We start from the raw sequence: 54,477 nt of genomic DNA, 5'->3' as shown, positions 1-54,477 counted from the left end.
AGTGGCCGCTCCAGCGCTCATGGTGCTTGTCGAACCACTCGAGCGCCGTCTCTCGAAAGGTATCGCCGGTGTTCACGGCCGCCTTGAGCTTGACGACCTGGCGCGCCTGTATGGGATTGATTCCTGAAGCCTTCTGGGCCTTGGCCGCGTCACGCGCCTTTCGCGCCGCCGCAAGGCTCACATCGGGATAGGAGCCCAGAGCGAATTTCTTCTCGACCCCCTCGATCCTGAACTTCCAAAACCATCGGCGAGAACCCGAAGTCGAGACTTCCAGATAGAGGCCACCTGCGTCGGCGTAGCGTGCCTGCTTGCGATCAGGCGGACAGGAGGCGTTGCGGCATGCGGCATCGGTCAACGGCATGGGGTACATCCAAGGGTTGGGGGTACAAAACCGCCATCCCGGGGGTTCAGGAGGTTTGTACCCCCATCTGTACCCCCGCCTGGGGCTGGCAGTCACCGGATTTCAGTGTATGCCTCCGGACAAGATTTGCCCAGTTCCCCAATGAAAAAGGGCGTCCGGTGGATGAAACCGGACGCCCTTGGACGTTATGTTGGTCGGTGTGAAAGGATTCGAACCTTTGACCCCTTGCACCCAATTTATGGGTCTATTGAGTGCTGATCATTTTTCTCTGCACCCAGGACCATTTCGGTCTCGAGCATCAACTCTCCTGCGCTGCGGCCGAGTGCATGAGCGATGCGAAATATCAAGACGAGCGTCGGCATGTGCTCGCCGCGTTCTATTTTCCCCATATGAGAACGTTCGATTCCGGCGCGATATGCGAGAGCCTCCTGTGAAACCCCTTCCGCTGTTCGCAGCGTCCGCACCACTCCACCGAACGCGAGGGCCGGAGCAGTTTCGAATGTAGTTGTACCGCGGGGCCGTCCCCTTCGTGTCGCACGCTTTTGCATGGACAGAAGGTTGAATCTTGGAGACAATGATAACCACGTTATCTTTAACCCAACGATAGTCGAATCGCGAGATCTCAAGTGAACCGCGCGTCGCCGCTTCCTACGCTACGGCAGCTGAAGCTCCCCGCCTCCGTCCTACGACATCACTCGCGTTCGGTCGTGCGCGAAGTGCGCAGCGCCTCCGCATCACGCATCGGCGCACAGGTGCGCACCCTTCGCCTCACCGCAGGCACCTCCGCCGGCAAACTCGCCGAAAGCGCCGGGGTCTCCCGATCCATGCTCTCGCGGATCGAACATGGCCTGGCCTCTCCATCAGTCGAAACGCTCGATCGCATCGCGTCAGGACTCGGGGTACCCGTCTCGCGCTTCTTCGCAGATCAACCCGGCCGCACAGACTTCTCGTATGTGCCCGCTGGCCGCGGCATACAGGTGCAGCGCCTTGGCGGCGTCACCGACCACGCCTACGAGTTGCTCGGGCACCTGCTCTCGGGCAACCTGTTCGTGGAGCCATACCTGGTCACGCTGTTGCCGGGCGCAAAACCCTGTGCCGCGTTCCAGCACCCGGGTCTCAAGTTCGTTTACCTGCTCTCGGGCCATGTGACCTACCGCTATGGAGAAAAGAACCTCTCCCTGGGTCCAGGGGACTCACTGCTTTTCCAGGCTGCCGCACTCCATGGCATCGAGGCTATCGAAGCCGAACCCGTCAGCTACCTGTCCGTCGTATTCACATTGCGCAATTGATGACTCGATCGCGGACGACCGTGCCACCAAGATCCGTTGCCGCGCTGCCATCGGCGAGCACTTTCCCTGCTCACCCGGGAAGGAAAGTTGCTGCGTGTCGCACGTGGACCTATGTCGCACCGGGCGAGCCGCTTGGGGATCCGCACTCCGTCCCGTGCCCCTACATCGCCTCCACTTCGCACCGCGTTCCAGCGGGGCTCCGCACGCTGGCGAGTTGCAGGACCGCCAGCGTCATTTTGATTGAAATATGCATCACTTGATCATAAGTAATGCGTATATTAAACTTAGTCCGCGTGAACCAGTCAGACCACATCCTCGAACTGGCCCGACACCGGCGCGTGCTGCGGGCTGCGGATGTGCGCGAGCGCGGCTGGTCGCCACAGCTTCTGATCCGGCTGCACCAGACTGGCAAACTGCAACGGTTCGCCCGCGGCATGTACGGGCTGCCCGATGCCGAAGTCACAGAGCACCAGACCCTCATCGAGATATGCCAGCGCGTGCCAAAGGCCGTGCTGTGCCTGCTGAGCGCACTCCGATTCCACGATATCGGCACCCAACTCCCTCACGAAGTCTGGGTTGCACTGCCCGAGGCGACGCAGACCCCAAGGCTGGCTTACCCGCGGCTGCGGGTCACTCGCCTGCGAGGTGCCGCTTACAGCGACGGTGTCCAGACGGTGACCGAACACGGCGCGCCCATCCGGGTGTACAGCCCTGCAAAGACGGTGACCGACTGCTTCAAGTTCCGCAACAAGATCGGCCTAGACGTGGCGCTCGAAGCACTGAAGGATGCCTGGCACAGCCGCAAGGTCACGATGGCTGAACTGAGTCACTTCGCCAAGGTCAATCGCGTCGAACGCGTCATGCAACCCTACCTCGAGGCGGTGACGCAATGACCGGCAACCTCTCCGCATCGATCCTGGCCCGGCTGCTGACCCTGGCCAAGCAAAGGGGCGACGACTACAGCCTGCTGCTGAACCGATTCGCGATGGAGCGCCTTCTGGCGCGTCTCGGCACCTCGCCGCATGCCGACCGCTTCGTGCTCAAGGGTGCGCTACTGTTCGCGCTGTGGTACGACACCCCGCATCGGCCGACGCGCGACGTCGACCTGATGGGCTTCGGCGCCGACGATCTGGCAGACCTGATCGCCACCTTTCGCGACGTCGCCGTCGTGGACCTGGGGGACGGCATTGTGTTCGACCCCGCATCGGTGAAGGCCGAAGCCATCCGCGAAGATAACACCTATGGCGGCTCCCGCATCACGCTGGTCGCACGCATCGGCTCCGCACGGTGCGCCCTGCAGGTCGACGTGGGGTTTGGTGATGCCGTGACGCCCGGTCCGCAGACCGTGACATATCCGACCTTGCTCAAGGACTTTCAGGCCCCCACGCTGCGGTCGTACCCGGTCTACACCGTGATCGCCGAGAAATACCACGCAATGGTGATGCTGGGCCAGGCGAACAGCCGCATGAAGGACTTCTACGACCTCGCGGTGATTGCACGGCGCACGGAACTGGATTGCGCCACGCTCGCCACAGCCATCGCCGCCACCTTTGCGCGGCGTCAGACCGCGCTGCCCACGGAGCGCCCGTTGGCCCTGACCAGACAGTTCAGCGACGATGCAGCCAAGCGGCGCCAGTGGCAGGCCTTCCTCGACAAGAACCGCATCGAAGCTGCCAGCCTGGGTGACACCGTGGCGCTGCTGGACGACCTGCTGTGGCCTTCCACCGAGGCTGCAGCGACCAACAGGCAGGTGACGGCCACTTGGCATCCTGATGCGTTGCGTTGGGTCCGGTCCCCCTGATCAAGCCAAGTGCTCATTGAGGCCCCCGGCAATGAGATCGTGTAGCTTGGCGTGCGGAGCGCCTGCCGGACACCAGCGCTTGCAGCACCCGCGCAACCCGGCCTGAGAAGTTCAAGATTGGTCGGTCGGCCGCCCTTCACCGGCCAGCGCCCGCCCAGTTCTCCACTTCAAGCGCGGGCACGCGCGCCGCCGTCGACAAGAAGCTGCAACACAAGGTCGCGCGTGTCGCGCTGTGCCGAATCGACCTGGCTTGTACAACCGCCCGGCCCTCAACAGTCTTACCAAGCTCCCAGCCTCACCGGACTACCGTGCGGCCGTCGATGCATTCGTTCGGCGCTACCGAGCCCGCATCCTGGTCGATAGATGACGGAGGCCAGCGACTCGTAGGGACCGCTGCGCGCCTCGGCACGGCCCTGCAGAACGTCGAAAGGACTTCTCGGTGTGTTGGACACTCGTGCTTGGTTTCGACGGCCTTGAGGCCGGAAGCCCCCACTCGCTCTTCAAGGGGTGGGACATCTCTCTCGAAAGCCTTCGACCTCATCCCCGCTGCGGGGATCACCCGACAGGGCGCGCCGCGAGACATTCAACCAGCAGTTCGCCGGTGGCGCAGATGTGCTGTCGCAGGAGCTTGCATGCATTCACGACATCGCCCTGCTTGCACATTGCCAAAAGCTCCCAGTGCTCCTGTTGCGAGCGATTCCGGTGTGATGTGAACTCCCACGTGTAGCGCAGATAGCGCTCGAAACCCAGGCGCAGCGTTTCGACCATCGTCAGCGTCCGGGGGCGATTGGCCGCTGCATACAGCCCCCGATGAAAGCGGGCGTTCAGCAGGATGATGCGGTCCACGCTTTTCTCCTGGTCCAGTTCTTCCAGCACGCGTTCGGCGGCGGCGCACTCCGCAGCGCTCAGCCGCGGGATCGCCCATGCCAGGGCTTGCGGCTCCACCAGGCTCCTCAACTGCGTCATCTCTTCCGCCTCGGCGGCGGACATGGTGGCCACGCTGACACCGCGCCGGGGCTCCGAAGCCAGAAAGCACTCGCGCACGAGGTCCTTGAACGCTTCCCTCACGACCGTCTGGCTGACACCGAAGCGAGAGGCCACCGCGTCCTGCCGCAAGCGTTCACCGGGCCTCAGGCGGCCTTGAATGATCTCGATGCGCAAGGCGTCCACCACGGCGCCGGCCGTGGATCGATCTCCGAGGACTTGGCCGGCGAGCGAGGTCTCCATGTGGTCCATAGCTTTTCTCCTGTCAGGGATTGTACGGACCTACCACCATCTTGACGATTATCGATAATCGATTAAAGTGAACCAACTTCCACTTTCTTCAAGGTTGCACATGACGCTCCGCCTCTCCGACTTCGACGCAGTGACCTTCGACGTCTACGGCACGTTGATCGACTGGGAACCCTCGATCGCCAGGTTCCTGACCCGCTGGGCACGGGACAACAGGATCGAGGCCGACGCAGAGGCGCTCGTCATGGCCTTCGATGGCGCACGCGCTTCGATCCAGAAGGAACGCCCTGCCCACCTCTATCCCGACGTGCTGAGCAAGTGCTTCGAGCGCATCTGCGCCCAGTTCGACGTGGCCGTGGACCCTGACCTTCGCCGCCAGTTCGCGGCGGCGCCACACACCTGGCCGGCCTTCGCCGACAGCCATGCCGGCCTCAAGCGCTTGCAGCAGTCGACCAAGGTCGGCGCCTTCAGCAACATCGACCAGGCATCGCTCAACACCTCGTGCGACAACCTCGATTTCCGCTTCGACCTCATCGTCACGGCGCAGCGCGTGGGTGCCTACAAGCCGGACTGGCCGCATTTCGACACGGGCATCGGCGACCTCATGCGCATGGGCATCCCGCGCGAGCGGATCCTGCATGTGGGCCAAAGCCTGCGGGCGGACATCACGCCGGCCAATCGGCTGGGCGTGCGCTGTGCCTGGGTCAACCGCCCGGGCCGCCTGCTGGGCCTGTCGGGCGAAGGCGCGGCCGAAGCCAGACCGGACCTCACGGTCTCCAGCCTCGCCGAACTCGTCGCCGCCCTGACCGGCACCGATCAACCCGCGGCCGCGCTGGCCTCCTGAGGAGTGTCCGAATGAACACCGCCATCCATTCCATGTCCCGCCTGCTGTTGCGCGTCGTCGGCGTCGCGCTGCTCGCGAGCAGCGGTGCGGCGCTCGCGCAGAGCACCGACCCGGTGCTCGAACGCATCAAGGCCAAGGGCACGATCACGCTGGGCTACCGGGAATCCTCGATCCCGTTCTCCTACCTGAACGCCGACCGCAAGCCCGTCGGCTATGCGATGGACCTCTGTCTGAAGGTGGTCGACGCGGTCAAGCAGAAGCTCCAGATGCCGGCATTGAAGGTCGACCACATCGCCGTGAACCCGCAGAACCGCATCGCACTGGTGGCCAATGGCACCGTCGATCTCGAATGCGGCTCGACGGTCAACACGCTGGGACGCCAGGCACAGGTGGACTTCAGCGCGCCGCACTTCATCTCGACCACCCGACTGCTGGTGCGAAAGGGCGCGGACATCAGGGAGGTAGAGGATCTCGATGGAAAGGCCGTGGCGTTGCCGATCAACACGACGCCGGAGCGGCTGATCAAGGCCCTGATCGAAGCGAAGAAGCTGAAGGTCCGCATCGTTGCCGTCAAGGACAACTCGGAAGGCTTCCTCGCGCTCTCGACGAACCGGGTCGACGCCTTCTCGACCGACGACATCCTGCTGTCCGGGCTGCGCAAGACCGCGCCGGCACCGCTCGACTACGAGGTGGTCGGGCGGCCCTTGTCCTTCGACCCGTACGGCCTGATGCTGCAGAAGAACAGCACCGTGTTCCTCAGCCTTGTGAACGCCACCATCGCGCGCACCGTGCGCTCCGGCGAGCTTGCTGCTTCGTACGACAAGTGGTTCGCGCCGCTGGACGTGCCGCTTTCGAAGGATCTCGCCGCAGCGCTGAAATTGGCCGCGCTCCCGGAATGAAGCAGCCCGCTCGGGACGCCTGATGAACTACGCATGGAACTGGAAGGTCCTTTTCGAGGACCCCTACGCGGGATGGCTGCTGTCCGGCCTGCAAGCGACGGTGCTGATCTCGCTCGCAGCGTGGACCATCGCCGTCACGATCGGTCTCGGGCTCGGCGTGCTCGGCTCATTGCCCGGCCGGGTGCGATGGCTGTTGACAGGGTACGTCTCGGTGTTCAGGAACGTCCCCCTGCTGGTGCAGCTGTTCATCTGGTTCTTCGTGGTGCCGGAACTGTTGCCGAGCGAGGCCGGCAGATGGCTCAAGCGGGATCTGCCCATGCCCGAGATCTGGACGGCCATCGCCGCGCTGGGGTTGTTCACTGCGTCGCGCGTCGCGGTCCAGGTCCGCTCCGGCATCGGCGCACTGCCGCGCGGCCAATGGCTCGCGGCCTCTGCGAGCGGCATGAGCCTGGCGCAGGCCTACCGATTCATTCTGCTGCCGCAGGCATTGCGGCTCGTGCTGCCACCGCTGACCTCCGAGTTCCTCACCGTGTTCAAGAATTCCGCACTGGCACTGACCATCGGCGTGTTCGAGATGACGGCGCAGAGCCGCCAGATCGAAAGCTACACCTTCAACGGCTTCGAGGCGTTCACGGCAGCCACCGTGGTGTACCTGTCGATCGCGCTTTGCGTGACCGCGGGCATGCGCCGCCTGGAGAAGAAGCTGATGATCCCCGGGACGCAGGGAGAACGGGCATGAGCGGGACATTCGATGCCTCCGTCATCGTGAACGCGTGGCCGTTCCTCCTGGAAGGCCTCGGGCTCAGCCTGATGCTCACCCTGGTGGCGATGGCGGGCGGCCTTGTGCTCGGCCTGTTCCTGGCGCTCGCGCGCCTCTCCCGGCATCGCCTGCTCGCCGGGGCCGCAGCGGTCTATGTCAACGGATTCCGCGCCGTGCCGCTGATCCTCGTGATCTTCTGGTTCTACTTCCTGGTGCCGCTGATCGTGGGCAGGCCCGTGGGGGCACTCCCCTCTGCACTGATCGCCTTCACGCTCTTCGAAGCTGCGTACTACTCGGAGATCATCCGTGCAGGCCTGCAGAGCGTGCGCGCGGGCCAGTGGCAGGCGGCCGCGGCATCGGGGCTGCGGCCGGCGCAGGCACTGCGCTTCGTCGTGCTGCCGCAGGCGGTGCGCAACATGATGCCGGTGCTCATCACCCAGGCGATCGTCCTGTTCCAGGACACCTCGCTCGTCTACGTCATTTCGCTGAGGGACTTCATGACGTCCACAAGCATCGTCGCCAACCGGGACAACCGGCTGGTCGAGATGTACCTGTTCGCAGCGCTCGTCTACTTCGTGCTCTGCGCATCCCTTTCCCTGGCGGCCCACCTCGCCGCCAACCGCAGGAGCGCCCCATGACGACCAGTACGAACACCGACGCGCCCATGATCGAGGTGCGCGGATTGCACAAGTCCTATGGATCGGCGCCCGTGCTCAACGGTTGCGACCTCGCGATCCAGCGCGGCGAGGTGGCCGTGATCTGCGGGCCCTCGGGCTCCGGGAAGAGCACGCTGATCAAGTGCTTCAATGGCCTCGAGTCCTTTCAGCGGGGCAGCGTGCGCGTCGACGGCGTCGAGCTAGGGGAAGCGAAGGCCGACCTGAGCCGCCTGCGCAGCCGCGTGGGCATGGTGTTCCAGCACTTCGAGCTCTATCCGCACCTGACTGTGCTGGAGAACCTCTGTCTTGCACCGATGAAGGTGCTCGGCCGCACGCGCGAAGCGGCACATCAGAAGGCCAGCGAACTGTTGGGCCGTGTCGGACTGCCGGGGAAGATCGACGCGTATCCGGCCCAGCTCTCCGGCGGTCAGCAGCAGCGCATCGCGATCGCCAGGGCGCTGGCGATGGAGCCGATCGTCATGCTCTTCGACGAACCGACCTCGGCACTGGATCCGGAAATGATCGGCGAAGTGCTCGCGGTGATGCTGGAACTCGCCCGGGACGGCATGACGATGGCCGTCGTCACGCACGAGATGGGGTTCGCCCGGCGCGCCGCGGACCACGTCATCTTCATGGATGCCGGGAAGGTCGTGGAGAACACGCCGACGGACGCCTTTTTCGCATCCCCGGCCTCCGCGCGAGCGCGCGAATTCCTCTCGCGGCTCGTCTCCCACTGAGGGTATCACCCACGAACGCACACCATGACACGACACCTCTCGAAACCCCGCGCGGTCATCACGCACGAATCGCTGGGCCGCATGCACGTGCCGACCTTCGCCGATGTCAAGGCGGCGCTCGACCGCATCAGCGCGCACGTGGTGCGCACGCCCCTCCTTCGCTCGACAGCCCTCGATCGCATCGCCGGCGCGCCGGTCTGGCTGAAGGCGGAGAACCTGCAGGTGACGGGATCGTTCAAGGCGCGCGGCGCCTTCAACGCCATGCTGCGCCTGGACGATGCCGAGCGGCAAAGTGGCGTCGTGGCCTATTCCACGGGCAACCATGGCCAGGCCATCGCCTGGGCCGCCCGGTGCCTCGGCATTCCAGCCACGATCGTCATGCCCGCGGATGCGCCGCGCAACAAGGTCGCTCGCGCGCTGGCCCATGGCGCCCGCGTGGTCCACTACGACCGGCGACGCGAAAGCCGCGAGGCGATCGGAATGCGCTTGCTGCACGATTCCGGCGGCACGCTCATACCGCCGGGCGATCACCCCGACGTGCTGGCTGCGCAGGGCACCGTGGCACTGGAAGCGCTCGATGCATTGCCGCCCGCGGCCAAGGCCAACCTGGGTACCTTTGCCGCACCGTGCGGCGGTGGCGGCCTGCTGGCGGGATGCGGCCTGGTGCTGGAGGCCCTCGTTCCGGCTGCACGGATCGCCGCGGTCGAGCCCTTCGGTTTTGACGATACGGCGCGCTCGCTCGCCAGCGGAACGCGGGAGGTCAACAGCCCTGCCGCGAGCACGCTCGCCGACGCCCTGCAGGCAACCACGCCCGCCGAATTGCCATTCGAAATCAACCGGCACTGTCTGAGCGAAGCATTGACCGTGACGGACGCGGAAATCGCGGCAGCCGTGCGCTTCGCGCTCGCCGAACTGCGCATGGTCGTCGAACCAGGCGGCGCCGTGGCACTGGCCGCCGTTCTGGCCGGCCGCCTCCAGCTTGCCAACAGGGATGCCGTCGTGGTGCTTTCCGGCGGCAACGTCGACATGCCGCTGCTCGCCGCGCTGATCCAGGGCGACGACGGGGCAACCTACACCGAGCGCGACACGACATCGGGCCTACGCACCGCCTGACACCCTGCGCGAACGCGCACGTGTACGCGCTTTTTCTACAACACAGCGAGAACGCCATGAAGACGATTGAAGAGAAATTCCTGAAGCTGGGTATTGACAACGCGCCAGGTCAAGAAGTGCGCGAAAGCCCGAGCGACGACCGTCCGACGAGACACGGTGAAAGCCTCCCGGGCGCCGCGGTCGATTTCTCGCACGGCGACGTGAACGCTACCGGATTCGAGCCGACGCCCGGAGCACTCGATGCCTTCGTCCAGGGGGTGCATCGCGGCGGTTCCCAAGCCTACACGGAGTACCGCGGCGATGCAGCCATTCGGGAGAAGCTCGCGATCGCTCTGAGTGCGTTTTCCGGGCACCCCGTTTCGGGCGCCGAAGAAGTCATCATCACGCCCGGCACGCAAAGTGCCCTTTTCCTGGCCGTCGCGAGCACCGTCACCACAGGCGACAAGGTAGCGATCGTCCAGCCGGACTACTTCGCCAACCGAAAGCTGGTCGAATTCATGGGTGCGCAGATGATCCCCGTGCGGCTCGACTACTTGAACGGCACCGTGCACGCCGGCCTGGATTTGCAGCAACTCGAGTCCGCTTTCAAGGCAGGCGCGAAGGTCTTCCTGTTCTCGAACCCGAACAACCCGACCGGAGCGGTGTACTCGCGAAGCGAGATCGCGCAGATCGCGGGCCTCGCCGAGCGCTTCGGTGCAACAGTGATCGTCGATCAGCTCTATTCGCGGCTGCTCTACGAGGGACAGCCGTACGTCCATCTTCGCCGCCTTGCGACCGGAGCCGACAACGTGATCACCATCATGGGACCGTCCAAGACGGAATCGTTGAGTGGCTACCGGCTGGGAGTGGCCTTCGGCAGTGCACGCCTCGTGCAGCGCATGGAGAAGCTCCAGGCCATCGTTTCCCTGCGCGCTCCCGGTTACTGCCAGGCCGTGCTGCAGACCTGGTTCTCCGAGCCCGCCGGATGGCTGGGGGAACGCATTGCCAAGCACCAGCAGATTCGCGACTCATTGCTGGCGGTCTTCCGAGACACGGACGGCGTGGTGGTCCGCACACCGCAGGCGGGCAGCTATCTCTTTCCGCGCCTTCCGAAGCTGCACCCGCCCCTGCCGGTCTTCGTCAGAGCACTGCGGCTGCAGGCGAACGTCACCGTCACGCCCGGAACCGAATTCAGTTCGGACGCACATGACAGCATCCGCTTGAACTTCTCGCAGAATCACGATGCAGCAGTGGCTGCGGTCCAGCGCATCGCTGCCATGGTCGAGCGGCACCGGGTTTCCTGAGCATGAATCAGCACATGATCAGAAAAGCCTTCAGCAGCGAATCCTCGCCGCCGCCAGCCGGCACTTACAGCGTCGCGGTGCAATCGGGCCACCTCGTGTTCCTATCGGGCCAAACCCCACGTGATCGCGACAACGTCAGGCATGGTGACAAACCCTTTGCCGTACAGGCAAGGATGGCGCTCGACAATCTCGAGGCAGCCGCTAACGCAGCAGGATCGAGTCTCCGCGACGCAGTCAAGGTGGGTGTATTTCTCAGGGATATGGCGAACGCCGCTGAGTTCGATGCAATCTACGCGACTTACGTCGGGCTGCCCCCGCCCGCGAGAACGCTGACCCATTCCGGCTTTACGGCGTTTGACATCGAGGTCGACGCAATACTCGACCGAGGCTCTGCGAGCCAAACCTCGAGCTAGAGCAGCGGCAACCACCGATTTTCGTCAAGGCTGCGATCACGAGGAGAGCGAGGAGGTTGAGCGACGCGCCTTCGATCTCGGCTAGAAGAGCCCGTGTTGCGACGTCGTCAAGGCCACGAAGCTTTCTCCCATGGGCTGAAGAATGGCGTCGGCAATCGGCTGGAGCTGCCTGGTGAGGTAGTGTTCGTAGTCGATGCGCGAGTGGCGGGTTTCCAGCGGCTCCGGCCCGTTCTGCGTCATCACGTACTGGATCCAGCCGCCTTTCTGGTACTGCCTGGGCCGACCGACGCGGCCATTGTGTTCGTCGGCGGTGCGCGCGGCCCGGACCTGCGGCGGCACGTTGACCAAGTAGGCGTCGAGCCGATGGCGCAGGCGCTTGCGGTAGATGAGCAGGTCGTCCTTGGCGCCAGCCAGCGTCGACTTCGCATAGTCGGCCACGAACTCCTTGTATGGCGCGCCCTGGAAGATGCGTGAAAGCAGGCCCTCCTGGAACTGCCGCGCCAATGGGGTCCAGTCGCTGCGCGCCATCTCCAGGCCTCGGTACACCATCTCCTCCTTGCCCGCAGCGTCGACACCGAGACCCGCGTAGCGCTTCTTGCTGCCAACCTCCGAGCCGCGAATGGTGGGCATGAAGAACTTCTTGTAGTGGGTGTCCACCTCGATCTCCAGAAAGCTCTCCAGCCCCTGCTCTTCGCGGAGTGTGCGGGTCCACCAGTCGTTGATGTCCTCCGCCAGGCTTGCCGCGACGGCGTGCGCCTCCTCGTTGGCATGGGTGCGCTTGAGCCAGATGAAGATGGAGTCGGTATCGCCGTAGATGGCCTCATACCCCCGCTTCTCCACGAACTCGCGCGTGAGCTTCATCATCTCGTGGCCGCGAAGCGTGACGGCGGACACCAGCTCGGGGTTGAAGAACCGGCACTCGCTCGCCCCCAGCACGCCGGCGAAGGAGTTCATGAGCAGCTTCAGCGCCTGCGACAGCGGCTCGTTCTTCGCGCGCTTGGCCTCGTCCCGGGCGCGCCAGAGCGTGGTCACGATCTCGGGCAGGCAGTGCCTGTCGCGCGAAAAGACAGTTCCCTTCGGTCCCCTGACACACCCGGCCGGGTCGCTGGCGTTCGAGCCTTCGACGAGGCCCACCGGATCGACCAGGAAGGTCCGGATGATCGACGGGTAGAGGCTCTTGTAGTCCAGCACCACGACCGAGTCGTAGAAACCGGGTTTCGAGTCCATCACGTACCCGCCGGGATAGGCCTTGCTCGGGATCTCGCCCACGTTCGGCGCCACGTAGCCCAGGCGATGCATCCGCGGCATGTAGTGGTGGCTGAACGCGGCAATGGAGCCGCCGAAATGGTCGGCCTGCAGTCCGGTGGTCTGGGCTCGCTCCATCACGAACTGCAGCAGCTTGGCCTTGTCGAAGATTCGCAGGACCAGCTCGCAGTCGCGGATGTTGTAGAGCGCGAGCGCGGGCTTGTCTTCCTGGTAGCGCCGCTCGATCTCCGCCATCTTGTCGTACTCGTCGCCGATGGCCTTGCCCTCGCCGAGCAGCGCCTGCGAGACGGTCTCGAGACTGAAGGACGGGAAGCTCCACACCGCGGCCTTCAGCGCGTCGATGCCGTCGATGACGACCCGGCCCGGCATCGGCGCGAACAGGTAGCCCTGCTTGCCCGGATGGGTGCGCCATTCGATGGGGCGGCGCTCCCGCCCGAGCAGGAGCTGCACGCCACAGTCGTTGGCTGTCTTTTGAAGCACCCGCAGGTCGAACTGGATGACGTTCCAGCCGATGATGACGTCGGGGTCGTTCCGCTCGAACCAGTCATTGAGCTTCTCGAGCATGGCCCGGCGCGACGGGCAATAGACGAGCGAGAAGGGCATGGGCTCGTGCGATCCGGCTGACGTCCGCTGTGGCGGCTCGCCCAGCATGAAGACGACACGCTGCGGCGTGCCATCCAGCGCAATGGAATAGAGCGCTTGGTCCTGGCTCGTCTCGATGTCCAGCGACACGACCTTGAGCACCGGCCGGAATTCGGGCGCGGGCTTGAGTCTGCAGTCGGCGATGGTGGCGCCCTCTGTCCGCCCTCCTTCCACCCGCACGCCGGCGGTGATGAAGCGTTCCATCAGGTAGCGGTCGTGCGGGCGCACGTCGGCTTCGAGCAGAGGAATGCTTTGTGCCTGGAGGTCGCGTGCCAACCGGCCGAGCTGGCGGAAGTGCTTCGCATAGACACCGAGGACAGCTTCCTGATGGAAGGTCCTGAGCTCGAGCTCGCGCAGCTGCACGCCTTGCATGGCCGCAAGGTGGGCTTCGACCGCCGCCCTGTGCCGGGTGGCGATGAATGCAACGCTGCTGCGGGAGGTCAGGACCACCTTCCTCGGCCCCGCATCGGTTGCCAGCCAGTACTCGATCTCCGTGCCGGCGGGCGCATCACGCCAGTGGCGCGTGAGGATGAAGCCCTTGAGTTCGGCGGATGTCACGGAATTCTGGAGAGAGTCGGGCAAGGAGGGAAGACGGACTTGGGCACAGACGATTCTCGCCGCGCAACGTGCGTTGATCGATCGAAGGCGCGGGACCTGCGAAGGTTCATGGAGCTCGCCACTACGCAGGGCCCGCGTCTGTGCCGTTTGGCACGCAGGGCCTATGTGCTCGGCGCGCGCTCCCAACCCGAAGCCCTGCATCTGCTGGGCCGGTATGCCGTCAGCAACTGCTGGCGAGACGCATTCGCCGCTGTGGGCCTGTCGAGACAGGCCCCGCATACATGCGCGAGATTGCCCGCCAGCCGTGCCGCCTGGCGCCGCCTCCGGTCTGTTGCTCCCTTGCCCGCCGCGGCAGGCTCGCGCTCGCAACGAAGAACGCTTTCACTGCGCCGGGACGATTCTCCGCGCCTTGACAACCTCACCCCACATCTTCGTCTCAGTGCGGATCAGGTCATTCAGTTCCTCCGCCGTGCTTCCCACCGCGACGGCCGACACCGCGGCGAGGCGCTCCTTGACCTCGGGCATCGATGCCACCGATCGCCAGGCATCCGTCAATGCCGCGACGACCTCCTTCGGCGTTCCCGCGGGCGCCCAGACGGCATACCACCCATCGATCACGAACCCCGGCACTGTCTCCTTGACGGTAGGAATTCCGGACATTCCCTCGGCCCGGCGCGAGCCCGTCTGCGCCAGCGCGCGCACCTTGCCGCTGGCCACCAGGGCCGGAACCTGTGCGGCGGGGCTCATCGAGAGCTGGACCACGTTCGACATCAGGTCGCCGCTGAAATTGCCCGCGTAGTTCACCGGCAGAACTTCCGCACCTGTCTGGTGAGCGAGAAGCTGCGAGCCGAGATAGGCGGCAGAGGCGAATCCGGTGACGCCCATCGCGAGCTTGCCCGGATGCGCCTTCGCATGAGTCACGAGCTCCGCGAAGGTTGTGATCGGGACCTGCGCGTTCACCATCCAGACGAAGGGCGAAGCCGCGAACCTGGAGACGGGGACCAGTTCCTTTTGCGGGTCGTACGGCAGATTGGCGACCATGTGAGGATTCATCGTGATCGTCTGATTGAAAGCGAAAAGCAGCGTGTATCCGTCCGGCTTCGCGCGCGTCACTTTCTGAACGCCGATGACGCCGCTGGCCCCCACCACGTTGTCGACCACCACCGGCTGGCCGAGCAGTTCGGACAGTTTCTGGGCGCCGAGCCGCCCGATGATGTCGACGCCGGTGCCCGCGCCGGCCGGCAGCACGAGCGTGATGGGGCGGGAGGGGTACTTGGCTTGCGAGGATGCGGCCAGGGGGACCCCGAGCGCCGCGGTGGCCAACAGTGCCGCGACGTACCGTCTTGCTGCGTTCTTCATGGATCTGTCTCCTGGTTTTTTGCTCACGAGGCGGGTTGGTGTTCGGCGCGCAGGGGCCGCAGGCTGCGGGCCAGCCGATCGATCTCTCGCAGCATCGGCTCGACTGCCGCGACGATTGCATCGGTGGCCACGAAGGATCGGGCCGCATCCAGCCGGCTCGCAATGTCCGCAACCGCGATCGACTCCACGACCGGCACCATCCGGAGTGCGCACAGCAACGGCTTGGCCGCCTGTACCGCGCGGATGCCTCCCGAGATGCCGCCGTAGCTCACGAAGCCGGCCGGCTTGTAGTGCCACTCCCGTGACAGGAACGTGAGTGCATTGACGAAGGACGACGGAGGAAAGTGGTTGTATTCGGGAATGACGAAAACGAAGGCGTCGGCTTCCTGCACCTTGGCAGCCCATGCCCGTGTATGCGCATGGGCGTATTCGCCCAGTCGAGGGTGCCTTGGTTCGTCGAAGACGGGCAGGTCGAATGTCTTCAGGTCGACCCGTTCGACCGCGAGCCTGCCGGAGCGGCCCGCTTCCCCGGCGAACCATTGGGCCACTGCATCCCCTACCCTGCCCGCGCGGGTGCTGCACGTCACGACATGCAGCCTCGGCGCCTGCTCGATGGTGTTTGAAAGCTGCATGTTTCAGCCTTCCAGGACCTTGGTGGCTTGCCAATGCAGCAGCCTCAACCCGTCCTCGGCCCGGATCCAGACCGTGACGAAGGCGTTGTCCATGACCTTGATCTGGCCGGCGACGTCCAGGGTCGTGCGGGTCTTGCCGCTCAACAGCGCAACAGGACCGCTCGTCCGGACGCACTGGCCGGAGCGCAGCGCTTCGACGAAGCGGTACCTGCCTGCCGCGATCGACGCGAGGAAAGCGGCCTTGTCGTCGGTCTTTCCGTTCGCGTGGGTGTGGCGGTAGTCGGGCGCGAGCATCTGCTCGAGCGCGGCCAGGTCCTGCCGGTACAACGCCTGGTATCTGGCTTCGTCGGCGGCGAGGACCTGCGATTCGATGGTGGAGTTCGTCATGGGCGTCGTCATGCGCCCTGCGCGACCACGTCGTTGCTCAGCACCCCCACGCCCTCGATGTCGACCTCGAAGGTGTCGCCGGGCCGAAGCGGTCCCACGCCGCCCGGCGTTCCGGTCATGATGAGGTCGCCAGGCATCAAGGTGATCGACCTGCTCAGGTAGGCCACGAGCGCGTCGACGCCGAAGAGCAGGTCGGAGGTGTCGCAGTCCTGGACGACCGCGCCGTTCAAGCGTCCTCGCATCCGCAGCTTCGAAGGGTCCGCCGCCGTCTCGATGCAGGGACCGATCGGCGCGAAGGTGTCGAACGCCTTGCCGATGGTCATGAGACCCATCGCCATTTCCTGTCGCTGGATCGTGCGTTCGCTCACGTCATTGCCGCAGGTGTAGCCGAGGACATAGCTCAGCGCGTCCGCCCGCGCGATGTTCCTCGCCTTGCGCCCGATCACCGCGACGAGTTCGCTCTCGTAGTGCACGATCGTGCTGCCTTCGGGGTAGACGATGCGCTCGCCATGGGCAATCAACGCGGTGTCAGGCTTCATGAAGAGCGGCGCAATCTCCGGGAGCTCGCGACCGGTCTCGAGGATGTGAGCCTTGTAGTTGAAGCCGACGCCGAAGATGCGCGGATGCGCCACGGTCGGCGGCAGGAGCGTCAGGCTCGCGAGTGGCCAGGTCTCCTCGCCCGGCTCGATCGCCCCCTCGAAGGGCGACGCCTTCAGCGCCCGCACCGTTGCCGGCCCGTCCAGCACGCCGAACCGCGGTCGCCCTGCCTCCAGAAACTTGTAGATCTTCATGTCGTCGCTCCTATGGTTGAACCTTGATGGCCAGTTTGCGAAGCGCGGCCAGCACGCCGTTGCAAAGCAGCACCAGCGCCGTCGCCAGGACGATGCCGTAGTACACCCCGGCCGAGTCGCCGAGCTGCCTGGCCTGCTCGATGCCGTGCCCGATCCCCACCTTCGCCGCGAGGTACTCGGCAACGAGCGCCGCGCTGACCGCCCACGGCAAGGCGACCTGAAGTCCTGTGAACATGAAGGGAAGCACGCTCGGGATGACGACATGCCGCGTGAGCTGCAGCGGACTGGCACCGAACACTCTCGCTGTCATGACCAGGCGCGCGTTCACGGTGGCCAGGCCTGCATAGGTCAGCGAGAAGACGATGAAGAGGACCGTCAGCGCGACCAGCATCACCTTGGGCGCCCATCCGGTGCCGAACCAGAGCACGAGAAGCGGGACCAGGCCCAGTTTCGGAATGCTCATGAGGGCCGTGATGAACGGCTGCACCATCGTGTCGAGCCGCGGAGCGAGCCTGAGCACGCACGCGATGGCGCATCCGCACACGGCGCCGACCGACGTGCCCGCCAGCAGCAGGTGACCGGTCGCGGCCAGGTCGGCAAGGAGCCTGCCCGCCAGCAGTTCCGACCAGACCCGCGCGGCGACCTGTCCGATGCCGGGGACCCAGTAGTCCCCGACACCACGGCTCGCGAGCTCCCACGCCGCTGCGAAAGCGGCCAGGCCCAGCGCCCTGGCCAGAAGCACCTCCTGCCGCGTCATGGCTGGCATGCGCGGCGCAGGCAATCGCGCACGGCGTCATAGTGCCCCGCGAACGTCGGGGCCTTGAAGATCAGTTCCGGATCGCGCGGGCGGTCGATGTCGATGTGGCGCTCCAGCACGATCCGCCCCGGCGAACCCGACAGCACGATGATGCGGTCGCCCAGCGCGATGGCTTCGCTGATGTCGTGCGTGACGAACAGAATCGTCTTCTTCTCGGTCGCCCACAGCGCGAGCAGATCGCTTTGCAATTGCGCCCGCGTCTCGGCGTCGAGTGCCCCGAAGGGCTCATCCATGAGGACGACCGGCGGGTTGTAGGCGAGCGTACGGGCCAGGGATGCGCGCTTGCGCATCCCGCCCGACAGCTGATGCGGGAAATGCCTCGTCCATTGGGCGAGCCCGACCCGGTCGATCAGATGCCGCACGCGCTCGAGCTCCGACGGCGAAGGCCTGCCGGCGAGCGTGAGCGGGAACATCACGTTGTCCCACACGGTGCGCCACGGCAGCAGGTTGTCGTCCTGCGTGACGTAGCCGATCTGGCGGCTGCTGCCGGGGTTGGGCGGCATGTCGGCGCCCCCCACGACTTCGCCCCGGAAGGCAATCTGACCCGCAGACGGTTGCAGCGTCTGTGCCACCAGGTTCAGAAGCGTCGACTTGCCGGCGCCGGAGGAACCCATGACGGTCACGAATTCGCCCTCCCGGACGCTCAGGTCCAGGTCGCGCAGGATCCAGTGGCGCTCGCCGGCAGTGCGCGCAGCGTACGAGATGCCCAGTTGCCGCAGTTGCAGCAGCACGTCGGCCATGGCCGCCTCGGGGATGTCTCTCTTCATGGTCATGCTCCGACGGTGCGCGCGCCCTGCGACGGGTCGGCTTGCCACCCCAGCAGGCGCTTCTCGATCTGCGACAGGACCGCGCTCACCGAAAGAACGATGAGCATCACGGTCACGAGCGACACGAACACCAGGGTGGTGTCGAAATCCGTGGCGCCGTACTGCGCCAGGTAGCCCAGGCCGCGATTCGACGAGATGATCTCTCCGACGATGGCACCGGCGACGGCGTAAGGGACGGCCACGCGCAGACCGCCGAAGACGTACGGGACGACGGCGGGCCAGACCACATGCCTGAGCAACTGCGATTCCGAGGCACCGAGAACGCGCACCGACAGCAGGAGCTTCCGGTCGACGGCCTCGACGCCGTCGAGGGTGCTGTAGAAGACGATGAAGAAGATCGCCGCCGTCACCAGGGCGACCTTCGCACCAGGCCCGACCCCGAGCCAGAGGATGAACAACGGCACGAGCGCCGTCTTGGGGATGGCGTATCCGATGGCGGCCACACCCACGAACGCCGCGCGCGAAAAGGGATGGCGGCGCAGCGCCATCGCGACCGCGCAGCCGGGGATCGCACCGAGGAGGAAGCCGCCGAATGCCTCGCCGAGCGTGAACCGGCCGTGGAACCAGAGATCGCCGTTCAGCACCAGCATCCAGATTCGTTCCACGACCAGCGTCGGCGAACTGATCCAGTAGGCCCCCCGCAGGCGCCCCACCACCTCCCAGGCGATCAGGACCACGCAGGCCAGAACGACCCGGTCCGTCCACACGCGACGATGATTCATCTCCGGCCCGCCTATCTGCCGGAGCCCACGAACTCGTCGGTGAAGAGGGTCTTGGCGAGCGCCTTCAGTGCTGCCTTGTCATCCTGCGGACCGAACATCACGTCCACCGTGTGGTCGAACGCCCGTCCCATCGGCATCGCGCGCGCGGGGGTGTTGCGCTGGAAGCTCTCGAACGCCTGCTTCAGCAGATCGGGGTCCATCTTCTCGAAGCGCCTGCCCAGCAGCGCCAGCGCCTTCTGCGGCTCGGCGGCGATGAGCGCCAGACTGCGGTCGAGGGCGCCGACCATCTGGCGGCAGGTGGCCGCGGCACTGCTGCACAAGCCGTCGCGGGCGACCAGCACGTTGTACGTCGTCGGATTCACCTGGGGGAAATCGCCGCCGGGGCCGCTGATCCAGAGGCGTGCGCCCCGGCGGACGGCTTCCAGCGTGAACGGGCTGGAGAAGACGAAGCCATCCACCTCCTTCTTCTGAAGCGCCGCGTCCATCCCGGGCGGCGCAATGAAGACCAGGCGGATGTCCCGGTCGGCGTCGATGCCCGCCTGCCGGGCGACGAACCGCAGATAGGCCTGCGGCAGGCCGTTCGCCGTGTCGACGGCCAAGGTCAGGCCCTTGAGTGCGCGGGCCCGGTCCATCGGCGACTTGGCGGACGCCAGGCGTTCGGCCGTGGGCCCAGACAGCACGATCTCGGTGGTCGCGTTTTCCTGGAGCCCGGCGATGGCCAGCGTCTTCTGGCCGCGCTGGGCCGCGCGCAGCTGGATGAGGCCGGCGATCGTGGTGAAGTCGGCGCTGCCGCCGATCAGCGCATTGAGCGCAGCGGGGCCCGCCAGCTGGCTGAGCTCCACGTCGAGGCCCGCGTCCTTGAAGTAGCCGGCGTCCTGGGCGATGTAGACCGGCGCGAAGAGGACGGAGACGGCGGGAAGCACCAGCTTCGTCGTCGCGGGCTGGGCCGCCGCGGTGAGCGCCGCAGCCGCAATGGTCAAGCCGATGGCGGCTTTCCTCAGATACCTGTTGAGCATGCCATGTCTCCTTGCTTGAATGACTCAGAGGACCGAATCGGGGCGCCGCATCAATTCCACTTCGGGAACCCCGCCGCGCAGCTTCTGCAGCATCTCGTCCGCGTCGAATTCGATCCCGATCGGGTTGCGCTTGAACGCTTCGCTCTGGAGCCAGGCATTGGTCGTCTCGGGATCGGGAAAGCTGTCCACCTGCAGCTCGATCTGGTTGCCCTCGGGGTCCGCGTAGTAGAAGGAAACGGTGGGCCCGTGGTTGATCGCGCGATGGGGAACGATCCCGAGCTGCCGGAGCCGCACGAAGTTGTCGAGCAGGTCGGCGAGCGAGTCGTAGGCGAAGGCCGTGTGGAAGTGGCCGGCACGGACCGTCGCGTCTGGCGGCGGATAGTCTTGCAGCGCGATCAGCGCGATCCGGTGGTGCTCATCGTCGTAGGTCAGAAACGCGACCTTGTCGGACGCGTGGGCCACGTGCGCACCGAGAACCGTGCAGTACCAGTCCACGAGCTCGCGCAGCCGGTTGGTGCGCAATGCGACGTGGGCCAACCGCCGGGGCGGCTTGGTGGCGATGGCAGCGACTGAAGTCATGCGTGTACCTCCTGGTGTTGTGACGCGGGCTCGGCATCCCGCTCGTCTGGTTTCGAGGCGAAGGCACCGATCACTTGCGCCATCGTTCGGTCTGCTTGGGGCAAGGCGTCCCTGGCGCGCCATGCAACATGGCCGTCGGGCCGGACGAGGACGGCACCGCGCGGAGAGATTTCGTAGAGGTCGTGGAACGCCCCCAGGTGGTCCAGCAGGTCGCGATGCGCCCCCACGACAAATGCCTGTGAGCGGATGCCTGCCTCGGAGGTCGCCTTCGTGAACGCTTGCACCCATGGCTGGGCATCGCGCCCTGCGAGCAGGGTGAAGCGCAGGTCCTTGAACAGGTCCACGGTCGAGATCGTGGGCCCGCCTTCGGGCAGCTTCAGCCAGCAGTGGGGCGCGCGTGCGCCCGGCGCGGCGCTTGCGTCATAGGTGTTGACGTCCGGCGGCTGCGCCGGATTTCCCTCGTCGAAGACCAGCGCCGAGCGATAGGCATAGCCGAAGGTCTGCCCGTGGTATTCGAAATGATCCCGTTGGCCGGGAATGGCGTCGCGCATGCGCGAGATGTCGTCTTCGCAGAAGTCCTCGTGCGTCTTCATGATGCCGCCCAGCCCTGCGGCCTCCATGCGTCGCGCATTGCGCACGCTCTGCGCCACGTTGAACCGGATCACCGGCAGGCGTTCGGCTTCATACGAGTCGAGGATCCCCTCCCCCGCCACGCCCCTGAGGACCAGCGCGAGTTTCCAGCACAGGTTGTGGACATCGCCGATCGCCGTGTTCATTCCCTGCCCGCCGGTGGGTGGCAAGGGGTGGGCGGCATCGCCTGCAAGGAAGATGTTGCCGACGCGCAGCTTCTGCGCGATACGCGCCTGCATGCGCCATGCGCGAACGTCCCTGACCTGCAATCGAAGATCCTCGACGCCGATGGCCGCCTTGACGATGTCGGCGCACCGCTCGCGGGTGAAATCTCCCGGGGCATTCCTGGTGGCGTCGTAGCCGAAGTTGTAGGTCCAGCGGTTGCGGCCGTCCAGCGCGATCATCACGCCGACGGTCGCCGGGTTGTAGATCCACCAAAGCAGGTTCGGGCGATTCGCCACCCAGGGCCACAGGTCGGCCTCGAAGTAGACGCCGATCTGATGGCCGAGCGCCGCTTCGCCGCCCAGAGGAACGCCCATCCGCTCGCGAAGCGTCCCGCGCGCGCCGTCGGCCGCGATGGCGTAGCGGGCGCGGACGACGCGCGTCGCGCCATCGGCCGTGGTGATCTTTGCCGACACACCCCGCTCGTCCTGTTCCAGCGCTTCCAGCAGGGTCCCGAACATGACCTGCACGCTGGTCTGGTCTTCCGCGGCGCGTCGAAGAACCGGCTCGAGCGCATCCTGCGGGCAGGATGTCTTCGCACTCGGGCCGTACGTCTCGAAGAGTCGATTCCGCTGCCGATCGGCGCACGTACGGATCTCGCCGATCACTTCGCCGGCAACGGATCGCACGAAGATGGCGCCCTGATTCCGGTCGTGCGGAATGCCACGGGCGCGGACCGCGTCCTCCAGTCCCCAGGTCCTGAAGATCTCCATCGTCCTCGCGCTGACGACGTGGCCGCGCGGATGGAAGCTCGTCGATGGGTGCTTCTCGACGAGCAGCGCGCGTACCCCGCAGCGCCCCAGCGCAATGGCCGCCGCCAGACCGCACGGCCCGCCGCCGACGATCAGAACCTCGTAGCCGAGAGCAGACGCGTCTCCTGATTGCATCAACATGATTGAACTTGTTTTTGATTGACTGTCAGTCAGTTTAGAGCGCGAAAGACAACCGCGTCCACTGGTTTTCCCTGAGGCACGGAATGCCCCGCGTCCGAGCGGTCATATGATCGAAGCGATGACAGACAACGCGATTCCTCCAGGTCGCCGCAACCGGGAAACACCCGATCGGCCGCCCTCGGGCAAGCAACGAATCCTGGAAACGGCAGAGCGCCTTTTTGCGAGCCGGGGATTCCTGGACGTCTCGGCCGCCGAGATAGTTCGCGAGGCCGGCGTCGCGCACGGCCTGCTTTTTCATCACTTCGGCTCGATGGAAGGCCTGTATGCCGAGGTCAGCAGGGCGGCGGCGCAGCAGATGAACAAGACGCAGCAGGACTCATTCCGCGGACGGACCGCGCGTGAGCAAGTGACCTCCTTCCTGCGCGCTCATCTGAAGGCCGTGAAGCAACGGCAAGGCGATGCGCTTTTCAGAGCGCGCTCCCACAACCTCGCCATCAATGCGGAGGTGGCCGGGATCTGGGAAGCGTCGCGTCAGCAAGCGATCGATAGGATTTGCGAAGTCCTGGGGATTCCGGGTCCCACCAGGAAGGTTCGAGCCTGCATGCGTGCCTGGATCGGATTCCACGATCAGCTCGTTCTGGCGTGGCTTGCGGACCGGTCAGTGAGCGAATCCGAAGTGCTGGCGCTGACACTTCAACAGCTTGATCATCTGGCCTCTGACGTGCTGTCCGTCGCACTTGATCGCAATGTCTGAGGCGAGTCGTCCAGACTTGCCTGGGCAGGCAGATGGAGATGGACATTGGACTACGGCTGCATTGCCGGGCTCCCTACCGGGCACACGCATCCAATAGCAACAAATCTCGTTATGCGACGGGCTGGTTCGATCCTGCGGCGTTCATTGCTGGCACTGGTGCTTGTTTGCATCGGCGTTGCGTCGATGGCGCAGCAACCGCAGCCGCAAGCCCCCTCGCAAGCTATCGTCTACGTCGCCTCGATCGAAGGCGTCATCGATCTGGGTCTCGCCCCTTATGTGCGGCGCGTGCTGGACGAGGCTGAGGCTGCGGGCGCGGCCGCTGTCGTGCTGAAGATCGACACCTTTGGTGGCCGCGTGGACGCCGCCGTGCAAATTCGGGACGCACTGCTGAGAAGTCCGACGCGCACCCTGGCGTTCATCGACAAGCGGGCGATTTCCGCCGGAGCGCTGATCAGTCTGGCTACTCACCGCATCTTCATGTCCGGCGGCAGCACGATCGGTGCTGCGGCACCGGTGAGCGCCGGACGGAGCGGTGGCATGGCCGTGCAAGCCGGAGAAAAAGCGGTCTCCTACGTGCGAAAGGAATTCCGCGCAACGGCTGAAAGCCGTGGCCGCCCGCCGCTCATCTCGGAAGCCATGGTCGATGCGGATGTGACGATCCCCGGCCTGGTGCAGCAAGGAAAGCTCCTGACGCTTACCACCGAGGAAGCGCTCGAACATCGAGTGGCCGATGCGAGGGCCGAAACGATGGAGGCGGTGCTTCAGCAGGCCGGTCTCGCCGGCGCGGAGATCAGAAGCCCGGCGCCGAACTGGGCCGAGAGCGTGGTGCGCTTCCTGACCGATCCTCTGGTGAGCTCGCTTTTGGTCACGGTCGCGACACTGGGCATCATGCTGGAACTGCGAGCGCCGGGCTTCGGAGTCCCAGGGGCGCTGGGACTGTCGTGTCTGGGCCTGTTCCTGTGGGGCCATTGGCTGGTGCAGCTTGTCGGTTGGGAAGAGCTGCTGTTGATCGCGGCAGGGGTTGCATTGCTCATCGCCGAGATTTTCATCATTCCGGGTTTCGGCATCGCCGGGGTGCTGGGCCTCATCGGCATCGCTGCAGGGCTTGTGCTCAGCGTGCTGGGCCCCGCACCCACGGTTCAGTTCGCGGCCGAGGCGGCAGGACGGGTGCTCCTGTCGCTGCTGATCGCGATCGCGATGGGGCTGCTCTTGCTGCGCTTCTCGACGCGGCTGCCATTCGGACGCAGGCTGGTACTGCAATCCACGCTCGCTTCGACGCAGGGCTACAGCTCGGAGCCCGAGACCGATGGCCGATGGCTCGGCCGACGAGGCGTATCGCTGACGCCGTTGCATCCTGCAGGCATCGGTGTGATCGACTCGGAGCGCATCGACGTGGTTTCGGACGGAGAACTCATCGAGGCTGGTGAACCAATTCAGGTCGTGCGGGTCGATGGGAACCGCATCGTTGTCAAACGTGCGAGAGACACTTGAAAGGAGCAATCATGGGCGGACTAGAAACAGGTTTCCTCGGGGTCGGTGCACTGGTGATTCTGGTCATCATCCTCGTCGGCACGGTGCTGTACCTGGTGCCGCTTCCGTTGTGGATTGCTGCATGGGCCTCCGGCGCATACGTCAGCATCATCACGCTGGTGGCCATGCGGCTTCGGCGAGTGCCGCCGGGCACCATCGTCACTGCCCGCATCAGTGCGGTCAAAGCGGGCATCGAGATACCGCTGAACGATCTGGAAGCGCACTTTCTCGCCGGTGGCAACGTGGTCCGCGTTGTGAATGCAATGATCTCTGCCGACAAGGCAAGCATTCCGCTGACGTTCAAGCGCGCCTCGGCCATCGATCTCGCAGGCCGCAATGTGCTCGAAGCGGTGCAGATGTCGGTGCTGCCCAAGGTCATCGAAACACCCAGGATCGCAGCCGTGGCCAAGGACGGCATTCAGCTCATCGTGGTCTCCCGTGTGACGGTTCGCACCAACATCGAACGACTCGTCGGTGGTGCTGGAGAGGAGACCATCATCGCGCGGGTGGGCGAAGGCATGGTGAGCACGATTGGATCGGCGATCAACCACAAGAGCGTGCTCGAGAATCCCGACCACATTTCGAAGCACATCCTGAGCAAAGGCCTGGACGCCGGAACTGCCTACGAGATCCTGTCGATCGACATCGCCGATGTCGACGTCGGGGCGAACATCGGTGCAAAACTGCAGATCGACCAAGCGAATGCCGACAAGCAGATCGCCCAGGCCAAGGCGGAGGAGCGGCGCGCAATGGCGGTTGCACTGGAGCAGGAGATGAGCGCGCGGGTGGTCGAAGCAGAAGCCGAGGTGCCGCGCGCCATGGCGGAGGCGTTCCGTGCCGGCAATCTCGGAATCATGGACTATTACCGCATGAAGAACCTGCAGGCAGACACCGACATGCGCAGCGTGATCGCAGGCCCCGACGAGGGCGGCCAAGACCGCGAGAACAAGCGATCATGACCCAGCTCGATCCGCTGTTTTATGCGCTGCTTGCCGTGCTTGCGCTGGTGTTCGGTTACGCAGTACGACGCACCGGCCGGCGTACGCTGGAGCTGCCGACGCAAGAGCAGGCCGAAGACCTCCAGCACTCTGCGCAGGCGGAAACTTCCCAAAGGGATGCGAAGGTAGACGGCCGCGAGACGTGGGGCCGCAACACCGAGCAGAGGTTTGTTGCCCAGCCGCGGGCCACGGAAACGTCCCCAGCCTCTCTGAGCATTCACTCGCCTCGCCGCAGGCGTGCGCATGAGATGCTGCGTTCCCGGTCCGGATTGCGCACAGCCGTGGTGGCCATGACGGTGCTCGGACCCTGCAGAGCGGATCAGCCGCATTCAACGGTCTGATGGACTTGGCTGAACCCCCGGTTCGTGCTCAGCGCCCGCCCAGGGCCGCGACCACAGCGTCGCCCATCTCGTCAGTTCCCACGCGCGTCGTTCCCGACTGGTAGATGTCGCCCGTGCGCAGGCCGTTGGCCAGCACGCGACGCACCGCCTGCTCCACGCGCTCGGCGTCGCTGGCCCGGCCGAAGGAGAAGCGCAGCATCATCGCCATCGACAGGATCGCAGCTAGCGGATTCGCGAGGTTCCTGCCCGCAATGTCGGGCGCGGTGCCGTGCACCGGCTCGTAGAGGCCGAAGCTGCCGGCAGCCATCGACGCCGAGGGCAGCATACCGATCGAGCCCGTGAGCATGGCCGCAGCATCCGACAGGATGTCGCCGAAGATGTTGCCGGTGACGATCACGTCGAACTGCTTGGGCGCGCGCATCAGTTGCATCGCGGCCGCGTCGACGAACAAGTGCGTGAGTTCCACGTCCGGGTATTCGGCGCCAACCCGCGTGACCACCTCGCGCCACAGCTGCATCACTTCCAGAACGTTGGCCTTGTCGACCGAGCACAGCCGGCGCTTGCGCTTTCGTGCAGTGCGAAACGCCACATGGGCGATGCGCTCCACCTCGGGCTCCGAATAGCGCATGGTGTTGAAGGCCTCGCGCTCGCCTGCGGCGTTCACGCCCGAGCCGCGCGGCTCGCCGAAATACACGTCGCCCGTGAGCTCGCGCAGGATGAGGAGGTCCAGGCCTTCCACCACCTCGGGCTTGAGCGTGGAAGCGCCGAGGAGCTCGGGGAACAGGAAGGCGGGCCTGAAGTTGGCGAAGAGCCCGAGTTCCTTGCGCAGGCGCAGCAGGCTCGCGCCCGGGCGCATCGCAAACGGAATCGTCTCGTCGCCTGGCATGCCGGCGGCGCCGAATAGGATGGCATCGGCCTTGCGCGCGATCTCGCTCGTGGCGGCGGGCAACGGATCGCCCGCGGTGTCGATGCCGGCCTGGCCGATGGCTGCATGCGCGAACTCGATCGGTTGCGTGGAGCCCACCACGGCCTTGAGCACCTTGAGCGCTTCGGTCGTCACCTCGGGGCCAATGCCGTCGCCCGGCATCACTGCGATCTTCATCTCGAAAGGCCTTTCTCGCCCCGTCCGAGGGGCTGCTGGTTGGAATGTGCGTCTGCGCCTGCATGGCGAAAGCGTTCGAACGCTTCGATGCGGTCGCGCTGCGTGAGCGTGTAGGCGATTTCGTCGAGCCCTTCGAGCAGGCAATGCCGCGCGAACGGGTCGATGGCGAACGGCACCGCCTCGCCGCCGGAGCGGGTGACGGTCTGCGTTGCCAGGTCGACGCGCAGACGGGCACCGGGTGCCGACGCAAGCTCGGCCAGCATCGCCTGTACCGTGACTTCGGCCAGCCGCACCGGCAGCAGTCCGTTCTTCAGCGCGTTCGAAAAGAAGATGTCGCCGAAGCTCGGGGCGATCACGCAGCGGAAGCCGCCGTCATGCAGCGCCCAGACCGCATGCTCCCGGGAGGAGCCGCAGCCAAAGTTGCGCCCCGCCACGAGGATGCGCGCCTGCGCGTACACCGGAGCGTTAAGGACGAAGTCGCTGCGCGGCGCGCCGGCGGCGTCGCGTCGCACGTCGTGGAACAGGTAGCGGCCGAAGTCGTCGGAGCGCGGCTTCTGCAGGTAGTGCGCGGGCACGATCTGGTCGGTGTCGATGTTGCTGCGCGGCAGTGGCGCGGCCACTGCATCCAGAGAGATGAAGGCTTCCATGGGGTCCGTGTGTCTTGGCTTGTCGTGCGTCGCTCAGCCTGCGGGCAAGAGGCCGCGTACGTCGGTGAGCCGCCCGGTCACGGCGGCGGCCGCGGCCATCGCCGGGCTCATGAGGTGCGTTCGCGAGCCCGGCCCCTGGCGGCCGACGAAGTTGCGGTTGGAAGTGGACGCGCAGCGCCGACCCGCAGCGACCTGGTCGCCGTTGGTGCCCAGGCACATCGAGCAGCCCGCGTGCCGCCATTGCAGCCCGGCCTCGCGGAAGACCGCGTCGAGCCCCTCGGACTCGGCCTGCTGCTTGACGAGCCCCGAGCCGGGCACGACCCACGCTTCCACACCCTCGGCCACGCGCCGGCCGCGCACCACCTCGGCGGCGCTGCGCATGTCCTCGATGCGGCCGTTGGTGCACGAGCCGATGAAGACGTGGTCGACCCGCACATCGGCCAATGCCTGGCCCGGGACGAGGCCCATGTAGGCGAGCGTGCGCTCGAGCGCTTCGCGGCGTTCGGCGTTCGAGGCCTGGGCGGGGTCGGGCACGCGGCCCGTGATCGGGAGTGCGTCTTCCGGGCTGTTGCCCCAGGTCACCATTGGTTCGATCTCACCGGCGTGCAGGCGCACCTCGCGGTCGAATGCCGCGCCCTCGTCGCTCGGCAGTTGCCGCCAGCGCGCGAGTGCCGCGTCCCAGGCGGCACCCCGTGGCGCCTCGGGGAGGCCGGCGAGCCATTCGAAGGTCGTGTCGTCGGGCGCGACCATGCCGGCAGGGGCGCCGGCCTCGATCGACATGTTGCACACCGTCATGCGGCCCGCCATCGGGAGCGCGCGGATCGCCTCGCCCCCGTACTCGATCACGTGGCCCGTACCGCCCGCGGCACCGATGCGCGCGATCACCGCGAGGATGATGTCCTTGGCCGAGACGCCCTGCCCCAGGCGCCCGTCGACGATCACGCGCAGCGTGCGCGGCCGGCGCTGCCAGAGCGTCTGTGTCGCGAGCACATGCGCCACTTCGGAGGCGCCGATGCCGAAGGCCAGCGCACCGAGTGCGCCGTGCGTGGCGGTATGACTGTCGCCGCAGACGATCACGCTGCCCGGCAGGCTCAGCCCCTGCTCGGGGCCGACAACGTGCACGATGCCCTGGCGGATGTCGTCGATGCCGATGAAGCGGATGCCCGCCGCGGCGCTGTCATCGCGCAGCGCATCGGCCATCGCGCGCTTCTCGGCATCGGGAATGTCTGCGAGCGTGCGCGAACTCGTGGGAACGTAATGGTCCGGGGTCGCGAACGCGCGATCGGGCCGGCGCACCGGAAGCCCCCGCTGGCGCAGCATCTCGAAGGCAGGCGCGGAGCCGTCCTGCACCAGGTGGCGATCCACGTACAGCAGGCTCTGGCCATCGTCGCGCTGCATGACCACATGCGGCGTCCAGATCTTTTCGAACAGGGTGCGGGGGACGAAGGCGGGCATGGCGCGTGGGTTCTCGGGCGGAGGTTGGATTGCGCTTCTTGCTGTCAGTCGAGCTTCACGCCGGAGATGCGCACGATCTCCGCATAGCGTTTCGTCTCGCTCGCCATGAAACGGGCGAACTCCTCGGGCGTGCCGCCCCCGATCTCGGCACCGAAGGCCAGCATGCGCTTCTTGAACTCGGGCGAGCCGAGCACCGCATTGGCCTCGGCATTGAGCTTCGCGATGATCGGCTTGGGCGTGCCCGCCGGGGCCGAGAGGCCATACCACGACGAGGCGTAGATGCCGGGCAGGCCCACCTCGTCGAAGGTGGGCACGTCGGGCAATGCGGGGTTGCGCTGCTTCGATGCCACCGCCAGCGCGCGCATCTTGCCGCTCGCGATGAACGGCAGGCAGGTCGTGGTGTCGAGCATCAGCGACACATGGCCCGCCGCCAGGTCCGCCTCGGCCGGAGCGGTGCCCTTGTACGGCACGTGCACGATGTCGATCTTCGTGGCGCTGGCGAACTGCACGGCCGCCAGATGTTGCGATGAGCCGACGCCACCCGACGCGTAGTTGAGCTTGCCAGGGTTGGCGCGCGCCGCGTCGATCACATCCTTCACCGTCTTGAACGGCGAGTTGCCCGGCACCACGAGGATGTTGGGCACCGCCGAGACGTAGATGATCGGCTCGAAGTCCTTCACCGGATCGAAGCCCAGCTTGCCATACAGACTGATGTTGACCGCGTTCGGGCTGATCGAGGCCATCAGGAGGTTGTAGCCGTCGGGCTTCTGGCGGGCGGCGAGCTCGGTGCCGATGTTGCCCCCCGCGCCGCCCCGGTTGTCGATGACGAACGGGTGGCCCATGCGCTGTCCGAGCAGGTCCGCGAGGATGCGCGCGGTGGTGTCGACGCCGCCGCCCGCAGGCCAGGGCACCATGAGCTTGATGGGCTGGTTGGGATAGGTGTCCACAGCCTGCGCCTGTGCCGAGGCCACCGTCACCGCCAAGCCGCCGAAGAGCGCCGCGGCCAGGGTGCAGGCATGCATTTTCTTCATCATCTCTTTGTCTCCTTGGCTTGTAGTGGCCGAATGCTAGTTCTGCACAGGAGCACGCCGCAATCACAATTAACGCATGAGCTCATGAGTTAAAGTCAGACCCCATGACCCGCCGCCTGCCCCCGCTGAACGCCTTGCGCGCCTTCGAGGCGGCGGCGCGCTGCGGCAACTTCACGCGCGCGGCGCAGGAGCTTTGCGTGACCCAGGGCGCGGTGAGCCGCCATGTCGCCACGCTCGAAGGCTGGCTCAAGGTGCAGCTCTTCGAACGCGGGCGCCACGGCATCCGGCTCACACCGGCGGGGCAGGAATACCACGCGAGCATGCGCGTGGCTTTCGACCAGATCGAGCATGGCACGCGGCAGTTGCAGCAGAGCCCCGACGAATGGCTGCTGCGCGTGAAGGTGCCGCCCACCTTCGCGATCCGCTGGCTCATTCCGCGGCTCGCGCGCTTCCATGCGCTGCATCCACGCGTCGACGTGCAGATCACCACTTCGCACAAGCCGACCGACTTCGACCGCGACGATGTGGACGTCGGCATCCATTCCGAGCCAGCGCCGCCGGAGGGCCCCGGCTACCGGCTGCTGTTTCGCGAGACGCTGCTGCCGGTCTGCGCGCCGGCACTGCTGCTGCGCAAGCCGCCGCTCGCGCAGCCGGCCGACCTGGCGAAGCACGCGCTGTTGAGTTCGCTGAACCGGCCGCAGGACTGGCCGACGTGGCTGAAGGCCGCCGGCGTGCGCGGCGTGGACACGCGCCACGGCCTCAAGTTCGAGAACGCCGCAATGGCCTACCAGGCTGCAGCCGAGGAACTGGGCGTGATGATGGGCCTGCTGGCTTTCGTGCGCGACGATCTTGCGAGTGGGCGGCTGGCTGCGCCCTTCGAGCTGCGCGTGCAGACCGGCGGCGGCTATTTCATGGCGTGGCGCGCCGACCGGCCGGTGCCGCAGCGGGTGCGGGACTTCGAGAGCTGGATCGCGGCGGAGACCGCCGAGGCGGACGCCTGAAGGATCGGCAAGCAGGCGCCGACCGGGGCGCGGATGAAGGAAGCGCGCGCCGGGACGATGAGGTTTACTCATGTCTCGCATGACTTAATTGTGGTTGAAGCCCAGCAACGGGGCAGCTATCTTTGGCGCCCGAATCATCCATAGAAAAGCCTTCGCCGACGTCACGCACATCGGAGCGGGTGGCGCGAGATCATGACAATCCTGGCCGACGGTCTGCAGTTTCCTGAGGGGCCAGTGGCATTGGGCGATGGCTCGGTGGTGCTGGTCGAGATGCGTGCGGGGCGCATCTCGCGGGTCGCGCCCAACGGGCGCATGCAGACGGTGAGCGACTGCGGCGGCGGCCCCAACGGCGCTGCCATCGGGCCGGACGGCGCGCTCTATGTCTGCGACAACGGGGGCAGCGCCTATGCGCCGGGCCGCTTCACCTCCACGGGGCCTGCGCCTGGATACGACGGCGGCAGCATCCGCCGCGTCGATCTCGCCGACGGCGCCGTCTCGACGCTCTACACCCGCTGCGGCGAACACCGGCTGTCATCGCCCAACGACCTCGTGTTCGACGCGCAAGGCGGCTTCTACTTCACCGACTTCGGCAAGAAGCATGCGCGCATGCGTGACACCGGCGGCGTCTACTACGCGCTACCCGATGGCTCTCGGATCGTCGAGGTGGCGTACGGGCTGCTTTCGCCCAATGGTATAGCCCTGTCGCCGGACGACCGGGTCCTGTACGTCGCCGAAACCGAGACCGCGCGTCTGTGGGCCTTCGATGTGGTGGAGCCCGGCGTCGTCGACAAGCACCCCTTCCCTTCGCCGCACGGTGGACGCCTGGTCTGCGGCCTGCCGGGCTTCCAGCGCTTCGACAGCATGGCCGTCCAGGCGAGCGGGCACGTGTGCATCGCCACGCTGGTCACGGGCGCGATCTCGGTCATCGCACCCGACGGCGAACTGGTGCGCCAGCAGGCATTTCCCGACATCTACGTGACCAACATCTGCTTCGGCGGACCGGACCTGCGCACCGCCTACCTGACGCTGTCGGGCACGGGCCAGCTCGTCTCGCTGCCATGGCCCGAGCCGGGCCTTCGGCTGCATTTCAACGCCTAGCCGCCCGTACCGTACCTCTCGCTTGCCTCGTCCCCATCACGCGTCACCACGCCATCACCGGAGAACACCATGAACCGTCGAGAACTCATCACTGCGCTGGCGGGGGCCTGCGGGGCCGGTGTCCTGGGCACGTTGCCGTCGCGCGCCGCCAGCCCGTCCTATCCCAATCGCCAGGTTCGCGTCGTGGTGCCCTTCACCGCCGGCGGCGGAACCGACGTGGTGGCGCGGGCGCTCGCGGCAAGCATGTCCGAATCGCTCGGGCAGACCTTCTACATCGACAACAAGCCAGGCGCCAGCACAGTCATCGGCTCGGAGTACGTGGCCAAGTCGGCGCCCGACGGCTATACCCTGCTGGTGGCGAGCGTGCCGCATGCAACCAATCCGTCGATGATGAAGAACCTGCCGTTCGACACGGTCAAGGCATTCGTGCCGGTGAGCCTCGCGGTGCAGTCGCCCTTCATCATGGTCGCGTCGGCTGCGTCCCCGATCCACTCGATGGACGAAGCACTCGCGCAGGCCGGGGCGCGCCGCCTGTCCTTTGCATCCACGGGCAGCGGCACCGCCGATCACCTGTCGATGGAACTGCTTGCGCTGCAATCGGGCGTGTCGATGACGCACGTTCCCTACAAGGGCACCGGCCCCGCACTCGCCGACGTGATGGGCGGCCACGTCGACCTCATGTTCGCCAACGTGGTGGCCGCCGGGCCGCTCGTGAAGTCGGGCAAGCTGCGCGCGCTCGCGGCGTCGACCGCCAGGCGGTCAGCGTCGCTGCCAGAGGTGCGCACGGTCGAAGAGATCAGCGGCAAGCCCTTCGACGTGAGCGCCTGGACCGGCGTGCTCGCACCCGCGGGCACCGATCCCGCGCTCGTCGAGCGCCTGAGCGCCGAGGTGCGCAAGGCCCTGCAGACGAACGTCACGCGCGAGGCCCTGGTGGCCAACGGCGCCGAGCCGGTGGGCAGCACGCCCGCGCAGTTCCGGGCCTTCATCGCGCGCGAGATGCAGACCTGGAGCGCCATCATCGCGAAGGCCGGCATCACGCCGAGCTGAGCACGATGCCGCATCGACCGTCGAGGAGCCCATGCCTTTCGCCATCATCGCTTTCGACAGGCCGCAGGCGCAAGCGCTGCGTGCGGCGCTCAAGCCCGCCCACCTGGACTACCTGGTTGCGCGCGAGCACATGATGCTCGCCGGTGGTGCGCTGCTCGACACTGAAGGCCAGCCGATCGGCGGCCTGATCATCCTGGACACCGAGGATCGGCAGACCGCGCAGGCATTCGCGAGCGGCGACCCATTCAACACCGGACAGCTGTTTGCTACTGTCGATGTCGTGCCTTGGCGCCAATCATTCTTCGATAGGAAGCGAACGCGATGATCCGGCTCTCTGAAGTGCCCCGGATTCCGTGGAGGCCGGATGGCTTGCCACCACCCAACCCATGCATGCCGTTCTGCTCTTCTGATGACCTGAGAAGTAATCGACCGGAGGGGGCAGTCACGCTAATGTCGTCGTGAGCTGAGACCGATCACCGCAGCCTTCTTCAATCAGACAGGAAACTCAATGAACATCACGGTAGAAACCAAGGTCAGCGCACCCATCGAAAAGGTCTGGCGCTGCTACACCTCTCCTGAAGACATCAAGCAGTGGAACGCCGCGTCCGACGACTGGCACACCACGACGGCGGCCGTTGACCTGCGCGAGGGCGGTGCGTTCAGTTCGCGAATGGAAGCAAAAGACGGCAGCATGGGGTTCGACTTCGCAGGGACCTACACCAAAATCGTGGAGCCAGAGCTCATTGAATACACGTTCGGCGATCGCTCGGCACAGGTCGACTTCATCCAGGCCGGCCAAGGGGTGACGGTGCGCGTCAGCTTCGAGGCCGAGTCGACCCACTCCGTCGAGCAGCAACGGGACGGCTGGCAGGCGATTCTGGAGAGTTTCGCTCGATACACCGAAGCCAAGCCATTAATTGACCCAGCGGGCGCTCAGCAAGCTTCCGGCAACCCTCCTATCTAGCTCGCGGAGCCTTCCTCAATACCCGTTGCGTACGAATGCTCCGGCGATAGCAGAAACGCCCGAGTAAACGAATCGGCGGGATGCCAAAGCGTCACGCGTGGCGCAGCGGCGGTGATGTTCTGGGGCAGGCCGACCAGCAGCTGGGTCGAAAGAAACGACAGGCGGCCAACCGCGGTATCGAACACCAGGCCGAGCTGCGTCACACCACTCGATCGCAGCACGCACGGCGCCGGCTCCGCATAGCGAAGGCGCAACCGTTGCTCGAGCAGTTTCGCCCGCGGCCTGAGCGCGTGGTTGGCCCAGGCTTCGGCTTCAAGCTGGCGCAGCACGCTCCAGCCGATCTGCGCGGCATTGCGCAAGCTGTCGAGCATGCCCCCTGGTCGCGCGAACAGGTCGACCATGTCGACGCCGCTCGAGGCCTCCTGCAAGGCGGCGGGAAGCTGCGGCATCACGATCCGGTGAAGCCTGCGCCTGGCACGGTTGCTGGCGAGCAGCATCCAGTCGGCATCGACGCAGATGGCCGGACAGGGCTCGTGCGCTGCCAGCAGCTCCAGCGCGCATGCGGGCGCTTCAGTGACCGGTTCGTCATGCGCCTGATCGCCAAGGCTGGAAAAACCGCCATGGAGCAGCGCTGCGTTGCGAAGCGCATCGGAGGCCCGAACCTCGTCGAGCCAGGCCCGAAGCAGCTGCCGGCCCGGGCGCGAGAGACCCCGCTCGACAAAGCTGACGTGGCGCTGCGATACGCCGAGGCGCGTCGCCAGCTCGATCTGGCTCAGGCCTCGCTCCAATCGGACTTCGCGCAGCAGTCGAGCCAGGTTCGTCGCTATGTCTGTCGTCTTCGTCATTGCGTTTCAACTCGCCCTGTCGTGCTTCTCGACTTCCGGGTGCGAATGATCACACAGGACGCCCGAAATCCGCCAGCCGGGCAACCCTCGTCGTCACAACGAGGCGGCATGGCTCATGACCTGAAAGGTCGTTGCACGCCGTCGCGCGCTCTGGTCCAGTCCGGGAACGCCAAGAACTGGCCATCCACTCACTGCATGAATTCAATGAGGAACACGAAACTGTTGGAGGTCGTCATCGGAGCGCTTTGGGGCATGACGGCCGGCGGGTCGGCAGCGCAGCATGCCGCCTTCCCGGGACCGGTGCGGATCGTGGTCGGCTTCCCGGCCGGCGGCTCCTCGGATGTGCAGGCGCGCACCATTGCCGAGAAGCTGGGTCCGGCGCTCGGGACACAGGTGGTGGTAGAAAACCGCTCCGGGACAGGTGGTCAGATTGCCGCGGAGCACGTGCGAGCGGCGGCGCCGGACGGCACGACCGTCCTGCTGGGCAGCACACATATGCTGGTCATGCTGCCGCTGGTTTCACGTTCCGTACGGTACGACCCGCGCAAGGACTTCCAGGCCGTCGGGCGCATCCAGAGTTTCACGCTGGCGTTCGCAGTGCCCACCGCATCGACGGCACAGACGCTCGGGCAATGGCTCGACTTGGCGCGCGCCGCCCCGCTGCACTCGACCTACGGCGTGCCGGCACCCGGCAGCGTGCCCCACTTCGTCGGCTATCAACTCGGCAGGAGCGCCGAGGTCGATCTGCTTGCCGTGCCCTATCGCGGCGGACCGCCGCTGGTGCAGGATCTGCTCGGCGGCCAGGTCAGCGCCGGCATCGTCCCCGTGGCAGACATCGCTTCCCATCACGCGGACAGCAAGATCCGGGTGCTGGCCGTGAATGGCACCACGCGATCACCGCTACTGCCGCAGGTGCCCACGCTGACGGAACTCGGAAAGCCAGGGTTTGAGAATCTCGAATGGACCGGGATGTTCGTGCCGGCAAGAACGCCGCGCGCCGTCATCGAGCGGCTGAACGCCGCATTGGTGCAGACGCTCAACGACTCCGAGATTCGCGCGCGCATGCGCAAGCTGGGCACCGAGCTGCAACCCAGCACGCCCGACGAACTTTCAGCGTTGATCGAACTTGGGTTGCGCCATTGGGGCGATGTGGTCGAGGCCTCCGGCTTCAAGGTTGATTGACGTAGGCGCCATGGTCGCTCGGTGGCCCAGGGCGCTTCGCGATCTGCTCGACCGACTCGGTCTTGGATCGTCGCACCCCTTACTTCGGCCGGCGGGCGCCGCTGGTCGTGCGCGCCAGCTGCTCGACGCCTCCCAGGATCACCGACAGGCCGAACTCGAACGCTTCGTCGAAGTCCCAGCCGTCGAACGCGAGGTCACGCTCGATGTGCTCAAAGCCGCCGCCGCTCAATCGGCCTTGCGCGAGTGCGGTCGCCGGATCCATGCCCTTGAACGGCCCCTTCACCTCGTACGAGGCCTGCCCCAGCGTGAAGTTGGTGAGCAGGAAATAGACCCGAAACGCATCGTCACCGGTCACCCCCGCCTCGCCAAGAGCCTGCAAGGTCAGGTCCAGTGGCCGGAAGATCGCCAGCGGGGGCTCTTCAAGCGCCTCCATCAACCGCACCGAAGCGGGGTGGGCGCGCACCGCAGCGCGCAGGCTGCGAAAGCAGTAGCGAATGCGCTCGCGCCAATCCGCATGGTCGCAGGAGAAGTCGATCTGCTGCGCAAGGTGCTCGGCCATCGCGCGCAGGAGCTCTTCCTTGCCCGCAAAGTGGTTGTACAAGGCCATCGGACTGACCTTCAGCGCCTCCGCCAGGCGGCGCATGGTCAGCGAGTCCAGTCCCTCCCGATCGACCAACCCCAGTGCGCACTGCAGTACGCCGGTGGGGTCCACGGCCGCCTGCCGGGGCCGGCCCCGCGGTCGTTTGCGTTCGCTCGTCATGACCGCATTGTCACCGGGCACTTCTGCTTGACAAAATGTACGCCGTATATAAATTGGAGTGCCGGCCACTGCAAGGGAGTTCCACCGTGATCACTTCTCTACACGTCCTGACCGCCTTTCTCGTCTCGATCGCCTGGGCACTGGCGCTTTCGCATGCGCTGGAGTGGCCCGGCAAGCTGAGGCTGGACGAGAAGGCGTACGCCGCCACTCAGACGATCTACTACCCGGGCTTCACCATCGGAGGAGCCATCGGTGAGGCGGGGGGCATCGTGGCCACATCCGTGCTGCTGCTGTTTACAGAGCCTGGCGCGCCACAGTTCGCATTCACGCTCGCAGCCCTGCTGGCCCTGCTGGCGATGCATGCGACCTACTGGCTGATGACGCACCCCGTGAACAAGTTCTGGCTGCGCGGACAGCAGCTGGAGGGCGCGGGCGCCGGCTTCTTCGGTATTGGCGAGCGGGGGCGCGAGACAGCCAACCACGCGGACCGACACCAGGTCTGGGCCGGGCTGCGCCGGAGGTGGGAGTGCTCCCACGCCGTGCGCGCCGCATTCTCCGGTGTGGCGCTGGCATGCCTGCTGGTGGCGCTGGCGCTGTGAGGGAATGAGCCGACAAAGTCGTCAGCCCTCTATGCTGGCCGAACTCCGGCGCCCGGCGGACTTTTCATCTGTCGCTCATGAGCCGCGGCACATCGAGTCGCACCATTGGCAATCTCGCTTCCATGACGGCCGACCCAGCGGCTTGCGGGTTATCGCTGGACGTTTTTGGATTTCAGGTATCGGCGAGCTCCTGGCGCGATGGGCGCCAAGTCCGCGACGCTCGTCCATCGCGTCCGCAGGTACTTCGCGCGTCGCGGACTCCGCAGCACCTGAAAAGCTTCGCAAGCATGAGGGCGACCATTCGTGAACCGGGATGCCCGACCGACAATGCGTTGAAGGGCTGGCCGTGAGTACGAGCAGCGGCTCGACCCACCGGAGAGCTATGCACGCTCGAAGCCCCTACGCACTCAAAGGCTGGCGAACGGCTATCGCATGACCCGCATGACCCGCATGACCCGCATGACCCGCATGACCCGCAGAAAAGAATAGCGCCTCGGACGATGCGATGTGTCGCCTTAGGAAGGGCCTGCCTCGCCATCGGCAGCGTACCAATGCGCACGAGCAAGCCTTTTTGCTGAGCTCGGCATGACAGCATTGCGACCGTCTGTGAGATCCCGCGTGCCGACGCCTGGTGCGCGAACGACGCAGCGCAAACTCAACCTCGAAGGTTCCGGCACTACACGGGCTGCTGCGAACTTGCGATGAGGCGCGCAGGCAGCGGATGTCCGTCGCCCGGCGAGTGCAGCCCAGTCGAAAATGAACTCCCGCTCGGATCGAGCCTTGCGGATTCGTCCCCGCGATGGACCGGCCTTCCCGCCGATTGGCTGATCCGCTTTTCGAGAGGTTCTCGCTGATCTGGCCTGTCTTCTCGCCCGTGCAAGAGTTCAGTCCTTGGAGTATGTGAGTCAAAAATGAATCCTTACGGTCCAAGTTTCGTCTTGACATGTACGGCAATACGCCGTACATTTTGGAAAAGAGAGGTTTTTTATGTCCACTGAGATCGTCCGAACCGAGCGTGTCGAAGCCCGCATTGCGCCTAGCGTACTGGCTTTGGTCCGGCGCGCAGCAGAGATCGAAGGGCGCAGCCTGAGTGACTTTCTCGTTGGAGCCGCGCAAGAAGCGGCACGCCGCACGATTGAGCAGACGCAGATCATCCGGTTGTCGATGGAAGAACAGCAACGCTTTGCTTCGTTGCTGCTCGACCCTCCCGCGCTCTCTCCGGCGATGGCGCGGGCAGCCAAGGCCCACAAGAAACTGATCACCTTGCGCGGTGACTGATCAGTTCCGCATAGAGGCGCTTGCGTCTGAACATGACCGCGCGACCTTCGCCTGCGGCAGCGATCCACTCGACAAGTATCTGCGAGAGCAAGCGTCTCAGGACATGCGCCGCCGCACCAGCGCCTGCTACGTCGCTATCGACAAAGCGACAGATGCGATCGCCGGGTACTACACCCTCGCAGCAGGCAGTGTGCCTCTTGCTGACCTGACCGAGGCAACCGCGAAGAGGCTGCCGCGGTATCCTCTTGTCCCAGTCGCGCGCGTTGGCCGCCTTGCGGTGAGCCTGGCGTTCCAGAAGCGTCAGCTCGGTGCGGCGCTTCTGTGGGATGCAGGCCTGCGCGCCATGCAGTCAGGCATGGGCGTCTTCGCACTGGTTGTCGACGCCAAGGACGAGACCGCCGCCGCGTTCTACGAGCATCACGGCTTCGTCAGTTTCAGCAGCAACCCGCTGACCTACATGCTGCCGATTGCAACCCTTGCAAAGAAGACCTGAGCGCTTGCGGGCGATAGTCCGGCTACCCTTTCTTGGCGATCAGTCTTTGCTCTGGCTCAACCGCTTGTAGATCTCGCCGATGCCGACGCCGCGGGATCGAAGGAACCGCCGATCCATTCCTTGGGAATTCCGTGTGCAGGTCGCTGGGCTCGGCCGGCCAGTGGGGCCGGGAACTCTTCATCGCCCGGCGCACCTCCGACGATCAGGTGGGCACGCGTCCTCGCCGTCGACACAAGCGTACCCGCTTCACGTCGATTGAGGGAGTCCGCCCAAAAGTCTGGCAGAGATTGCTGGTGCCACGCGATCAGCGGCCGTCGCGGCGCGTCATGCCTCTATAACGCACTGGCTGGAACCCGCCGAACCCGCACGCTCACGCTCAACATCCGCCCAACGCCGCGACCGCGGCGTCGCCTATCTCCTCGGTGCGCGCACGCGGCGCACCGCCTGCTCCACGCGCTCATCGCGCTGGCTACGCAGGAGAATGGTCAGTAGTCCAGCCGCACTGTCAGTCCCAGAGTCCGCGGCGTTCCGACCGATGCCACGTAGGCACCGTTCGCGGTGGCGGCCACGGTCGGGAAGTACTTCTTGTCGAGCGCATTGCGCAACCAGAGCGACAGGCTCCAGGTTTCATTGCCCCGTGCGACCTTCCAGCCGGTGGCGAGGTTCAGCAGGCCATAGGCCGGGATTCGCGAGTGGACCGATCCGTCGAGCGTGCCGTCCTGTGCGGACCGCCACGCGTACGCCGCCGAAATGAAGTGCTGGGTGGTGGGGCTCACGGACCTGCGGTATTCGGCACCGACGTTGAATGTCCAGCGCGGTGCCCCCGCAACCTGCCGTCCGGTCAGGCTGCAGCGCCCCTGCGGCACGAACGCGCGTTCCGACGGACAGGGCGCGTCCTCGTAGCGTCGATAGCGTGCGTCGTTGAAGGCGGCGTTGGCCCACATGGTCAGCCCGCGCGCCGGTCGCGCGGTGGCGTCCAGTTCCAGTCCCCGGCTGCGGAGATCGCCCGCGTTCGTGAGGATCTCGACGTAGTTGCCCGCGCCCGCGCCGGCGGGCACGAACATCGACGTCTGGTAGCCGCGCACGCCCGCCAGGAAGGCATTCAGGTTGAGCGTCAGGCGGTCGTTCCACAGGCTGCTCTTGACGCCGACGTCCAGGCTGTCGACACGTTCGGGTCCGATGATCAGCGACGAGGGGCCGAGCGGGCCGGGAGCGGCACCTGGGCCCGCCAGATTGATCCCGCCCGACCGCTCGCCGTGCGAGAAACTCACGTAGCCGATCGCGTCGTCGTGCAGCCGGTAGCTCGCGCTCAGGAGCGCCGACGGGCTGGTTTTTCGGATGGTCAGCGGGCCGGTGTCGTAAGCCCCAAGCACGATCGGACGATTGCGCAGGAACGCGGTGGCAGCGGCACCACCGGTCGAGTCGCCGCGATGGGTGCGCCCGTCCTTGCGCTCCTGCGTGATGCGCAGGCCGGCCGTGAGGTCGAGCCTGGACGTGGCGTGCCACGTGGCCTGGGAGAAGAGCGCGAAGCTCTCCGTGTCGAGCCCGCCGAAGCTCACGGTGCTCGCGTTGGCGAGCACCGGCAAGGACGTTCCCTGCAGAACGATATCCGCCCTGGGACCGAACACGGTGAAGATCTCGTTGCGCATGCGCTGGCGCATGTAGAACGCGCCCACCACATAGTCGACCGCACCGCCGGTGGGCCCGGCATAGCGCAGCTCCTGCGAGAACTGCTGCTGGCGCACGCGGGAGCCGCCGTCGATCAGCACGGGGATATTGAGATTGTCGTTGGTCGTCGGCACGAACTTCCATGAGCGGCCGGCGGTGATGGACGTGACGGTGGCGCCGGAGGCGAGCTTCCAGTTCGCTTCGGCCGACAGGCCGCCGTGGTCGACATCGACGCGCTCCACGCCGTCGGTGTTGACCGCATAGCGCCGCGGGTCGGCGACGATGCCGGTGGCGCCGCCCGCGCGGGCGCGGGCCAGCGCCGGTCCGCTGCCGAGCGAGTAGATGACGCGGGTTCCGTAGGTGGAGCGCTCCCGGTGCGCATCGGCGATCAGGCGCAGGCTGAAGGCGTCACCGCGGCGCAGCAGCCACTGGCCGCGAATGCCGGATCGAGTGCCCCCGTTGACGCGGCCGCCGTCGTGGATGTTCTCGATGGTGCCGCGTTCATGGGTGCCGTACACCAGCAGCCGGCCCGCCGTCTCTTCCGACAAGGCGCCCGAGAAAATCGCTTGCCCCTGCGCAAGGCCGCGCTGTCCGATCGAGAGTTGCAGGCTGCGCTCGGTCTCGCGGCTCGGGGGACGTGTGTGCAAGGCCAGCACGCCGGCGGTCGTGTTCTTGCCGAAAAGCGTGCCTTGCGGCCCGCGCAGCAGGTCCACGCGCTCGATGTCGAGCAGGTCGAATGTGGCCATGCCGGCGCGGCCCAGGTAGACGTTGTCGAGGTAGATGCCGGTGCTGCCCTCGAGGCCGTCGTTCGATGGGTTCTTGCCCACGCCGCGCACCGCGACGGCCGATTGCCGCGGATCGCCGAAGGTGATGCTGGTACTCGGCAACCATTGCTGCAGGTCTTCGAGGCGCCAGCTTTGCTGCGTCTCGAGGGCCTCGCCGTCGATCGAGGTCAGGGGGATCGGAACCTGCTGGGCGGCTTCCGAACGGCCCCTGGCATTCACGGTAACGGCGGGGAGCGTTTCGCCATCGCCCGAAGGTGCCGGCTGCGCATGGGCCGCCGCGACCAGCCCGAAGGCGAGAGCGCTGGCGGCCAGGAAACGGGATAGGAGATCGCATGGGCAGATTGACATGCGCGTACTCTAATAGACGCTCGCGCCCGGACGCGAGGTCTCGCTGGGGCCAGCCATGCGTGAACTCACGCAAGGGTACCCCGGTCCGAAATCTGTCCCGGTGGTGTGGTTGCGTCCTACGGTATCGCGAACCTCTTCGTTGCACGCTTGCGTTCCCACCATGAAGGAGCAGCAAAAGATGCCCACCACCCGCACCGCACCCGACGCCTGCACCCTGCTGGATGCAGACCATCGCAAGGTCAAGGCCATGTTCAAGGAGTACGAAACGCTGACTAAGTCGCGCGCCGCCAGCGCTTCGAAGAAGAAGCGCGACCTTGCTAACCAGATCTGCCTCGAGCTGACCGTCCACGCTCAGATTGAAGAAGAAATCTTCTATCCAGCGCTGCGGGAGGCCATCAAGGACACGGACCTTCTGGACGAGGCCGAGGTCGAACATGCAAGCGCCAAGGACCTGATCGCGCAGATCCAGGAAGCCGCGGACGTGGACGACATGTTCGACGCGAAGGTCACCGTGCTTGGCGAATACATCGACCACCATGTAAAGGAAGAGCGCAACGAGATCTTCGTGAAGGCGCGTGCGACGCGCAAGCTGGACCTGGTCGCGATGCGCGAAGGGCTGACTGCGCGAAAGGAAGAGCTCATGGGCGAACTGACCACGGCCTGAGCGTCCCTCCACAACCACATAGCGGCATCACGTTCAAAAGGAAAAGAGATGGGAATAGTCTGGACCGTCCTCATCGGTTTCGTGGTCGGGCTCGTCGCTCGTGCGGTGCTGCCTGGCAAACAGGCGATGGGCTTCATCCTGACGACCGTACTGGGGATCGTTGGCGCCCTCGTGTCGACATACCTGGGTCAAGCGATGGGGTGGTACGCCGCCGGTGCGGGAGCAGGATTCCTCGCTTCGGTCGTGGGCGCCATCGTGCTTCTGGTGATCTACGGGATGGTGGTGAAGCGCTGACGGCCCTGGCTGGAAGCGCAGGCAACGCCGCCTGACCATGGCGGTGGCGAAAGGACCGCACACGCTGAGCGCCCCTGCGACCTTGCGCATCGCCGGCGGCCAGAGCGGCTGGCAAACGGCTCTGGCCAGCGCTGCGCGGTGCTGCCGGGCCAGCCCGATGCAGGCTGCGCAACGCGGCATCAGGACCGGGGCATCACGGCGGTGGCTTGGTTGACGATCACGCGCTCCAACGTCGCATGGCCTCTTGCGGCAGGTGCTTTCGCACGCCTTCGAGCATCACCACATCGAAGAGCACCGTGCTGACGAAGGCGACGGCGACGGCGGCCAGCAGGTCAGATCATCAGGACGCCATCGCCCGGGGGAAATTCCTCATGCCAGCCGCCTGCGCTCCAGCTTCATGCGCTGACCCGTTATCAGTGGCAGGTCGCTGCCGGGCAACAGGTCGGCCAACGAGAAGCCGTCGAGGTGGGCCATGAACTCCTGCAGGGCGCCGCCGAACACCTTGGCCAGGCGGCACTGTCCCGTCACGACGCACTGGTTGCCGGTCGAGAAGCACTCGACCAAGGCGAAGTCCGGCTCGATGCCGCGCACCACGGCGCCCAGGTTGATGTCGCGCGGCGCATGGGCCAGGCGCATACCGCCGCCCTTGCCGCGCACGGTCTCGATCCAGCCTTGCTGGCCGAGCTGGTGAGTGACCTTCATGAGGTGGGCTTCCGAGATGTCGTAGGCCTGTGCCACCTCCGAGATGGTGCACAGACGCTTGGGCTGCTGCGCCACGTACATCAGCAGGCGCAGCGCGTAGTCGGTCATCGTGGTCAAACGCATGGGATGGCTCCAGTCATTGCGGCGGGCGCGGTCGCACCGCAATCTGTTGCGGCTTGAGAACCGGCGCGGCCGGCGCGTCGATGCGCGGGCGAATCAGCATGGGGAAGAACCGCCACAGGTACAGCGCGAAGGCCAGCACCCAGGCGCCAGCCGAGGCGTGCAGCGCACCCGACGCCAGCCCGGTCGGCAGCAGCGCCAGCAGGCGCAGCGCCGCGGCGGCGATCACCAGTCCATAGCAGCACTCGATGAGGCGATCCGAGCGCAGCGGCCGCCCCAGGTGTCCCAGCGCCGTGCGTGTCACCATGCCGATGATCAGAACGGAGAACCCGGCCACGCCGATCACGTGCACCGGCCAGGCGCTGCGCACCATGCCGCCTGCAGCGTGCGCAGCGGCCGCCAGCAGCCCCGCGCCTGTCGCGGCGTACCCGACATACAGGATCCACAACAGCGGCACGCGCCGTACGGCGGCCGGATTCCAGGCCCCTACCTGCACCAGCGCAATCACACCGGCAGCGCTCAGGAACAGGGCCGAGGCATCCGCCCAGCCCATCAGTCCGCAGCCGATGGCCAAGCCGCCGGCCGCCAGTTGCCAATGGCCGCTGCGTGTGTGCATCGGAATGCTCAAACCCGGCACCGCACGCATCGCGAAAAACGGGATGACCCGCCTTGCCACCAGCAACGCGATCAGCGCCATGCACAGCAGACCGGTGTGGAAGTGCTGCATGAGCCGTCCATGGTCGCCCTGCCAGCTCGCGAGCAGGAAGAACGCATCCGCCCCGCCCAGCGCGAACACCAGCAGCGGCACGCCATAGTTGCGCCGGTTGCGCGCGCCGTAGATGGCGCGGGCCAGGGCCACGGCCGACACGGCGAAGAACATTACCTCGCAAGCAACCGCCAGTAAGAACGCCATGTCTCCCGGCACGAGGAAGCCCACCCGCGCCAGAACCCACAGCAGGCTCAATGCGCCCAGCGACCTGCCCTTGAGCGGATTGGTGCCCGTCCAGTTGCTGCCCGCGGTGAGCAGGAAGCCCACCGCGATGGTGGCGATGAAGCCCCAGAGCATCTCGTGCGCATGCCAGATGACACCGGCCAGTTTCCCGCGAAGCAGCCCGGGCGCGAACACCCACAGCGCCACCGACGCGGCGGCCCAGAAGCAGCCGGCCAGGTACAGCGGCCGAAATCCCAGCTCCAGGAACGCCGCCCACTGCGGCAGAGGCGGCTTCGCCCTTGCCGGCGCCTTGATCTTCAACAGCTCGGCCATGCCACTCAGCCCTGGGTCAGTGCCGCGGGCAGGGCGTCAGGATCGCGGCTGGTCTGGTAGCCCAACCACAGGCTTTGCGCGATGCGCTCGGCCATCGCGCAGGCCTGCCGGGCCATCGCCTGGTTGGGTTGCGCGACCGCGTTCTCGCGGAACAGCTTCAACCAGCGCTCGAACAGCTCTGCCGAGAGGCCGGGCAACACCGCATGCTTGGGCATGGGCGCGCCCGAGAACCGGCCCGTGCGCCGGAGAATGGCCGACCAGAAATCCACCAGCCTGGCCAGGTGGCGGTTCCAGTCGCCGATGTGTGCGTCGAAGATCGGGCCCAGCACCTCGTCCTCGCGGACATGCGAGTAGAACGTGTGCACGAGGGCCGTGACGTCGGCTTCGGTGCAGAGATTGCTCCCGGGCATTCCGTCCTCTGTCGTTCGTAGCGTTGGGTTATTCATAAGATATATAAAGAATATACCTTATGATGGCGCCAAGAGGCGTCCTCGTCACCGGCTTCCTGACCTACATCAAACGCAAAGCGCCATGGCCCTCAAACATGCCCAGCCCCTGGAGGTCATCGATCTGCACGCCACCGACCAAGCGCACGGCGCGGCAGTCAGCAGCAGTCTTCTCAAGACGCCTCATCTCCAGTTGATACGGGTGGTGCTGGCAGCAGGACAGGCGCTGCCGGAGCACCACGTACCGGGCGAGATCACGGTCCAATGCCTGTCCGGCGAGGCGGATGTCGCGACGCCATCGCGGACCTGCCGACTGGTCCCGGGCAGCTTGGTGATGCTGCCCGCCGCAGAACCCCACCGCGTTCAGGCCCATCGGGACACGGTGCTGCTGGTGACGGTCCTGCACCCCTGACATCAGAAAGAAAGTCGCTATGAAGAAGAATGCACTCGACGCGCTTGACGGCACCGTGGGCAGACCGCGCCAGAGGCTGCTGCGCCTTGCAGCCTTCGGGGGCGCCGGCGCGGCCTTGACCGCCCACGCGCATGTGAAATGGTTTGCGCCTTACATCGTGGGCGCGCCACCGCAGCCGTTGAGCGCGACGCTCGCCAACCAGTGGTTCTGGATCGGCATCGCACTGGTGCTGATGTTCTTCTTGGCCACCCGGGCCCTCGAGAAGATGACCGTCGGACAAAGCATCCTCGCCGGCATGGACAAGGTGATGAATCCGCTGTGGATGCGCCTGGACGATTTCGTGCGGGTGGTCATCGCGGCCTTCTTCGTCGCGATCTTCGCGGTGGGCGGGGTGTATCTGACGCCAGACCTGAAGACACCGAACGAATGGGTGTCGTGGATGCAGCTGCTGATCGCCGCCTGCGTCTTCTCGCGTCGAACGATGCCGCTGGCGGCCGCCGGCATCATCCTGTTGTGGGTGCTGGCGCTCACCGAGTACGACCTGTTCCACCTGCTGGACTACCTGGCACTCGGCGTTTCGGTCGCGGGCTACCTTGTACTCGAATCGTCGAGCAAGCCGGAATGGCGCAAGTACCGGTTCGAAGTGCTGCGCTGGGGCGTGGCCATCGCCCTGATGTGGTCGAGTCTCGAGAAGTTCGCCTATCCGGACTGGTTCTACCCGCTTGTCGAAGAAAAGCCGTTCCTCACCTTCGGCATGCCGCGCGACGTGTTCATCCCGATGGCAGGCGTGGCGGAGTTCACGATGGGCTTCGGCCTGCTCTGGACGGCACTGGTGCGGCGGTTGTCGGCGATCACGCTGTTCTTGATCTTCAACGCGGCCGTCTACCCGTTCGGGCGCATCGACTTGGTGGGACACGCCCTCATCATGGCGATCATCGTGGCCATTGCCGCAGACCCGACGCCCCAGGTGCGCTTCGCCATCCGGCGCTCGGTCTGGACCATTCCGGTAGCGCTCAGCGCAGCGTTGGTGATTTTCACGAGCGGCTACTGGGGTTTGCATCTGGCGTTGTACGGTCCGAACGGTGAAGCAAACACAGCCACCGCTGAGATGGCGACCCACACCTACAGCGCAGAACACCCGCATGGGCCACAGGCCATCGGCAAAGAGACCGCGCCACCCGCCCCCGCTGGCGCCCACGGACTCCGGCATGCAACGCCATCTGCAAGCGCATCAGGCGGTTCAGCGCGCGACGCCTATGCAGCCAGCATGGCCAGAATGCACGGCCCGATGCAGGAGGGCATCCAGCATCCCGATCCCGACGTCGCGTTCGTGCTCGGCATGATCCCGCATCACCAGGGTGCCATCGACATGGCCCAGATCCAGTTGCAGTACGGAAAGGACCCCGTCAACCGCAAGCTGGCGCAGGAGATCATCGCCGCGCAGCGGCATGAGATCCAGGAGATGAAGGCTTGGCTGGCGGCACGTGGCATCAAACCACCGAACTGAGCGAAAGTGCAAGGCTCCAGCCATGAGTGAGCTCAACAGATGCGCGCGCTGAGCAGCGCCGAGTGACCGGGGCATTCAGAACAACGCGTGCGGCGCACCTGCATGGCGAAGCCTCCCGTCGCGCTTTCGCCAAGGACCTCCGCTCTTGTTCAAAGACTGTGTCGTCTGATGAACGATGCGCACAGTCGTGCCTGAACTCTAAGGTTAGCCAGCAACAAGACGACGCCGTCACTCGCACTCCGACATTGCGCAGGCAAGGCGCCTCACGCCCTCTTCGATCTTCGCCACGTCGGCCGTCGCAAAGCTCAGCCGCAGCGTCGCCACGTCGGGCTTCTCGGCAAAGAACGGCGCGCCCGGCACGAAGGCCACGAGCTTCTCGATCGCGCGCTTGGCCAGTTCGTTCGCGTCGGCCAGCTTGCCGTTGGCGCCGGTAAGGCGGGCCCAGAAGAACAGGCCGCCGTTCGGCTGCGTGAAGCTCACCGCCTCGCCGAGCTCGCGTTTCAGCGCCTGGCCCATGGCCTGCGCGCGCTGGCCGTACACCTCGCGCACATGGGCCAGCGTGGCCGGCATGCGGCCGCTCTTCAGGTACTGCGCGGCCGTGGCCTGGGCGAAGGTGCTGGTGTGGGCGTCGCTGAACTGCTTGCACATCGTCGCCTTGGCCAGCAGTTCGGCCGGCGCGATCATCCAGCCCACGCGCAGGCCCGGGCTCAGCACCTTGCTGAGGCTGCCGCAATGCGCCACCAGGTCGCGGCTGCCGGGCACGTCCTTGGCCAGCGCCATGATCGACGGCGGCGGCGCTTCGCCGAAGTAGAGGTCGCCATACGGGTCGTCTTCGACCATCAGCGTCTGGTACTTCACGGCCAGTTCGAGCACCTTCTTGCGGCGTTCGAGGCTCAGCGTCGCGCCGCTCGGATTGCCGAAGGTCGGGATCAGGTAGACGAACTTCGGCTTGTGCTCGGCGATGAGTTTCTCGAGCGCATCGGTGTCCACGCCGTTGGCGTCGATCGGTGCGCTGACGAGCTGCGCGCCATAGAGGCGAAAGCACTGGATGGTGGCCAGGAAGGTCGGCCCCTCGACGATCACCTTGTCGCCGGGCGAGATCATGGTCTTGCCGAGCAGGTCGAGCGCCTGCTGGCTGCCCGTGGTGACGATCAGGCCGCTCGGATCGACCTCGACACCCTTGGTGCCCATGAACGCGGAGAGCTGCGTGCGCAGCGGTTCGTAGCCTTCGGTGGCGCCGTACTGCAGCGCGCCGCCGGGCTCCTCCGCCAGCGCCTTCTGGCTCGCCTCCTTCAGGCCCTCCACGTCGAACATCGCGCTGTCGGGAAAGCCCCCCGCAAAGCTGATCATCCCAGGAGTCCCCAGCAGCTTGAAGAGCTCCCGGATGGCGGAGGTCTCGATGCCGTCCAGTCGCGTGGCAAACCTCATTGCGGTTGATACCCGCTTGCCTTGATGGTCTGCGCCCATTGCGTCGTGTACACGCGGACACGGTCGGTGAACTGCCGTTGGTTCATGAATTCAACCAAGAATCCCATTGCAGTGATTCGATCGTGCACGGCGGGAGTGCCGATCACCTTGGCCAAGGCAGCACCGAAGCGGTCGATCGCGGCCTGTGGCGTTCCGCGTGGAGCGAAGAAGCCGTAGTAGGGTAGGTCCTCGAGACCGGCCATGCCGAGTTCGCTGAAAGTCTGCGCATCTGGGAAAGAAGGCTGGCGCTCTCGCCCGATGAGGGTAATGACGCGGAGCTTCCCGGCTTTGTGGTATTCGATGAAGTCGGCCATCGAACCGATGCCGGCAGGGATCTGATTGCTCAGCATATCGAGGATCATGGGGCCGCTGCCACGGTAGGGAACGGCTTGCAGATCGAGTCGGTACTTGGTGCCAATGTCCTTGACAAGAAACTCGGGGATGGAGGCCGGTGCCGGTACTCCGATCGCATTCGCTGTCCCGTTCTGCCGCTTGACCCGCGAAACGTACTCGGCGATGGTGCGCACGGGACTCGCCGCTGGGACGGCCAAGCCGTTGACGCTGTTGGCGAAACCGGCGACAGGCACGAAGTCCTTCAGCGGGTCGAAGCCCGGATTCTTCATGACCTGCGGAATGACGGAGATCGTGTGATCGTTGGAAAGAAAGAATGTCTTGCCGTCGGCGGGTGCGCTCTTGAGGGTCTGCGCGGCGATCTGCCCCCCCGCGCCCGCGCGGTTGTCGACGACGACCTGCCTGCCCAGCTCTTCTCCAAGCCTCTCGGCAAGCACGCGCGCAATGGCGTCCGTGCCGCCTCCCGGCGGAAAGCCGACCAGGAGACGAAGGGCGTCGCCTCCCAATTGGGCACTGGCGGCACCCGCTGCCAACCACATGGACGAAATGAAGGCCGTACGCAGAACCTTCAAGGCGATACGCGAGATGCTGAACCTGATCATGAGTGCGCTCCAATCGAGAAATGGGTACGAGGTCGTTGCAGCTTCGATGAAGCGCTACGGCAGGAAGATCTTTCCCGGGTTGAGGATGTCGCCCGGATCGAGCGCATGCTTGATCCGACGCATCACGGACAGGGCGCCTTCGCCGGCTTCTGCCAACAGGAAACCGCGCTTGTGCAGCCCGATCCCATGCTCGCCGCTGCAAGTGCCTCCGAATGACAACGCCCGCTCCACCAAGCGCGTGTTCAGGGCCTCGGCCTGCGTCAGTTCCTGAGGTTCGAGAGGGTCGACCAGATAGGCAAAATGAAAATTTCCGTCGCCCACATGACCAACCAACGCGAAAGGAAGGCCGCTTGCCACTGCGTCGTCGATGGAGGCGAGCATGCAATCGGCCAGCTGCGAGATCGGCACGCAGGCATCCGTCGCAATGGCTCTGCAGCCCGGTCTCGACTGAAGTGCCGCAAAGAACGCCTGGTGCCGCGCGGTCCAGAGCCTCGTGCGCCCCTCGGGCGTTGTTTCCCATCCGAACGCAGACCCCCCATGACCCAACGCGATCTCCTCGACGATGGCGGTCTGCTCGCGCACGGATTGTGGCGAGCCATGAAACTCCATCAGCAGCAGAGGCGCTTCGCGCAGAGCCAGGTGCGAATGCTTGTTCACCATGCCGACCGTGCGCGCATCGAGGAGTTCGACCCGCGCGATCGGCAGTCCGTGCTGGATGATGTCGATGGTCGTGCGGATCGCCGTGCCGATGTCTGGGAACGAGCAGGTGGCGCAAGCGATGGCTTCGGGAAGCGGGCTCAATCTGACCGTCAGTTCGGTGATGACGCCCAGCGTCCCTTCGCTTCCGATGTAGAGGTGCGTCAGGTCGTAGCCGGCAGACGACTTCCTTGCACGCGTTCCAGTGCGAATGACGTCGCCCTGGGATGTCACTACCTCGAGCGCCAGGACGTTCTCGCGCATCGTGCCGTATCGGACTGCGTTCGTGCCGCTGGCCCGGGTGGCGGCCATTCCGCCCAGCGTCGCCTCGCCACCTGGGTCGACAGGGAAGAACAAGCCGAGGGCGCGGACGGCATCGTTGAGCTGCTTGCGTGTGACGCCGGGCTGAACCACCGCCAACATGTCGTCGGCCGCAACGTGAACGATCTGGTCCATGCGGCTTACGTCGAGGCTGATGCCGCCGTCGACGGCAAGCAGCTGGCCTTCCAGCGAAGTCCCGCCGCCAAACGCAATCACGGGCATGTCGTATCGGCTTGCCAGAGCCAGCGTGCTGGCGACCTCCGCGCTGCTCATGGCGAACACCACGACCTGCGGCGGGGGCACGTCGAACGCAGACTCGTCGCGCCCGTGCTGTTCACGCACGGCAAGCGCGAGCGAGCAGCGCATGCCGAAGCGGGTCTGAAGCTCGTCGATGGCCGCTTCGGGCAGCACACGTGCGGTGCGCGTGGGAGGGGATGTCATCCGGTGCTCCCGGGCATCCAGCGAAACCGGGCCGTGAAGTTCCGTAGGAGCTCGGGTTCGTGGGTGAAATCGAGCCCACGGATGGCGTCCGCGCGCTTGGCGACCGCAACAAGTGCGTCTGCGACATAGTCCATGTGGTCGTTCGTGTAGACCCGCCGCGGAATCGTCAGCCGCATCGACTCGAGGGGCGCTTTCTCCTGCACGCCGGTCAGCGGGTCGCGGCCCAGGAGCAGCGAACCGATCTCGACGGCCCGCACGCCGGACTCGATGTAGAGCTCGCATGCCAGCGCATGTGCGGGAAACTGCTCCGGGGGGATGTGGGGCAGCAAGGCTGCGGCATCGACGAACACGGCATGGCCTCCGGTCGGGTGCTGGATCGGGATGCCCTCGGCACGAAGACGTTCGCCCAGGTAGGCGACCTGGCCGACCCGGTAGTGCAGGTAATCCGGATCCATCGCCTCTTCCAGCCCGACGGCCAGCGCCTCCAGGTCGCGGCCTGCCAGGCCGCCGTAGGTGATGAACCCCTCGCGTACCACGCACCGCTCCTGCACCGCGCGGAACAGGTCCTCGTCGTCACGGAATGCGCAAAAACCCCCGATGTTGACCAGTCCGTCCTTCTTGGACGACATGACGGCGATGTCCGCGCAGGACATCATCTCGCGCACGATCTCCGGAATGCTGTGCTGTGCATATTCCGGTTCGCGCTCATGAATGAACCACGCGTTCTCCGCGAAACGGGTCGCGTCTATGACCATCGGAATGCCGCCCTGGCGCGCAATCTGTGAGGCGGACCGCAGGTTGGCCAACGCGACGGGCTGGCCGCCGGTGGTGTTGCAGGTCACGGTCGCCACGATGGCCGCGACGTTGGATGCACCCTGGGTTTCGACGAGCCGGGCAAGCTCGCCCAGATCAAAGTTGCCCTTCCAGTCGTGGTATTCCCCGGTGTCGAGGGCTTCCTTGTTGAGCGCGTTGAGGGCGCGTGCGCCAGCCAGTTCAATGTGCACCTTGGTGGTGTCGAAGTGGAAGTTCGACAGGAACACCGGTCGTTCGGAACCCCGCCGCTTGACGAGCTCGGGATAGAGTATCTGCTCGGCGCCACGTCCCTGGTGAGCAGGGACGAGATAGGGGTAGCCGAACACCTTCTGGATGGTTTCGGCAAGCCGGTAGTAGCTGCGGCTGCCGGCATATGCCTCGTCGGCAGCCATCATGGCGCTCCACTGTCGGTCGCTCATGGCGCCGCTGCCGCTGTCGGTGAGGAGGTCGATGTAGACGTCGTCGCTGCGCAGAAGGAACGGGTTGAGGCCTGCTTCGAGCAGCGCCTTCTCTCGGTGCTCTCGCGTCGTCATCGTGATTCTCTCGACGGTCTTGATGCGGAACGGCTCGGGTATGCGTTTCATGAAAGTTCCATGCTGTTGGATCGACCAGGCTCGGCAGGAGGCCGGCAAAATGACAGATTGCGTCGAATGGAGTACGACGTTCTGTCGTCGAAGAACAGAGGAATTATTGGGCTCCAGGCGCGGAATGAGCTTTCATTTACCGCATCACAGCAGCAAAATAAGATCATGAGTTGCATGAATCCAGAGAATCGAGCAATATAATTTCATATGCTCAAGCTCGACAACACCGACGTGCGCATCCTTCGCCTTCTGCAAGAGAACGGCCGGATGTCGAACCTCGAAATGGCAGAGGCCATCGGTCTTTCACCGGCACAGTGCAGCCGGCGCCACCACCGTCTGGACGAGGGAGGTGTGATTGCCCGGTACGAGGCGCGCCTTCGACCCGCCGCGCTGGGTCTGCAGGTGACGGCATTCGTCCACATCGGGATGGAGCGGGGCCATATGCGAGATCTCAAGCTCTTCCGCCAGACCCTTGCCCAGATGCCCGAGGTGCTGGAGTGCCACTCGGTCACAGGGGACTTCGACTATGTCCTCAAGGTGATTGCCCGCGACCTCGAGGGACTCAACGTCATCTTGACGGAGCGTCTGGTGGCGTTGCCCGGCGTCAACTTCGTCAAGTCACTCGTCTGCCTGGAAGAGATAAAGCCGCGATCGGGGCTCCCTCTGCCACAGTAGAGCGCTGAAGGCGAACGCACCGCTCGCCGGCGTGGGTCGATCCGCACCCACAACGCACTTCGGTGAAGGTGTGGTCCGAGCCGGCGCAGATTTCGGAGTTGTCAAGACTGCACGTCGTGACAGCCGTTTGTCCAGCCGATGATGTTCCGGCGAATCTCTTGGCTGCTATTGAACGCGAGGCCTAGTGAGAGCCTCTGCCCACGTGTCGTTGTTGCAGCGCGAGCATCGGGCCTCTTGGCCCGCTTCGATCGACCGTGGCAAGCCGCAACGAGTGCAGCAGTAGAGCCCGCCTGCTTTGATCCGCCGCGAAACTTCACGATGCGAGGGCGGCAACACCGACAGCCCTGCACGCACATCGGCACGTTCGAAAAAATAGAGGCTCACGTCGTAAGCGGTCAATAAACCACGCCCTTGCCCGCGGCGCCGGAATCGATGCGCGCGCAGAGGTCTACGGCTCGACGA

The 54,477-nt window shown here is 65.6% G+C and carries 57 protein-coding genes (1 of these 57 only partly in view); 29 read left to right on the top strand and 28 right to left on the bottom strand.

Translation table 11 applies throughout. From position 1 onward, the window contains the following. On the bottom strand, positions 1 to 361 hold the start of the coding sequence (locus AC3A6R_RS26120; protein WP_487866029.1) for a tyrosine-type recombinase/integrase. 890 nt of this gene lie to the left of the window's left edge; the window shows 361 of its 1,251 coding nt (coding positions 1–361); the start codon lies at positions 359 to 361; its stop codon lies beyond the left edge, outside the window. A 236-nt stretch (positions 362 to 597) separates the two neighbouring features. After that, positions 598 to 909: a helix-turn-helix domain-containing protein gene (locus tag AC3A6R_RS26115; protein WP_487866028.1), complete on the bottom strand. Its 312-nt coding sequence runs from the start codon at positions 907 to 909 to the stop codon at positions 598 to 600. Between the two features lie 168 nt (positions 910 to 1,077). Between AC3A6R_RS26115 and AC3A6R_RS26110 the strand changes: the two genes are divergently transcribed. The 3 genes from AC3A6R_RS26110 (at position 1,078) to AC3A6R_RS26100 (ending at position 3,451) form a co-directional block, all read left to right on the top strand. Next, positions 1,078 to 1,650, top strand: a complete 573-nt coding sequence (locus AC3A6R_RS26110) for a helix-turn-helix domain-containing protein (protein WP_487866032.1) — start codon at positions 1,078 to 1,080, stop codon at positions 1,648 to 1,650. Positions 1,651 to 1,919: 269 nt separating this feature from the next. Then, positions 1,920 to 2,543, top strand: a complete 624-nt coding sequence (locus tag AC3A6R_RS26105; RefSeq protein ID WP_487866027.1) for a type IV toxin-antitoxin system AbiEi family antitoxin domain-containing protein — start codon at positions 1,920 to 1,922, stop codon at positions 2,541 to 2,543. Next, on the top strand, positions 2,540 to 3,451 hold the full coding sequence (locus AC3A6R_RS26100; protein ID WP_487866026.1) for a nucleotidyl transferase AbiEii/AbiGii toxin family protein: 912 nt from the start codon (positions 2,540 to 2,542) through the stop codon (positions 3,449 to 3,451). Before AC3A6R_RS26105 ends, AC3A6R_RS26100 begins: the two co-directional genes overlap by 4 nt. Positions 3,452 to 4,006: 555 nt before the next feature. On the opposite strand, the gene AC3A6R_RS26095 is transcribed toward AC3A6R_RS26100, so the two are convergent. Further along, the gene (locus AC3A6R_RS26095; protein WP_487866025.1) at positions 4,007 to 4,687 is read right to left on the bottom strand and encodes a GntR family transcriptional regulator; all 681 of its coding nucleotides are present in this window, start codon (positions 4,685 to 4,687) and stop codon (positions 4,007 to 4,009) included. 100 nt (positions 4,688 to 4,787) lie between these two features. On the opposite strand from AC3A6R_RS26095, the gene AC3A6R_RS26090 reads away from it, so the two are divergent. The 8 genes from AC3A6R_RS26090 to AC3A6R_RS26055 are packed head-to-tail and all read left to right on the top strand — an operon-like array spanning position 4,788 to position 11,389. Beyond that, a complete protein-coding gene (locus tag AC3A6R_RS26090; RefSeq protein ID WP_487866024.1) occupies positions 4,788 to 5,528 on the top strand; it encodes an HAD-IA family hydrolase in 741 nt (246 codons plus the stop codon). An 11-nt stretch (positions 5,529 to 5,539) separates the two neighbouring features. Then, positions 5,540 to 6,427: an amino acid ABC transporter substrate-binding protein gene (locus AC3A6R_RS26085; protein ID WP_487866023.1), complete on the top strand. Its 888-nt coding sequence runs from the start codon at positions 5,540 to 5,542 to the stop codon at positions 6,425 to 6,427. Positions 6,428 to 6,449: 22 nt separating this feature from the next. Beyond that, on the top strand, positions 6,450 to 7,166 hold the full coding sequence (locus AC3A6R_RS26080; RefSeq protein WP_487866022.1) for an amino acid ABC transporter permease: 717 nt from the start codon (positions 6,450 to 6,452) through the stop codon (positions 7,164 to 7,166). Further along, a complete protein-coding gene (locus AC3A6R_RS26075; RefSeq protein ID WP_487863098.1) occupies positions 7,163 to 7,825 on the top strand; it encodes an amino acid ABC transporter permease in 663 nt (220 codons plus the stop codon). The genes AC3A6R_RS26080 and AC3A6R_RS26075 overlap by 4 nt, the downstream gene beginning before the upstream one ends. 26 nt (positions 7,826 to 7,851) lie before the next feature. Continuing rightward, the gene (locus tag AC3A6R_RS26070) at positions 7,852 to 8,580 is read left to right on the top strand and encodes an amino acid ABC transporter ATP-binding protein (RefSeq protein ID WP_487866031.1); all 729 of its coding nucleotides are present in this window, start codon (positions 7,852 to 7,854) and stop codon (positions 8,578 to 8,580) included. Positions 8,581 to 8,604: 24 nt separating this feature from the next. Continuing rightward, complete coding sequence (locus AC3A6R_RS26065) at positions 8,605 to 9,693, top strand: threonine ammonia-lyase (RefSeq protein WP_487866021.1); 1,089 nt, start codon at positions 8,605 to 8,607, stop codon at positions 9,691 to 9,693. Positions 9,694 to 9,749: 56 nt separating this feature from the next. After that, positions 9,750 to 10,976 (top strand): pyridoxal phosphate-dependent aminotransferase, encoded by a 1,227-nt coding sequence (locus AC3A6R_RS26060; RefSeq protein WP_487866020.1) that lies wholly within the window; start codon positions 9,750 to 9,752, stop codon positions 10,974 to 10,976. A 14-nt stretch (positions 10,977 to 10,990) separates the two neighbouring features. Then, the gene (locus tag AC3A6R_RS26055) at positions 10,991 to 11,389 is read left to right on the top strand and encodes a RidA family protein (protein WP_487866019.1); all 399 of its coding nucleotides are present in this window, start codon (positions 10,991 to 10,993) and stop codon (positions 11,387 to 11,389) included. A gap of 81 nt (positions 11,390 to 11,470) precedes the next feature. On the opposite strand, the gene AC3A6R_RS26050 is transcribed toward AC3A6R_RS26055, so the two are convergent. The 11 genes from AC3A6R_RS26050 to AC3A6R_RS26000 form a co-directional block, all read right to left on the bottom strand. Then, the gene (locus AC3A6R_RS26050; protein ID WP_487866018.1) at positions 11,471 to 13,855 is read right to left on the bottom strand and encodes a DNA polymerase II; all 2,385 of its coding nucleotides are present in this window, start codon (positions 13,853 to 13,855) and stop codon (positions 11,471 to 11,473) included. Positions 13,856 to 14,236: 381 nt separating this feature from the next. Continuing rightward, positions 14,237 to 15,214, bottom strand: coding sequence for a Bug family tripartite tricarboxylate transporter substrate binding protein (locus AC3A6R_RS26045; protein ID WP_487866017.1), 978 nt, complete (start codon positions 15,212 to 15,214; stop codon positions 14,237 to 14,239). 23 nt (positions 15,215 to 15,237) lie between these two features. Continuing rightward, on the bottom strand, positions 15,238 to 15,846 hold the full coding sequence (locus tag AC3A6R_RS26040) for an NADPH-dependent FMN reductase (protein ID WP_487863091.1): 609 nt from the start codon (positions 15,844 to 15,846) through the stop codon (positions 15,238 to 15,240). 3 nt (positions 15,847 to 15,849) lie between these two features. Next, positions 15,850 to 16,233, bottom strand: coding sequence for a nuclear transport factor 2 family protein (locus tag AC3A6R_RS26035; protein WP_487863090.1), 384 nt, complete (start codon positions 16,231 to 16,233; stop codon positions 15,850 to 15,852). Between the two features lie 8 nt (positions 16,234 to 16,241). After that, positions 16,242 to 17,024, bottom strand: a complete 783-nt coding sequence (locus AC3A6R_RS26030; RefSeq protein ID WP_487863089.1) for a fumarylacetoacetate hydrolase family protein — start codon at positions 17,022 to 17,024, stop codon at positions 16,242 to 16,244. A 10-nt stretch (positions 17,025 to 17,034) separates the two neighbouring features. Then, positions 17,035 to 17,781: an ABC transporter permease gene (locus tag AC3A6R_RS26025; RefSeq protein ID WP_487866016.1), complete on the bottom strand. Its 747-nt coding sequence runs from the start codon at positions 17,779 to 17,781 to the stop codon at positions 17,035 to 17,037. Next, complete coding sequence (locus tag AC3A6R_RS26020; RefSeq protein WP_487863087.1) at positions 17,778 to 18,608, bottom strand: ABC transporter ATP-binding protein; 831 nt, start codon at positions 18,606 to 18,608, stop codon at positions 17,778 to 17,780. The genes AC3A6R_RS26025 and AC3A6R_RS26020 overlap by 4 nt, the downstream gene beginning before the upstream one ends. A gap of 2 nt (positions 18,609 to 18,610) precedes the next feature. Beyond that, positions 18,611 to 19,390, bottom strand: a complete 780-nt coding sequence (locus AC3A6R_RS26015; protein ID WP_487863086.1) for an ABC transporter permease — start codon at positions 19,388 to 19,390, stop codon at positions 18,611 to 18,613. Positions 19,391 to 19,401: 11 nt separating this feature from the next. Beyond that, entirely contained in the window at positions 19,402 to 20,406 is a 1,005-nt protein-coding gene (locus tag AC3A6R_RS26010) for an ABC transporter substrate-binding protein (RefSeq protein ID WP_487866015.1), read from the bottom strand. A 24-nt stretch (positions 20,407 to 20,430) separates the two neighbouring features. Further along, positions 20,431 to 20,985: a VOC family protein gene (locus AC3A6R_RS26005; RefSeq protein ID WP_487863084.1), complete on the bottom strand. Its 555-nt coding sequence runs from the start codon at positions 20,983 to 20,985 to the stop codon at positions 20,431 to 20,433. Continuing rightward, positions 20,982 to 22,730: an FAD-dependent monooxygenase gene (locus AC3A6R_RS26000; RefSeq protein WP_487866014.1), complete on the bottom strand. Its 1,749-nt coding sequence runs from the start codon at positions 22,728 to 22,730 to the stop codon at positions 20,982 to 20,984. The genes AC3A6R_RS26005 and AC3A6R_RS26000 overlap by 4 nt, the downstream gene beginning before the upstream one ends. A gap of 106 nt (positions 22,731 to 22,836) precedes the next feature. Between AC3A6R_RS26000 and AC3A6R_RS25995 the strand changes: the two genes are divergently transcribed. From AC3A6R_RS25995 to AC3A6R_RS25980, 4 genes are read left to right on the top strand one after another with little or no spacing between them, the layout of a single operon-like run. Next, the gene (locus AC3A6R_RS25995) at positions 22,837 to 23,484 is read left to right on the top strand and encodes a TetR/AcrR family transcriptional regulator (protein WP_487866013.1); all 648 of its coding nucleotides are present in this window, start codon (positions 22,837 to 22,839) and stop codon (positions 23,482 to 23,484) included. A 45-nt stretch (positions 23,485 to 23,529) separates the two neighbouring features. Then, positions 23,530 to 24,975 carry an NfeD family protein gene (locus AC3A6R_RS25990; protein ID WP_487866012.1) on the top strand — a complete coding sequence of 482 codons (1,446 nt, stop codon included), beginning with the start codon at positions 23,530 to 23,532 and terminating at the stop codon, positions 24,973 to 24,975. Between the two features lie 11 nt (positions 24,976 to 24,986). After that, positions 24,987 to 25,973, top strand: a complete 987-nt coding sequence (floA, locus tag AC3A6R_RS25985; RefSeq protein WP_487866011.1) for a flotillin-like protein FloA — start codon at positions 24,987 to 24,989, stop codon at positions 25,971 to 25,973. Further along, a complete protein-coding gene (locus AC3A6R_RS25980; RefSeq protein WP_487866010.1) occupies positions 25,970 to 26,353 on the top strand; it encodes a hypothetical protein in 384 nt (127 codons plus the stop codon). Before floA ends, AC3A6R_RS25980 begins: the two co-directional genes overlap by 4 nt. A gap of 28 nt (positions 26,354 to 26,381) precedes the next feature. Here the strand turns inward: AC3A6R_RS25980 and leuB are convergent, their stop codons facing one another. Genes leuB through AC3A6R_RS25960 form a run of 4 tightly spaced genes read right to left on the bottom strand, consistent with a single transcriptional unit; the run spans position 26,382 to position 30,591 of the window. Beyond that, a complete protein-coding gene (gene leuB, locus AC3A6R_RS25975; RefSeq protein WP_487866009.1) occupies positions 26,382 to 27,455 on the bottom strand; it encodes a 3-isopropylmalate dehydrogenase in 1,074 nt (357 codons plus the stop codon). Then, positions 27,452 to 28,102, bottom strand: a complete 651-nt coding sequence (gene leuD, locus AC3A6R_RS25970) for a 3-isopropylmalate dehydratase small subunit (protein ID WP_487866008.1) — start codon at positions 28,100 to 28,102, stop codon at positions 27,452 to 27,454. The genes leuB and leuD overlap by 4 nt, the downstream gene beginning before the upstream one ends. A gap of 33 nt (positions 28,103 to 28,135) precedes the next feature. Then, positions 28,136 to 29,557, bottom strand: a complete 1,422-nt coding sequence (gene leuC / locus AC3A6R_RS25965) for a 3-isopropylmalate dehydratase large subunit (protein WP_487866007.1) — start codon at positions 29,555 to 29,557, stop codon at positions 28,136 to 28,138. A 44-nt stretch (positions 29,558 to 29,601) separates the two neighbouring features. Then, positions 29,602 to 30,591, bottom strand: a complete 990-nt coding sequence (locus AC3A6R_RS25960) for a Bug family tripartite tricarboxylate transporter substrate binding protein (protein WP_487863078.1) — start codon at positions 30,589 to 30,591, stop codon at positions 29,602 to 29,604. A 101-nt stretch (positions 30,592 to 30,692) separates the two neighbouring features. Here AC3A6R_RS25960 and gcvA point away from each other — a divergent pair, with 101 nt between their 5' ends. The 5 genes from gcvA (at position 30,693) to AC3A6R_RS25935 (ending at position 34,698) form a co-directional block, all read left to right on the top strand. After that, the gene (gene gcvA / locus AC3A6R_RS25955; RefSeq protein ID WP_487866006.1) at positions 30,693 to 31,589 is read left to right on the top strand and encodes a transcriptional regulator GcvA; all 897 of its coding nucleotides are present in this window, start codon (positions 30,693 to 30,695) and stop codon (positions 31,587 to 31,589) included. 192 nt (positions 31,590 to 31,781) lie between these two features. After that, positions 31,782 to 32,687, top strand: coding sequence for an SMP-30/gluconolactonase/LRE family protein (locus tag AC3A6R_RS25950; RefSeq protein ID WP_487866005.1), 906 nt, complete (start codon positions 31,782 to 31,784; stop codon positions 32,685 to 32,687). A gap of 69 nt (positions 32,688 to 32,756) precedes the next feature. After that, on the top strand, positions 32,757 to 33,734 hold the full coding sequence (locus AC3A6R_RS25945) for a tripartite tricarboxylate transporter substrate binding protein (protein ID WP_487866004.1): 978 nt from the start codon (positions 32,757 to 32,759) through the stop codon (positions 33,732 to 33,734). Positions 33,735 to 33,765: 31 nt separating this feature from the next. Further along, positions 33,766 to 34,059 carry a YciI family protein gene (locus tag AC3A6R_RS25940; protein WP_487863074.1) on the top strand — a complete coding sequence of 98 codons (294 nt, stop codon included), beginning with the start codon at positions 33,766 to 33,768 and terminating at the stop codon, positions 34,057 to 34,059. Positions 34,060 to 34,242: 183 nt separating this feature from the next. Further along, entirely contained in the window at positions 34,243 to 34,698 is a 456-nt protein-coding gene (locus AC3A6R_RS25935; RefSeq protein ID WP_487866003.1) for an SRPBCC family protein, read from the top strand. Here AC3A6R_RS25935 and AC3A6R_RS25930 read toward each other — a convergent pair. Next, a complete protein-coding gene (locus AC3A6R_RS25930) occupies positions 34,695 to 35,543 on the bottom strand; it encodes a helix-turn-helix domain-containing protein (RefSeq protein WP_487866002.1) in 849 nt (282 codons plus the stop codon). The genes AC3A6R_RS25935 and AC3A6R_RS25930 overlap by 4 nt on opposite strands. 204 nt (positions 35,544 to 35,747) lie before the next feature. Here AC3A6R_RS25930 and AC3A6R_RS25925 point away from each other — a divergent pair, with 204 nt between their 5' ends. Next, positions 35,748 to 36,725 carry a tripartite tricarboxylate transporter substrate-binding protein gene (locus AC3A6R_RS25925; RefSeq protein ID WP_487866001.1) on the top strand — a complete coding sequence of 326 codons (978 nt, stop codon included), beginning with the start codon at positions 35,748 to 35,750 and terminating at the stop codon, positions 36,723 to 36,725. Positions 36,726 to 36,804: 79 nt separating this feature from the next. On the opposite strand, the gene AC3A6R_RS25920 is transcribed toward AC3A6R_RS25925, so the two are convergent. Next, entirely contained in the window at positions 36,805 to 37,485 is a 681-nt protein-coding gene (locus AC3A6R_RS25920) for a TetR/AcrR family transcriptional regulator (RefSeq protein ID WP_487863070.1), read from the bottom strand. A gap of 86 nt (positions 37,486 to 37,571) precedes the next feature. Between AC3A6R_RS25920 and AC3A6R_RS25915 the strand changes: the two genes are divergently transcribed. From AC3A6R_RS25915 to AC3A6R_RS25905, 3 genes are all read left to right on the top strand, one after another. After that, a complete protein-coding gene (locus tag AC3A6R_RS25915) occupies positions 37,572 to 38,084 on the top strand; it encodes an anthrone oxygenase family protein (RefSeq protein ID WP_487863069.1) in 513 nt (170 codons plus the stop codon). 987 nt (positions 38,085 to 39,071) lie between these two features. Further along, the gene (locus tag AC3A6R_RS25910; RefSeq protein WP_487863068.1) at positions 39,072 to 39,362 is read left to right on the top strand and encodes a type II toxin-antitoxin system TacA family antitoxin; all 291 of its coding nucleotides are present in this window, start codon (positions 39,072 to 39,074) and stop codon (positions 39,360 to 39,362) included. Continuing rightward, positions 39,355 to 39,855, top strand: a complete 501-nt coding sequence (locus AC3A6R_RS25905) for a GNAT family N-acetyltransferase (protein WP_487866000.1) — start codon at positions 39,355 to 39,357, stop codon at positions 39,853 to 39,855. Before AC3A6R_RS25910 ends, AC3A6R_RS25905 begins: the two co-directional genes overlap by 8 nt. A gap of 485 nt (positions 39,856 to 40,340) precedes the next feature. On the opposite strand, the gene AC3A6R_RS25900 is transcribed toward AC3A6R_RS25905, so the two are convergent. Next, the gene (locus AC3A6R_RS25900) at positions 40,341 to 42,656 is read right to left on the bottom strand and encodes a TonB-dependent receptor (protein ID WP_487865999.1); all 2,316 of its coding nucleotides are present in this window, start codon (positions 42,654 to 42,656) and stop codon (positions 40,341 to 40,343) included. A gap of 178 nt (positions 42,657 to 42,834) precedes the next feature. Between AC3A6R_RS25900 and AC3A6R_RS25895 the strand changes: the two genes are divergently transcribed. Next, positions 42,835 to 43,320 (top strand): hemerythrin domain-containing protein, encoded by a 486-nt coding sequence (locus AC3A6R_RS25895; RefSeq protein WP_487863065.1) that lies wholly within the window; start codon positions 42,835 to 42,837, stop codon positions 43,318 to 43,320. A gap of 48 nt (positions 43,321 to 43,368) precedes the next feature. Beyond that, the gene (locus tag AC3A6R_RS25890) at positions 43,369 to 43,614 is read left to right on the top strand and encodes a GlsB/YeaQ/YmgE family stress response membrane protein (RefSeq protein WP_487865998.1); all 246 of its coding nucleotides are present in this window, start codon (positions 43,369 to 43,371) and stop codon (positions 43,612 to 43,614) included. A gap of 369 nt (positions 43,615 to 43,983) precedes the next feature. On the opposite strand, the gene AC3A6R_RS25885 is transcribed toward AC3A6R_RS25890, so the two are convergent. From AC3A6R_RS25885 to AC3A6R_RS25875, 3 genes are read right to left on the bottom strand one after another with little or no spacing between them, the layout of a single operon-like run. Continuing rightward, entirely contained in the window at positions 43,984 to 44,439 is a 456-nt protein-coding gene (locus AC3A6R_RS25885) for an RrF2 family transcriptional regulator (protein WP_487865997.1), read from the bottom strand. 13 nt (positions 44,440 to 44,452) lie between these two features. Further along, positions 44,453 to 45,700, bottom strand: a complete 1,248-nt coding sequence (locus tag AC3A6R_RS25880) for an NnrS family protein (RefSeq protein ID WP_487865996.1) — start codon at positions 45,698 to 45,700, stop codon at positions 44,453 to 44,455. Between the two features lie 5 nt (positions 45,701 to 45,705). Beyond that, positions 45,706 to 46,110 (bottom strand): group III truncated hemoglobin, encoded by a 405-nt coding sequence (locus AC3A6R_RS25875; protein WP_487865995.1) that lies wholly within the window; start codon positions 46,108 to 46,110, stop codon positions 45,706 to 45,708. Between the two features lie 121 nt (positions 46,111 to 46,231). Here AC3A6R_RS25875 and AC3A6R_RS25870 point away from each other — a divergent pair, with 121 nt between their 5' ends. Both AC3A6R_RS25870 and copM read left to right on the top strand, forming a co-directional pair. After that, complete coding sequence (locus AC3A6R_RS25870) at positions 46,232 to 46,558, top strand: cupin domain-containing protein (RefSeq protein WP_487865994.1); 327 nt, start codon at positions 46,232 to 46,234, stop codon at positions 46,556 to 46,558. 19 nt (positions 46,559 to 46,577) lie between these two features. Continuing rightward, a complete protein-coding gene (gene copM, locus AC3A6R_RS25865; RefSeq protein WP_487865993.1) occupies positions 46,578 to 48,065 on the top strand; it encodes a CopM family metallochaperone in 1,488 nt (495 codons plus the stop codon). Positions 48,066 to 48,293: 228 nt separating this feature from the next. Here copM and AC3A6R_RS25860 read toward each other — a convergent pair whose 3' ends face one another. The 4 genes from AC3A6R_RS25860 to AC3A6R_RS25845 form a co-directional block, all read right to left on the bottom strand. Next, the gene (locus tag AC3A6R_RS25860) at positions 48,294 to 49,493 is read right to left on the bottom strand and encodes an aminotransferase-like domain-containing protein (RefSeq protein WP_487865992.1); all 1,200 of its coding nucleotides are present in this window, start codon (positions 49,491 to 49,493) and stop codon (positions 48,294 to 48,296) included. Next, positions 49,490 to 50,422: a Bug family tripartite tricarboxylate transporter substrate binding protein gene (locus AC3A6R_RS25855; RefSeq protein ID WP_487866030.1), complete on the bottom strand. Its 933-nt coding sequence runs from the start codon at positions 50,420 to 50,422 to the stop codon at positions 49,490 to 49,492. The genes AC3A6R_RS25860 and AC3A6R_RS25855 overlap by 4 nt, the downstream gene beginning before the upstream one ends. A gap of 117 nt (positions 50,423 to 50,539) precedes the next feature. After that, on the bottom strand, positions 50,540 to 51,943 hold the full coding sequence (locus AC3A6R_RS25850) for an FAD-binding oxidoreductase (RefSeq protein ID WP_487863057.1): 1,404 nt from the start codon (positions 51,941 to 51,943) through the stop codon (positions 50,540 to 50,542). Beyond that, positions 51,940 to 53,340: a tryptophanase gene (locus AC3A6R_RS25845; RefSeq protein WP_487865991.1), complete on the bottom strand. Its 1,401-nt coding sequence runs from the start codon at positions 53,338 to 53,340 to the stop codon at positions 51,940 to 51,942. The genes AC3A6R_RS25850 and AC3A6R_RS25845 overlap by 4 nt, the downstream gene beginning before the upstream one ends. 207 nt (positions 53,341 to 53,547) lie before the next feature. Between AC3A6R_RS25845 and AC3A6R_RS25840 the strand changes: the two genes are divergently transcribed. After that, positions 53,548 to 54,015, top strand: coding sequence for an Lrp/AsnC family transcriptional regulator (locus AC3A6R_RS25840; RefSeq protein ID WP_487865990.1), 468 nt, complete (start codon positions 53,548 to 53,550; stop codon positions 54,013 to 54,015). Positions 54,016 to 54,477: the final 462 nt, after the last annotated feature.

This window comes from Variovorax sp. Soil_C_19, from assembly GCF_057657255.1.
This window is presented reverse-complemented; position numbering and strand designations above follow the sequence as displayed.

Excerpts from the sequence above, each read along its gene's own strand:
- AC3A6R_RS26055 (WP_487866019.1), top strand. The coding sequence starts at position 10,991 with ATGATCAGAAAAGCCTTCAGCAGCGAATCCTCGCCGCCGCCAGCCGGC.
- AC3A6R_RS26075 (WP_487863098.1), top strand. The coding sequence starts at position 7,163 with ATGAGCGGGACATTCGATGCCTCCGTCATCGTGAACGCGTGGCCGTTC.
- AC3A6R_RS26035 (WP_487863090.1), bottom strand. The coding sequence starts at position 16,233 with ATGACGAACTCCACCATCGAATCGCAGGTCCTCGCCGCCGACGAAGCC.
- leuC (WP_487866007.1), bottom strand. The coding sequence starts at position 29,557 with ATGCCCGCCTTCGTCCCCCGCACCCTGTTCGAAAAGATCTGGACGCCG.
- AC3A6R_RS26060 (WP_487866020.1), top strand. The coding sequence starts at position 9,750 with ATGAAGACGATTGAAGAGAAATTCCTGAAGCTGGGTATTGACAACGCG.
- AC3A6R_RS26105 (WP_487866027.1), top strand. The coding sequence starts at position 1,920 with ATGCGTATATTAAACTTAGTCCGCGTGAACCAGTCAGACCACATCCTC.
- AC3A6R_RS25950 (WP_487866005.1), top strand. The coding sequence starts at position 31,782 with ATGACAATCCTGGCCGACGGTCTGCAGTTTCCTGAGGGGCCAGTGGCA.
- AC3A6R_RS26085 (WP_487866023.1), top strand. The coding sequence starts at position 5,540 with ATGAACACCGCCATCCATTCCATGTCCCGCCTGCTGTTGCGCGTCGTC.
- AC3A6R_RS25940 (WP_487863074.1), top strand. The coding sequence starts at position 33,766 with ATGCCTTTCGCCATCATCGCTTTCGACAGGCCGCAGGCGCAAGCGCTG.
- AC3A6R_RS26040 (WP_487863091.1), bottom strand. The coding sequence starts at position 15,846 with ATGCAGCTTTCAAACACCATCGAGCAGGCGCCGAGGCTGCATGTCGTG.
- gcvA (WP_487866006.1), top strand. The coding sequence starts at position 30,693 with ATGACCCGCCGCCTGCCCCCGCTGAACGCCTTGCGCGCCTTCGAGGCG.
- AC3A6R_RS26115 (WP_487866028.1), bottom strand. The coding sequence starts at position 909 with ATGCAAAAGCGTGCGACACGAAGGGGACGGCCCCGCGGTACAACTACA.
- leuB (WP_487866009.1), bottom strand. The coding sequence starts at position 27,455 with ATGAAGATCGCAGTGATGCCGGGCGACGGCATTGGCCCCGAGGTGACG.
- AC3A6R_RS26045 (WP_487866017.1), bottom strand. The coding sequence starts at position 15,214 with ATGAAGAACGCAGCAAGACGGTACGTCGCGGCACTGTTGGCCACCGCG.
- AC3A6R_RS25995 (WP_487866013.1), top strand. The coding sequence starts at position 22,837 with ATGATCGAAGCGATGACAGACAACGCGATTCCTCCAGGTCGCCGCAAC.
- AC3A6R_RS25925 (WP_487866001.1), top strand. The coding sequence starts at position 35,748 with ATGAGGAACACGAAACTGTTGGAGGTCGTCATCGGAGCGCTTTGGGGC.
- AC3A6R_RS26005 (WP_487863084.1), bottom strand. The coding sequence starts at position 20,985 with ATGACTTCAGTCGCTGCCATCGCCACCAAGCCGCCCCGGCGGTTGGCC.
- AC3A6R_RS25910 (WP_487863068.1), top strand. The coding sequence starts at position 39,072 with ATGTCCACTGAGATCGTCCGAACCGAGCGTGTCGAAGCCCGCATTGCG.
- AC3A6R_RS25900 (WP_487865999.1), bottom strand. The coding sequence starts at position 42,656 with ATGTCAATCTGCCCATGCGATCTCCTATCCCGTTTCCTGGCCGCCAGC.
- AC3A6R_RS25840 (WP_487865990.1), top strand. The coding sequence starts at position 53,548 with ATGCTCAAGCTCGACAACACCGACGTGCGCATCCTTCGCCTTCTGCAA.
- AC3A6R_RS25845 (WP_487865991.1), bottom strand. The coding sequence starts at position 53,340 with ATGAAACGCATACCCGAGCCGTTCCGCATCAAGACCGTCGAGAGAATC.
- AC3A6R_RS25875 (WP_487865995.1), bottom strand. The coding sequence starts at position 46,110 with ATGCCCGGGAGCAATCTCTGCACCGAAGCCGACGTCACGGCCCTCGTG.
- AC3A6R_RS25855 (WP_487866030.1), bottom strand. The coding sequence starts at position 50,422 with ATGTGGTTGGCAGCGGGTGCCGCCAGTGCCCAATTGGGAGGCGACGCC.
- AC3A6R_RS25960 (WP_487863078.1), bottom strand. The coding sequence starts at position 30,591 with ATGATGAAGAAAATGCATGCCTGCACCCTGGCCGCGGCGCTCTTCGGC.
- AC3A6R_RS26025 (WP_487866016.1), bottom strand. The coding sequence starts at position 17,781 with ATGACGCGGCAGGAGGTGCTTCTGGCCAGGGCGCTGGGCCTGGCCGCT.
- AC3A6R_RS25935 (WP_487866003.1), top strand. The coding sequence starts at position 34,243 with ATGAACATCACGGTAGAAACCAAGGTCAGCGCACCCATCGAAAAGGTC.
- copM (WP_487865993.1), top strand. The coding sequence starts at position 46,578 with ATGAAGAAGAATGCACTCGACGCGCTTGACGGCACCGTGGGCAGACCG.
- AC3A6R_RS25930 (WP_487866002.1), bottom strand. The coding sequence starts at position 35,543 with ATGACGAAGACGACAGACATAGCGACGAACCTGGCTCGACTGCTGCGC.
- AC3A6R_RS26010 (WP_487866015.1), bottom strand. The coding sequence starts at position 20,406 with ATGCTCAACAGGTATCTGAGGAAAGCCGCCATCGGCTTGACCATTGCG.
- AC3A6R_RS25945 (WP_487866004.1), top strand. The coding sequence starts at position 32,757 with ATGAACCGTCGAGAACTCATCACTGCGCTGGCGGGGGCCTGCGGGGCC.
- AC3A6R_RS26015 (WP_487863086.1), bottom strand. The coding sequence starts at position 19,390 with ATGAATCATCGTCGCGTGTGGACGGACCGGGTCGTTCTGGCCTGCGTG.
- AC3A6R_RS26090 (WP_487866024.1), top strand. The coding sequence starts at position 4,788 with ATGACGCTCCGCCTCTCCGACTTCGACGCAGTGACCTTCGACGTCTAC.
- AC3A6R_RS26095 (WP_487866025.1), bottom strand. The coding sequence starts at position 4,687 with ATGGACCACATGGAGACCTCGCTCGCCGGCCAAGTCCTCGGAGATCGA.
- AC3A6R_RS25920 (WP_487863070.1), bottom strand. The coding sequence starts at position 37,485 with ATGACGAGCGAACGCAAACGACCGCGGGGCCGGCCCCGGCAGGCGGCC.
- AC3A6R_RS26065 (WP_487866021.1), top strand. The coding sequence starts at position 8,605 with ATGACACGACACCTCTCGAAACCCCGCGCGGTCATCACGCACGAATCG.
- AC3A6R_RS25870 (WP_487865994.1), top strand. The coding sequence starts at position 46,232 with ATGGCCCTCAAACATGCCCAGCCCCTGGAGGTCATCGATCTGCACGCC.
- AC3A6R_RS25860 (WP_487865992.1), bottom strand. The coding sequence starts at position 49,493 with ATGAGGTTTGCCACGCGACTGGACGGCATCGAGACCTCCGCCATCCGG.
- floA (WP_487866011.1), top strand. The coding sequence starts at position 24,987 with ATGGGCGGACTAGAAACAGGTTTCCTCGGGGTCGGTGCACTGGTGATT.
- AC3A6R_RS25890 (WP_487865998.1), top strand. The coding sequence starts at position 43,369 with ATGGGAATAGTCTGGACCGTCCTCATCGGTTTCGTGGTCGGGCTCGTC.
- AC3A6R_RS25885 (WP_487865997.1), bottom strand. The coding sequence starts at position 44,439 with ATGCGTTTGACCACGATGACCGACTACGCGCTGCGCCTGCTGATGTAC.
- AC3A6R_RS25980 (WP_487866010.1), top strand. The coding sequence starts at position 25,970 with ATGACCCAGCTCGATCCGCTGTTTTATGCGCTGCTTGCCGTGCTTGCG.
- AC3A6R_RS25880 (WP_487865996.1), bottom strand. The coding sequence starts at position 45,700 with ATGGCCGAGCTGTTGAAGATCAAGGCGCCGGCAAGGGCGAAGCCGCCT.
- AC3A6R_RS26000 (WP_487866014.1), bottom strand. The coding sequence starts at position 22,730 with ATGTTGATGCAATCAGGAGACGCGTCTGCTCTCGGCTACGAGGTTCTG.
- AC3A6R_RS26020 (WP_487863087.1), bottom strand. The coding sequence starts at position 18,608 with ATGAAGAGAGACATCCCCGAGGCGGCCATGGCCGACGTGCTGCTGCAA.
- AC3A6R_RS25850 (WP_487863057.1), bottom strand. The coding sequence starts at position 51,943 with ATGACATCCCCTCCCACGCGCACCGCACGTGTGCTGCCCGAAGCGGCC.
- AC3A6R_RS26080 (WP_487866022.1), top strand. The coding sequence starts at position 6,450 with ATGAACTACGCATGGAACTGGAAGGTCCTTTTCGAGGACCCCTACGCG.
- AC3A6R_RS26030 (WP_487863089.1), bottom strand. The coding sequence starts at position 17,024 with ATGAAGATCTACAAGTTTCTGGAGGCAGGGCGACCGCGGTTCGGCGTG.
- AC3A6R_RS26100 (WP_487866026.1), top strand. The coding sequence starts at position 2,540 with ATGACCGGCAACCTCTCCGCATCGATCCTGGCCCGGCTGCTGACCCTG.
- AC3A6R_RS25895 (WP_487863065.1), top strand. The coding sequence starts at position 42,835 with ATGCCCACCACCCGCACCGCACCCGACGCCTGCACCCTGCTGGATGCA.
- leuD (WP_487866008.1), bottom strand. The coding sequence starts at position 28,102 with ATGGAAGCCTTCATCTCTCTGGATGCAGTGGCCGCGCCACTGCCGCGC.
- AC3A6R_RS26070 (WP_487866031.1), top strand. The coding sequence starts at position 7,852 with ATGATCGAGGTGCGCGGATTGCACAAGTCCTATGGATCGGCGCCCGTG.